Origin of the sequence: Pseudomonas sp. Q1, assembly GCF_009935975.1 — a bacterium.
Taxonomy (GTDB): domain Bacteria; phylum Pseudomonadota; class Gammaproteobacteria; order Pseudomonadales; family Pseudomonadaceae; genus Aquipseudomonas; species Aquipseudomonas palleroniana.
In genome coordinates, this window is the sequence record NZ_QODI01000004.1 from 288,358 (window position 1) to 342,236 (window position 53,879).

At 59.9% G+C, this 53,879-nt stretch carries 67 protein-coding genes (2 of these 67 only partly in view); 17 read left to right on the top strand and 50 right to left on the bottom strand.

Features of this window, described 5'->3' with window-relative positions; all coding sequences use genetic code 11:
- From DK870_RS08695 to nrdR, 10 genes are all read right to left on the bottom strand, one after another.
- On the bottom strand, positions 1 to 152 hold the 5' end (the start) of the coding sequence (locus tag DK870_RS08695) for an MFS transporter (protein WP_161548462.1). It extends 268 nt beyond the left edge of the window; only the first 152 of its 420 coding nucleotides appear in the window; the start codon lies at positions 150 to 152; the stop codon falls past the left edge of the window.
- Complete coding sequence (ribA, locus tag DK870_RS08700) at positions 149 to 766, bottom strand: GTP cyclohydrolase II (protein ID WP_060755251.1); 618 nt, start codon at positions 764 to 766, stop codon at positions 149 to 151. Before ribA ends, DK870_RS08695 begins: the two co-directional genes overlap by 4 nt.
- 130 nt (positions 767 to 896) lie before the next feature.
- Positions 897 to 1,622, bottom strand: a complete 726-nt coding sequence (locus DK870_RS08705) for an ABC transporter substrate-binding protein (RefSeq protein ID WP_161548463.1) — start codon at positions 1,620 to 1,622, stop codon at positions 897 to 899.
- 55 nt (positions 1,623 to 1,677) lie between these two features.
- Positions 1,678 to 2,643 carry a thiamine-phosphate kinase gene (gene thiL / locus DK870_RS08710; RefSeq protein ID WP_161548464.1) on the bottom strand — a complete coding sequence of 322 codons (966 nt, stop codon included), beginning with the start codon at positions 2,641 to 2,643 and terminating at the stop codon, positions 1,678 to 1,680.
- 18 nt (positions 2,644 to 2,661) lie between these two features.
- Positions 2,662 to 3,162, bottom strand: a complete 501-nt coding sequence (gene nusB, locus DK870_RS08715) for a transcription antitermination factor NusB (protein WP_060755254.1) — start codon at positions 3,160 to 3,162, stop codon at positions 2,662 to 2,664.
- Positions 3,159 to 3,635 (bottom strand): 6,7-dimethyl-8-ribityllumazine synthase, encoded by a 477-nt coding sequence (gene ribE, locus DK870_RS08720; protein WP_003194576.1) that lies wholly within the window; start codon positions 3,633 to 3,635, stop codon positions 3,159 to 3,161. Before ribE ends, nusB begins: the two co-directional genes overlap by 4 nt.
- A gap of 88 nt (positions 3,636 to 3,723) precedes the next feature.
- Positions 3,724 to 4,815 (bottom strand): bifunctional 3,4-dihydroxy-2-butanone-4-phosphate synthase/GTP cyclohydrolase II, encoded by a 1,092-nt coding sequence (gene ribBA / locus DK870_RS08725; RefSeq protein WP_060755255.1) that lies wholly within the window; start codon positions 4,813 to 4,815, stop codon positions 3,724 to 3,726.
- Positions 4,816 to 4,830: 15 nt separating this feature from the next.
- Positions 4,831 to 5,493, bottom strand: a complete 663-nt coding sequence (locus tag DK870_RS08730) for a riboflavin synthase (RefSeq protein WP_161548465.1) — start codon at positions 5,491 to 5,493, stop codon at positions 4,831 to 4,833.
- Between the two features lie 45 nt (positions 5,494 to 5,538).
- Entirely contained in the window at positions 5,539 to 6,678 is a 1,140-nt protein-coding gene (gene ribD, locus DK870_RS08735) for a bifunctional diaminohydroxyphosphoribosylaminopyrimidine deaminase/5-amino-6-(5-phosphoribosylamino)uracil reductase RibD (protein ID WP_161548466.1), read from the bottom strand.
- Entirely contained in the window at positions 6,675 to 7,139 is a 465-nt protein-coding gene (gene nrdR / locus DK870_RS08740; RefSeq protein ID WP_029299433.1) for a transcriptional regulator NrdR, read from the bottom strand. Before nrdR ends, ribD begins: the two co-directional genes overlap by 4 nt.
- Before the next feature lie 139 nt (positions 7,140 to 7,278).
- Here nrdR and DK870_RS08745 point away from each other — a divergent pair, with 139 nt between their 5' ends.
- The 3 genes from DK870_RS08745 to trxA are packed head-to-tail and all read left to right on the top strand — an operon-like array spanning position 7,279 to position 9,298.
- On the top strand, positions 7,279 to 7,734 hold the full coding sequence (locus DK870_RS08745) for a YbaY family lipoprotein (protein ID WP_060755258.1): 456 nt from the start codon (positions 7,279 to 7,281) through the stop codon (positions 7,732 to 7,734).
- Positions 7,731 to 8,393, top strand: coding sequence for a methyltransferase (locus DK870_RS08750; RefSeq protein WP_161548467.1), 663 nt, complete (start codon positions 7,731 to 7,733; stop codon positions 8,391 to 8,393). Before DK870_RS08745 ends, DK870_RS08750 begins: the two co-directional genes overlap by 4 nt.
- 32 nt (positions 8,394 to 8,425) lie before the next feature.
- A complete protein-coding gene (gene trxA / locus DK870_RS08755) occupies positions 8,426 to 9,298 on the top strand; it encodes a thioredoxin (RefSeq protein WP_060755262.1) in 873 nt (290 codons plus the stop codon).
- On the opposite strand, the gene DK870_RS08760 is transcribed toward trxA, so the two are convergent.
- Positions 9,295 to 9,636 carry a hypothetical protein gene (locus tag DK870_RS08760; RefSeq protein WP_161548468.1) on the bottom strand — a complete coding sequence of 114 codons (342 nt, stop codon included), beginning with the start codon at positions 9,634 to 9,636 and terminating at the stop codon, positions 9,295 to 9,297. The genes trxA and DK870_RS08760 overlap by 4 nt on opposite strands.
- A gap of 130 nt (positions 9,637 to 9,766) precedes the next feature.
- On the opposite strand from DK870_RS08760, the gene DK870_RS08765 reads away from it, so the two are divergent.
- From DK870_RS08765 to DK870_RS08785, 5 genes are all read left to right on the top strand, one after another.
- On the top strand, positions 9,767 to 10,372 hold the full coding sequence (locus DK870_RS08765) for a DUF2796 domain-containing protein (RefSeq protein WP_161548469.1): 606 nt from the start codon (positions 9,767 to 9,769) through the stop codon (positions 10,370 to 10,372).
- 4 nt (positions 10,373 to 10,376) lie between these two features.
- Entirely contained in the window at positions 10,377 to 11,087 is a 711-nt protein-coding gene (locus DK870_RS08770; RefSeq protein WP_060755265.1) for an ABC transporter ATP-binding protein, read from the top strand.
- 1 nt (position 11,088) lies between these two features.
- On the top strand, positions 11,089 to 12,354 hold the full coding sequence (locus DK870_RS08775) for an ABC transporter permease (RefSeq protein ID WP_060755266.1): 1,266 nt from the start codon (positions 11,089 to 11,091) through the stop codon (positions 12,352 to 12,354).
- Between the two features lie 11 nt (positions 12,355 to 12,365).
- Positions 12,366 to 12,887 carry a DUF3299 domain-containing protein gene (locus DK870_RS08780; protein WP_161548470.1) on the top strand — a complete coding sequence of 174 codons (522 nt, stop codon included), beginning with the start codon at positions 12,366 to 12,368 and terminating at the stop codon, positions 12,885 to 12,887.
- Between the two features lie 95 nt (positions 12,888 to 12,982).
- Complete coding sequence (locus tag DK870_RS08785) at positions 12,983 to 13,681, top strand: OmpW family protein (protein WP_060755268.1); 699 nt, start codon at positions 12,983 to 12,985, stop codon at positions 13,679 to 13,681.
- Positions 13,682 to 13,834: 153 nt separating this feature from the next.
- Here DK870_RS08785 and DK870_RS08790 read toward each other — a convergent pair whose 3' ends face one another.
- Positions 13,835 to 14,719, bottom strand: a complete 885-nt coding sequence (locus DK870_RS08790) for a sugar nucleotide-binding protein (RefSeq protein WP_090365586.1) — start codon at positions 14,717 to 14,719, stop codon at positions 13,835 to 13,837.
- Between the two features lie 142 nt (positions 14,720 to 14,861).
- Between DK870_RS08790 and DK870_RS08795 the strand changes: the two genes are divergently transcribed.
- The gene (locus DK870_RS08795) at positions 14,862 to 19,109 is read left to right on the top strand and encodes a DEAD/DEAH box helicase (RefSeq protein ID WP_161548471.1); all 4,248 of its coding nucleotides are present in this window, start codon (positions 14,862 to 14,864) and stop codon (positions 19,107 to 19,109) included.
- A gap of 64 nt (positions 19,110 to 19,173) precedes the next feature.
- On the opposite strand, the gene DK870_RS08800 is transcribed toward DK870_RS08795, so the two are convergent.
- The gene (locus tag DK870_RS08800; protein WP_161548472.1) at positions 19,174 to 21,288 is read right to left on the bottom strand and encodes a mechanosensitive ion channel family protein; all 2,115 of its coding nucleotides are present in this window, start codon (positions 21,286 to 21,288) and stop codon (positions 19,174 to 19,176) included.
- A 173-nt stretch (positions 21,289 to 21,461) separates the two neighbouring features.
- On the opposite strand from DK870_RS08800, the gene DK870_RS08805 reads away from it, so the two are divergent.
- The 5 genes from DK870_RS08805 (at position 21,462) to DK870_RS08825 (ending at position 26,717) form a co-directional block, all read left to right on the top strand.
- Complete coding sequence (locus tag DK870_RS08805; protein WP_090365582.1) at positions 21,462 to 22,664, top strand: MFS transporter; 1,203 nt, start codon at positions 21,462 to 21,464, stop codon at positions 22,662 to 22,664.
- 148 nt (positions 22,665 to 22,812) lie between these two features.
- Positions 22,813 to 23,739: a DUF72 domain-containing protein gene (locus DK870_RS08810; RefSeq protein ID WP_161548473.1), complete on the top strand. Its 927-nt coding sequence runs from the start codon at positions 22,813 to 22,815 to the stop codon at positions 23,737 to 23,739.
- A complete protein-coding gene (locus tag DK870_RS08815) occupies positions 23,736 to 24,512 on the top strand; it encodes an endonuclease/exonuclease/phosphatase family protein (RefSeq protein WP_060755274.1) in 777 nt (258 codons plus the stop codon). Before DK870_RS08810 ends, DK870_RS08815 begins: the two co-directional genes overlap by 4 nt.
- Positions 24,509 to 25,771 (top strand): cardiolipin synthase ClsB, encoded by a 1,263-nt coding sequence (clsB, locus tag DK870_RS08820; RefSeq protein ID WP_161548474.1) that lies wholly within the window; start codon positions 24,509 to 24,511, stop codon positions 25,769 to 25,771. The genes DK870_RS08815 and clsB overlap by 4 nt, the downstream gene beginning before the upstream one ends.
- On the top strand, positions 25,761 to 26,717 hold the full coding sequence (locus DK870_RS08825) for a lysylphosphatidylglycerol synthase domain-containing protein (protein ID WP_161548475.1): 957 nt from the start codon (positions 25,761 to 25,763) through the stop codon (positions 26,715 to 26,717). Before clsB ends, DK870_RS08825 begins: the two co-directional genes overlap by 11 nt.
- Before the next feature lie 5 nt (positions 26,718 to 26,722).
- Here the strand turns inward: DK870_RS08825 and DK870_RS08830 are convergent, their stop codons facing one another.
- Entirely contained in the window at positions 26,723 to 27,478 is a 756-nt protein-coding gene (locus DK870_RS08830; RefSeq protein WP_161548476.1) for a S9 family peptidase, read from the bottom strand.
- Positions 27,468 to 28,577 carry a DUF3182 family protein gene (locus DK870_RS08835; RefSeq protein WP_161548477.1) on the bottom strand — a complete coding sequence of 370 codons (1,110 nt, stop codon included), beginning with the start codon at positions 28,575 to 28,577 and terminating at the stop codon, positions 27,468 to 27,470. Before DK870_RS08835 ends, DK870_RS08830 begins: the two co-directional genes overlap by 11 nt.
- Before the next feature lie 207 nt (positions 28,578 to 28,784).
- Between DK870_RS08835 and DK870_RS08840 the strand changes: the two genes are divergently transcribed.
- Complete coding sequence (locus DK870_RS08840) at positions 28,785 to 29,348, top strand: cysteine hydrolase family protein (RefSeq protein WP_161548478.1); 564 nt, start codon at positions 28,785 to 28,787, stop codon at positions 29,346 to 29,348.
- A gap of 21 nt (positions 29,349 to 29,369) precedes the next feature.
- On the opposite strand, the gene tam is transcribed toward DK870_RS08840, so the two are convergent.
- Complete coding sequence (gene tam, locus DK870_RS08845) at positions 29,370 to 30,131, bottom strand: trans-aconitate 2-methyltransferase (protein ID WP_161548479.1); 762 nt, start codon at positions 30,129 to 30,131, stop codon at positions 29,370 to 29,372.
- Positions 30,132 to 30,232: 101 nt separating this feature from the next.
- On the opposite strand from tam, the gene DK870_RS08850 reads away from it, so the two are divergent.
- Entirely contained in the window at positions 30,233 to 31,141 is a 909-nt protein-coding gene (locus tag DK870_RS08850; RefSeq protein WP_174554018.1) for a LysR family transcriptional regulator, read from the top strand.
- A gap of 69 nt (positions 31,142 to 31,210) precedes the next feature.
- On the opposite strand, the gene DK870_RS08855 is transcribed toward DK870_RS08850, so the two are convergent.
- Positions 31,211 to 31,726, bottom strand: a complete 516-nt coding sequence (locus DK870_RS08855; protein ID WP_003232445.1) for a single-stranded DNA-binding protein — start codon at positions 31,724 to 31,726, stop codon at positions 31,211 to 31,213.
- 9 nt (positions 31,727 to 31,735) lie between these two features.
- On the bottom strand, positions 31,736 to 33,130 hold the full coding sequence (locus tag DK870_RS08860; protein ID WP_060755282.1) for an MFS transporter: 1,395 nt from the start codon (positions 33,128 to 33,130) through the stop codon (positions 31,736 to 31,738).
- A 178-nt stretch (positions 33,131 to 33,308) separates the two neighbouring features.
- On the opposite strand from DK870_RS08860, the gene uvrA reads away from it, so the two are divergent.
- Positions 33,309 to 36,143, top strand: coding sequence for an excinuclease ABC subunit UvrA (gene uvrA / locus DK870_RS08865; protein WP_161548480.1), 2,835 nt, complete (start codon positions 33,309 to 33,311; stop codon positions 36,141 to 36,143).
- A gap of 66 nt (positions 36,144 to 36,209) precedes the next feature.
- Here the strand turns inward: uvrA and bfr are convergent, their stop codons facing one another.
- The 32 genes from bfr to fusA form a co-directional block, all read right to left on the bottom strand.
- A complete protein-coding gene (bfr, locus tag DK870_RS08870) occupies positions 36,210 to 36,674 on the bottom strand; it encodes a bacterioferritin (protein WP_015886133.1) in 465 nt (154 codons plus the stop codon).
- Between the two features lie 155 nt (positions 36,675 to 36,829).
- Complete coding sequence (locus DK870_RS08875; protein WP_161548481.1) at positions 36,830 to 38,278, bottom strand: catalase; 1,449 nt, start codon at positions 38,276 to 38,278, stop codon at positions 36,830 to 36,832.
- Positions 38,279 to 38,513: 235 nt separating this feature from the next.
- Positions 38,514 to 38,900, bottom strand: coding sequence for a 50S ribosomal protein L17 (gene rplQ, locus DK870_RS08880; RefSeq protein WP_003176402.1), 387 nt, complete (start codon positions 38,898 to 38,900; stop codon positions 38,514 to 38,516).
- Between the two features lie 41 nt (positions 38,901 to 38,941).
- Complete coding sequence (rpoA, locus tag DK870_RS08885) at positions 38,942 to 39,943, bottom strand: DNA-directed RNA polymerase subunit alpha (RefSeq protein ID WP_003176403.1); 1,002 nt, start codon at positions 39,941 to 39,943, stop codon at positions 38,942 to 38,944.
- A 22-nt stretch (positions 39,944 to 39,965) separates the two neighbouring features.
- Positions 39,966 to 40,586 carry a 30S ribosomal protein S4 gene (rpsD, locus tag DK870_RS08890; RefSeq protein ID WP_003176404.1) on the bottom strand — a complete coding sequence of 207 codons (621 nt, stop codon included), beginning with the start codon at positions 40,584 to 40,586 and terminating at the stop codon, positions 39,966 to 39,968.
- Between the two features lie 18 nt (positions 40,587 to 40,604).
- Positions 40,605 to 40,994 carry a 30S ribosomal protein S11 gene (rpsK, locus tag DK870_RS08895; RefSeq protein ID WP_002555466.1) on the bottom strand — a complete coding sequence of 130 codons (390 nt, stop codon included), beginning with the start codon at positions 40,992 to 40,994 and terminating at the stop codon, positions 40,605 to 40,607.
- Positions 40,995 to 41,024: 30 nt separating this feature from the next.
- Positions 41,025 to 41,381, bottom strand: coding sequence for a 30S ribosomal protein S13 (gene rpsM, locus DK870_RS08900; protein WP_003194635.1), 357 nt, complete (start codon positions 41,379 to 41,381; stop codon positions 41,025 to 41,027).
- A gap of 129 nt (positions 41,382 to 41,510) precedes the next feature.
- Positions 41,511 to 41,627, bottom strand: coding sequence for a 50S ribosomal protein L36 (gene rpmJ, locus DK870_RS08905; protein ID WP_002555468.1), 117 nt, complete (start codon positions 41,625 to 41,627; stop codon positions 41,511 to 41,513).
- Between the two features lie 27 nt (positions 41,628 to 41,654).
- Positions 41,655 to 42,983, bottom strand: coding sequence for a preprotein translocase subunit SecY (secY, locus tag DK870_RS08910; RefSeq protein WP_016969470.1), 1,329 nt, complete (start codon positions 42,981 to 42,983; stop codon positions 41,655 to 41,657).
- Positions 42,984 to 43,421 carry a 50S ribosomal protein L15 gene (rplO, locus tag DK870_RS08915; RefSeq protein WP_060755285.1) on the bottom strand — a complete coding sequence of 146 codons (438 nt, stop codon included), beginning with the start codon at positions 43,419 to 43,421 and terminating at the stop codon, positions 42,984 to 42,986.
- A 3-nt stretch (positions 43,422 to 43,424) separates the two neighbouring features.
- Positions 43,425 to 43,601 carry a 50S ribosomal protein L30 gene (gene rpmD / locus DK870_RS08920; RefSeq protein WP_003176408.1) on the bottom strand — a complete coding sequence of 59 codons (177 nt, stop codon included), beginning with the start codon at positions 43,599 to 43,601 and terminating at the stop codon, positions 43,425 to 43,427.
- A gap of 2 nt (positions 43,602 to 43,603) precedes the next feature.
- Positions 43,604 to 44,104 (bottom strand): 30S ribosomal protein S5, encoded by a 501-nt coding sequence (gene rpsE / locus DK870_RS08925; RefSeq protein ID WP_003176409.1) that lies wholly within the window; start codon positions 44,102 to 44,104, stop codon positions 43,604 to 43,606.
- Between the two features lie 3 nt (positions 44,105 to 44,107).
- Positions 44,108 to 44,458, bottom strand: a complete 351-nt coding sequence (gene rplR, locus DK870_RS08930; protein WP_003186037.1) for a 50S ribosomal protein L18 — start codon at positions 44,456 to 44,458, stop codon at positions 44,108 to 44,110.
- Positions 44,459 to 44,468: 10 nt separating this feature from the next.
- Complete coding sequence (rplF, locus tag DK870_RS08935; RefSeq protein ID WP_003176412.1) at positions 44,469 to 45,002, bottom strand: 50S ribosomal protein L6; 534 nt, start codon at positions 45,000 to 45,002, stop codon at positions 44,469 to 44,471.
- Positions 45,003 to 45,014: 12 nt separating this feature from the next.
- Entirely contained in the window at positions 45,015 to 45,407 is a 393-nt protein-coding gene (rpsH, locus tag DK870_RS08940) for a 30S ribosomal protein S8 (protein ID WP_010206883.1), read from the bottom strand.
- Positions 45,408 to 45,615: 208 nt separating this feature from the next.
- On the bottom strand, positions 45,616 to 45,921 hold the full coding sequence (rpsN, locus tag DK870_RS08945) for a 30S ribosomal protein S14 (protein WP_003176414.1): 306 nt from the start codon (positions 45,919 to 45,921) through the stop codon (positions 45,616 to 45,618).
- A 13-nt stretch (positions 45,922 to 45,934) separates the two neighbouring features.
- A complete protein-coding gene (gene rplE, locus DK870_RS08950; RefSeq protein ID WP_003194642.1) occupies positions 45,935 to 46,474 on the bottom strand; it encodes a 50S ribosomal protein L5 in 540 nt (179 codons plus the stop codon).
- A 22-nt stretch (positions 46,475 to 46,496) separates the two neighbouring features.
- Positions 46,497 to 46,811, bottom strand: a complete 315-nt coding sequence (gene rplX, locus DK870_RS08955) for a 50S ribosomal protein L24 (RefSeq protein WP_007896770.1) — start codon at positions 46,809 to 46,811, stop codon at positions 46,497 to 46,499.
- Positions 46,812 to 46,822: 11 nt separating this feature from the next.
- A complete protein-coding gene (gene rplN / locus DK870_RS08960) occupies positions 46,823 to 47,191 on the bottom strand; it encodes a 50S ribosomal protein L14 (RefSeq protein ID WP_002555479.1) in 369 nt (122 codons plus the stop codon).
- A 23-nt stretch (positions 47,192 to 47,214) separates the two neighbouring features.
- A complete protein-coding gene (gene rpsQ, locus DK870_RS08965) occupies positions 47,215 to 47,481 on the bottom strand; it encodes a 30S ribosomal protein S17 (RefSeq protein ID WP_003176419.1) in 267 nt (88 codons plus the stop codon).
- Between the two features lie 2 nt (positions 47,482 to 47,483).
- Positions 47,484 to 47,675: a 50S ribosomal protein L29 gene (gene rpmC / locus DK870_RS08970; protein WP_002555481.1), complete on the bottom strand. Its 192-nt coding sequence runs from the start codon at positions 47,673 to 47,675 to the stop codon at positions 47,484 to 47,486.
- The gene (gene rplP, locus DK870_RS08975) at positions 47,675 to 48,088 is read right to left on the bottom strand and encodes a 50S ribosomal protein L16 (RefSeq protein ID WP_003176421.1); all 414 of its coding nucleotides are present in this window, start codon (positions 48,086 to 48,088) and stop codon (positions 47,675 to 47,677) included. The genes rpmC and rplP overlap by 1 nt, the downstream gene beginning before the upstream one ends.
- 12 nt (positions 48,089 to 48,100) lie before the next feature.
- A complete protein-coding gene (gene rpsC / locus DK870_RS08980) occupies positions 48,101 to 48,787 on the bottom strand; it encodes a 30S ribosomal protein S3 (RefSeq protein ID WP_003176422.1) in 687 nt (228 codons plus the stop codon).
- A 13-nt stretch (positions 48,788 to 48,800) separates the two neighbouring features.
- A complete protein-coding gene (rplV, locus tag DK870_RS08985) occupies positions 48,801 to 49,133 on the bottom strand; it encodes a 50S ribosomal protein L22 (protein ID WP_003103908.1) in 333 nt (110 codons plus the stop codon).
- Between the two features lie 11 nt (positions 49,134 to 49,144).
- On the bottom strand, positions 49,145 to 49,420 hold the full coding sequence (gene rpsS, locus DK870_RS08990) for a 30S ribosomal protein S19 (protein ID WP_002555486.1): 276 nt from the start codon (positions 49,418 to 49,420) through the stop codon (positions 49,145 to 49,147).
- A gap of 16 nt (positions 49,421 to 49,436) precedes the next feature.
- Positions 49,437 to 50,261: a 50S ribosomal protein L2 gene (rplB, locus tag DK870_RS08995; RefSeq protein ID WP_003186055.1), complete on the bottom strand. Its 825-nt coding sequence runs from the start codon at positions 50,259 to 50,261 to the stop codon at positions 49,437 to 49,439.
- A gap of 14 nt (positions 50,262 to 50,275) precedes the next feature.
- The gene (gene rplW, locus DK870_RS09000; protein ID WP_002555488.1) at positions 50,276 to 50,575 is read right to left on the bottom strand and encodes a 50S ribosomal protein L23; all 300 of its coding nucleotides are present in this window, start codon (positions 50,573 to 50,575) and stop codon (positions 50,276 to 50,278) included.
- Complete coding sequence (gene rplD / locus DK870_RS09005) at positions 50,572 to 51,174, bottom strand: 50S ribosomal protein L4 (RefSeq protein ID WP_003176424.1); 603 nt, start codon at positions 51,172 to 51,174, stop codon at positions 50,572 to 50,574. The genes rplW and rplD overlap by 4 nt, the downstream gene beginning before the upstream one ends.
- Before the next feature lie 12 nt (positions 51,175 to 51,186).
- Positions 51,187 to 51,822, bottom strand: a complete 636-nt coding sequence (gene rplC / locus DK870_RS09010; RefSeq protein WP_003194649.1) for a 50S ribosomal protein L3 — start codon at positions 51,820 to 51,822, stop codon at positions 51,187 to 51,189.
- An 81-nt stretch (positions 51,823 to 51,903) separates the two neighbouring features.
- Positions 51,904 to 52,215 (bottom strand): 30S ribosomal protein S10, encoded by a 312-nt coding sequence (gene rpsJ, locus DK870_RS09015; RefSeq protein ID WP_003186070.1) that lies wholly within the window; start codon positions 52,213 to 52,215, stop codon positions 51,904 to 51,906.
- 157 nt (positions 52,216 to 52,372) lie between these two features.
- Positions 52,373 to 53,566 carry an elongation factor Tu gene (tuf, locus tag DK870_RS09020; protein ID WP_060755286.1) on the bottom strand — a complete coding sequence of 398 codons (1,194 nt, stop codon included), beginning with the start codon at positions 53,564 to 53,566 and terminating at the stop codon, positions 52,373 to 52,375.
- Positions 53,567 to 53,596: 30 nt separating this feature from the next.
- Positions 53,597 to 53,879, bottom strand: partial view of an elongation factor G gene (gene fusA, locus DK870_RS09025; RefSeq protein ID WP_060755287.1) — the 3' end only. Its footprint extends 1,823 nt past the window's final position; only the last 283 of its 2,106 coding nucleotides appear in the window; its start codon lies off the right edge, out of view; its stop codon occupies positions 53,597 to 53,599.

The window sequence follows — 53,879 nt, forward strand, 5'->3', positions numbered from 1 at the left end:
ACGCCGGCGATAAAAAACGGCATGGCCAGCACCGACAGCATGGGTTCGGCCTGGCTGAACAGCAGGTTGATCACGAACAAGGACAGCAACGCCAGGGCCAGGTACTGCCACCAATTGAAGGACAGTCGCCGCTTTACCTGGCCACGGGTCACGCGCGGTCGACCTCGCCCTGATGTTCGTTGCCCATCATATGGTCGAGTTTGCTGGCCTTGGTCGCCAGGTAGAGCTTGTTGTGCGGGTTGTGCCCCGTGTGCAGCGGCACACGCTCGGCCACAGTGATGCCCATCTCGGTCAAGGCTTTGACCTTGCGCGGGTTGTTGGTCATCAGGCGCAGGGATTTCACGCCCAGATGCTCCAGCATCGGCAGGCAGATGGCGTAGTCACGCTGGTCGGCGGCAAAGCCCAGGCGCTCGTTGGCTTCCACCGTATCGGCGCCGCCGTCCTGCAATTCATAGGCGCGGATCTTGTTCATCAGGCCAATACCGCGGCCTTCCTGACGCAGGTACAACAACACGCCACGGCCTTCACGGGCGATGGCGCGCAAAGCGGCTTCCAATTGCGAACCGCAGTCACAACGCTGGCTGAACAGTGCGTCACCGGTCAGGCACTCAGAATGCACACGGCCCAGCACCGGCGCGCCGTCGGCGATGTCACCCAGGCTGAGCACAACGTGCTCGCGACCGGTGGCCTCTTCAAGGAAGCCGTTCATGGTGAACGTGGCAAAAGGGGTAGGCAGCTTGGAAGCGGCGACGAAAACGACGGGCACCGTGTGCTCCTGATTTCTAGATTTCACAGAGGCGGTCATTGTAACAGCAGGTTCCTACAGACGCTTAAGCTGAATTATCGCTGATAAAGATCAATCGGTTCGATTGGCCTTCGTCCTGGTTCTATGCAGGTCAGAACGGATAGGGCTGTTTCCAGCGCGCAAAAATCGGCTTCAGCTCACCACTTTTGACCAGGACAGCGATGCGCTGGTCATACACCGTCATCAGGGCACGCCCCCGCTCGTTATCGGCGAAGCCTACGTACACCGGCAGTTCGGCGATATGGGTGAGCTTGAATTGTGTGGGGTCGTCTGCCTGAGCCAGGATGTATTGGGCTTCGGGGAGCGCATCGATATAAAAGTCGGCACGGCCGTATTGCAGCATCGGCAGAATGCCGCTGCGCCGCTCAATCGGGTGGAAGCGCTTCACATTGGGCAGGTACGCCTCATATTTGTAGCCACGCACCCACGCCAGACGATAGTTGCCCAGCGTGGCGATACTCGGTATCGGCGCGGTGGCCAGCCCAAGGGCGTAGATGTGATCCGAGTCAAAGTGCCAGTGGGGGTACAGCACGCCATCGGCTTCGTTGCGGTACGACCCCACCCAGCCATCCACTTCGCCGCGCTGGGCCAGGCCGACCGAGCGGGTATAAGGCACGCTGCGGTGTTGCAAGGTGATGCCTGCCGGCTCGAAGATCTGACGTAACACCTCCCAGGCCAGCCCCGTGCCATCCGCGTTGGTGTAGTCGTTCCATTCCTCGCTGGCCAGCATGATCTTGCCTGGGGGCGACGCTTCATCCGCCGGCACCAGCGGGGCGACGGCACACAACGCAATCAGCAGCCAGTGACGCATAGGCATGGTGACGGTCTCCAACACAGTGTGGACCGTATAAAGGGTAGCGCAGCTCGCCGGTTCATGGCGTTTCGCAAAAATGCTGATAGCCCCGAACGGCCGGGGTGATGTCCTGCCCGTTTACATCGAGCAGCTTCACGCCCTGCCCGGCCTCGACCCGACCGATCACATGGATCGGCCAGCCGTCGGCCTGCAGCGGCGCCAACTGGGCCGGTGGCAAGGTAAATACCAGCACATAGTCGTCGCCGCCACTCAAAGCGGCCACACGCGCCTCGTCATCGCCGACAAACGCCAGCAAGGCCGTGGACAGTGGCAGCTTCTGACGTTCGACCAACAGGCCGACAGATGACGCCTTGGCAATATGCCCGCAATCGGCCAGCAGCCCGTCGGAGATATCCATCACAGACGTAGCCTTGCCCCGTAACGCCAGCCCCAAGGCCAGCTGCGGTTGCGGCGACCAGTAATGCGCCAGCAACGGATCGGCGATGGCCGCCTGTGCACTGCGTTGGCCCAGCACCAGCGGCAAGGCACCGGCAGCGTTGCCCAACTCACCGCCCACACACAGCAGGTCACCCGGCCGTGCCCCGCCGCGCGTCAACGCCTGCCCAGCCGGGACACGCCCCAATACCGTGAGGGTCAGGCTCAGCGGCCCACGGGTGGTGTCGCCACCCACCAGGCTCACACCGCAGCGTTGGGCCATGGCGTTCAAACCCTGGGCATAGCGTTGCAGCCAATCGGCATCGACCGTCGGCGTCGTCAGGGCAAGGGTAAACGCAAGAGGGTTGGCGCCCATGGCAGCCAGATCGCTCACCGCCACAGCCAACGAGCGCTGGCCGAGCAGGAACGGATCGCAAGGGTCGGCAAAATGCACCCCGGCCACCAACGTATCCGTGGAGATTGCCAACTGCTCCCCAGGCGGGAGCGCCAGCAAGGCGCAGTCGTCGCCGATCCCCAGGGCAATGCCTTCGCCGCCTTGCGCACAGGGCGCGGCGGCGAAGTAGTTGCGGATCAGCTCGAACTCACCCATCAGGGACTCAAGCGCAAATCAGCGCTTATGTTCCTTCACTTCGGCTTCACGCAGGCGCGGGGCCAGCTTGTCGAGCACGCCGTTGACGAACTTGTGGCCGTCGGTCGAACCGTAGACTTTCGCCAGCTCGATGCCTTCGTTGATCACCACGCGGTACGGTACGTCGACGCGATAGAGCAGTTCCCAGGCCGACAAGCGCATCACGCACAGTTCAACCGGGTCCAGCTCTTCGATGGTCAGGTCCAGGCACGGTGCCAGGGCCGCATCGATCTCGGTCAGGTGGGCATGCACACCGTGCAGGATGTCGTGGAAGTACGGCAGGTCGGCAAAGGTAAAATCGTTGTCGACGCGAAACTGCGCTTCGATTTCGTTCAACGAAGCACCCGCCAGGTGGCGCTGGTACAGCGCCTGGGTCGCCAGCTGACGAGCAGCACGACGCTTCTCGTTCTTCGATGGCTTGCCGGCGTCCGCTGGGCGTGGGTCGCGTGGGTTGAAACGATCGCTCTCGTCGGAAATCACTTGGCCTCCAACTGCGACAGCAGGCTGACCATTTCCAGGGCGGACAGGGCAGCTTCGGCGCCTTTGTTACCGGCCTTGGTGCCGGAGCGCTCGATGGCTTGCTCGATGGAGTCAACGGTCAGCACGCCGAAGGCAACCGGTACGCCGAATTCCATGGACACCTGGGCCAGGCCCTTGGTGCATTCGCCAGCCACGTATTCGAAATGCGGAGTACCGCCACGAATGACCGCGCCCAGGGCGATGATCGCCGCGTATTCGCCCTGCTGTGCGACTTTTTGCGCAACCAGCGGAATTTCGAAGGCGCCAGGGGCACGGATGAGGGTGATGTCGCTTTCGCTCACACCATGGCGAACCAGGGCGTCCACGGCACCGCTTACCAGGCTTTCAACCACGAAGCTGTTGAAGCGGCCAACCACCAGGGCATAGCGGCCTTTGGGGGCGATGAAGGTACCTTCGATGGTCTTCAGGGTCATTCGACAAATCTCTTAAAGAGCCGGGACGCGAAAAAGGCGCCCCTTAGTGATGATTTAACCGCGAACAAGGGGCAAAAATCGCCGGCCTTTATTCGGAGGGCACGTATTCTACAACTTCCAGGTCGAAACCGGATATCGCATTAAATTTCATCGGTGCACTCATCAGGCGCATTTTGCGCACACCGAGGTCACGCAGGATCTGCGAACCGGCACCGACGATGCTGTAGGTGGTCGGTTTTTTCACCGGCGCGTGGTCGGCGGTTTCGCGGATATGCGCCAGCAGCACATCGCCATCGAGCGGGTGACCGAGCAGCAGCACCACACCGCTGCCGGCCTCGGAAACCGCAGCCATGGCGGCCCGCAGGCTCCAGCGCCCAGGTTGCTTGACCATCAGCAGGTCACGCAGCGGGTCCATGTTGTGCACCCGCACCAGGGTCGGTTCTTCGGCGCAGATGTTGCCCAGGGTCAGGGCCATGTGCACGTCGCCTTCCACTGAATCACGGTAGGTCACCAAATTGAATTGGCCCAGTTCGCTGTCCAGAGGCTGCTCGGCAATCCGCTGAACGGTACGTTCGTGGATCATGCGGTAGTGAATCAGGTCGGCAATGGTGCCGATCTTGAGGTTGTGCTCAGCGGCAAAAGCTTCCAGCTCAGGACGACGGGCCATGGTGCCGTCGTCGTTCATCACCTCGCAGATCACCCCGCTCGGCTCAAAACCGGCCATGCGCGCCAGGTCGCAGGCCGCCTCGGTGTGGCCGGCACGTGCCAGGGTGCCGCCCGGCTGGGCCATCAACGGGAAAATGTGACCCGGGCTGACGATGTCTTCCGCCTTGGCGTCTTTGGCGGCGGCGGCTTGCACGGTGCGTGCGCGGTCAGCGGCAGAGATACCGGTGGTGACGCCGGTGGTCGCCTCAATGGAAACCGTGAACTTGGTGCCGAAACCCGAGCCGTTGCGCGGCGCCATCAACGGCAGCTTGAGCAACTCGCAGCGCTCGCGGCTCATGGGCATGCAGATCAGCCCGCGGGCGTGCTTGGCCATAAAGTTGATGTGCTCAGGCTGGCAGGCCTCGGCGGCCATGATGATGTCGCCTTCGTTTTCACGGTCTTCGTCATCCATCAGGATGACCATCTTGCCTTGGCGGATGTCTTCAACCAGTTCTTCGATGCTATTGAGCGCCACGCGGCACCCCCTTGGTCAGGATTTCAGGTAGCCGTTAGCGGCCAGAAAACTTTCAGTGATGTTCCCGGACGATGGCTCTGCGGCCTTTTCGCCCAGTAACAGGCGCTCCAGGTAACGGGCCAGCAAGTCCACTTCCAGGTTCACCCGGCGACCCGGCTGGTACGAGGCCATGATCGTTTCGCTGAGCGTGTGGGGAATGATGGTCAATTCAAACTCGGCGCCATTGACCGCGTTAACGGTCAGGCTGGTGCCATCGACGGTGATCGAGCCTTTGTGGGCGATGTACTTGGCCAGCTCTTTGGGAGCCCGGATGCGAAATTCCACGGCACGTGCGTTTTCGCTGCGCGCCACCACTTCGCCGACGCCGTCGACATGGCCGCTGACCAGGTGACCGCCCAGGCGGGTGGTGGGCGTCAGGGCTTTTTCCAGGTTGACCGGGCTGCCCGCCTTGAGGTCATTCATCGCCGTGCAGTCCAGGGTTTCCCGGCTGACGTCGGCGGCAAAGCCGTTGCCCGGCAATTCGATGACGGTCAGGCATACGCCGTTGACGGCGATGCTGTCGCCCAGCTTGACGTCGCCGAGGTCGAGCTTGCCGGTTTCAACCAGCAGGCGTACATCGCCGCCTTTTGGGGTCATGGCGCGGATGCTGCCGATGGATTCGATAATGCCGGTGAACATGGCCTTCTCCAGGAAAACAGGGCTGCGCCGGGCGCAGGCCGGAAATTATACGCTCGCTACTGGCAAAGGAATGGCAGTGACTCGCCAGTCGTCGCCCACAGCGCGCATTTCAGTGATCTTGAGTTGGGGGGCATCCGCCAGTTTCTCAAGCGGCCAGTCCAACAAAGGCCGGGCGGCGGAGCCAAGGAACTTGCCGGCGACGAAAATCACGTACTCGTCCACCAGCCCCTGCTGGGCGAAGGCGCCTGCCAGGCTCGGACCGGCCTCCACCAGCACCTCGTTGGCGCCACGCGCGGCCAGGGCAACCAGGGCCGAACGCAGGTCGACCTGGCCATCAACCCCCGGCACCACCAGGCATTCAGGGCCCCGCGGGAACTGATTCTCCGGAGTGACGCAGGTGATGACCAGGGCCGGGCCGGCCTTGAAGAACGGCGCGTTAAGCGGCACGCGCAGGCGGCCGTCGATCAGCACGCGCAAGGGCGGACGCGACATGGCCAAAGCGGTGGTCGCCTCATCCAGGCCCAGTTCGGCAGCACGCACGGTCAGGCGGGCGCCGTCGGCTAACACGGTGTCGGCGCCGGTCAGCACCACACTGGCTTCGGCACGCAGGCGTTGCACGGCGGCGCGGGCAGCCGGGCCGGTGATCCATTGGCTTTCGCCGCTGGCCATGGCGGTGCGGCCGTCCAGGCTCATTGCCAGCTTGACCCGCACAAACGGCAGGCCGTGCTCCATGCGTTTGAGGAAGCCCGGGTTCAGTGCACGCGCCTGTGCTTCCAGCACACCGCTCTGCACCTCGATACCGGCCTGAGCCAGGCGCTGCATGCCACGCCCGGCCACTTCCGGGTTCGGGTCCTGCATCCCGGCGACGACACGCGCCACACCGGCACTCACCAATGCATCCGCACACGGCGGGGTACGCCCATGATGGCTGCAGGGTTCGAGGGTCACGTACACCGTGGCGCCACGTGCCTTGTCGCCGGCGGCGCGCAGGGCGTTGGGCTCGGCGTGGGGTTCGCCGGTGCGCTCATGCCAGCCTTCGCCGACCACCTGCCCATCGCGCACGATCACGCAGCCTACACGCGGGTTGGGGTGAGTGGTGTACAGGCCCTTGCGCGCCAGTTCCAGGGCGCGGGCCATGTAATGAGCGTCGAGGACAGCCTGCTCGGCAGTGGAAGACGGGTTCATTCTTTGACCGGCTCACGGGCCAGGCGGTCGATCTCTTCGCGGAACTCATTGAGGTCCTGGAAGCGTCGATACACCGAGGCGAAACGGATATAGGCGACTTCGTCGAGCTTTTGCAGCTCGCCCATCACCAGTTCTCCAACCACCAGGCTCTTGACCTCGCGCTCGCCGGTGGCGCGCAGCTTGTGCTTGATGTGCACCAGCGCCGCCTCCAGCCGCTCGACACTCACCGGGCGTTTTTCCAGGGCACGCTGCATACCGGCGCGCAGTTTGTCTTCGTCGAAAGGCTGGCGACTGCCGTCGGACTTGATCAGACGCGGCAATACCAGTTCGGCGGTTTCGAAGGTGGTGAAACGTTCACCGCAGGCCAGGCATTCGCGCCGGCGACGCACTTGATCGCCCTCGGCGACCAGACGCGAATCAATGACCTTGGTGTCGTTGGCACCGCAGAAGGGACAGTGCATGGTGGCAGGCAACAAAAAAAGGGAGGGCCATGGTAGCGCATCCCCGTGGCAAGACAAGCCATAGCCTTTACGGTATATAGGCGGGCTATTATGTTTCTTGATTTTCAAACCACGGATTTTGTCACTTCTGGAGCCGTACATGCAGTTACGACCACTGGTTTTACTCGGCCTGTTCAGTTTTCTGGTCGCCTGCAGCAGCGAAGCCCCCAAGCCGACCGCGCCTCAACCGACACCAGCCCAAGAGAAAAAAGTCCCGGGTATTGAAGACCTTGGCCCCTTGCCGGCGTATCAGCGGGAAATCAGCGGCATCCTCAACGGCGTGCCGGCCAATGCCGAAGTCGAACTGGCGCTGCTGGTGATCGATGAGCGTAACCGCCCGCAACAATTGCTCGCCAGCAGCGTGTTGTCCGCCAACGGCAAGCCCCTGGCCTTCCGCCTGCGCTTCAACCCCGAGGCGTTCCCGGCCGGTGCGCGGGTTGAATTACGCGGCCGCGCCAGCCAGTCCGGCCAGTTGATCCTGCACCTGCCCGCCGTGCGTATCACCCAGGCGATCACCCAGACCACCGGTCCCTTGCAACTCGTCAAGGCACCATGACGCCACCGCTGCCTCTGCAGCGCGCCCTCAGCGAGCTGATCGGCGACGCCCAACTGGTGCCCTGCCCGCTGCCGGGCACCGAGTTGTCATTGTGGCTGCTGGATGCGGACAACATGGACCGCGAATTCAGCCAGGAAGAAACCCGGCGTATCCTGCATGAGCCGCCCTACTGGAGTTTCTGCTGGGCCAGCGGCCTGGCGCTGGCGCGATACCTGGCGGCCAACCCCGAGTGGGTTGCCGACAAACGCGTACTGGACTTCGGCGCCGGCTCCGGCGTGGCCGGGATTGCCGCCGTCAAGGCGGGCGCACGCGAAGTGGTGGCCTGTGACCTTGACCCACTGGCGCTGGCCGCCTGCCGGGCCAATGCCGAACTCAACGGTGTGAAGCTGGGTTATTCGGCAGACTTCTTCGCCGAAGCCGACCGCTTCGACCTGATCCTGGTGGCCGACGTGCTCTACGACCGGGCCAACCTGCCGCTGCTGGATCAATTCCTCACCCGTGGCCGCGAAGCGCTGGTGGCCGACTCGCGGGTCAGGGACTTCCAGCACCCGGATTACCGGCGGTTGCAGATCCTTGAGGCACTGACACTGCCCGACCTGGCCGAGCCTTGGGAGTTTCGCAAGGTGAGCCTGTACCATTCGCGGCGCCAGCCCTTATAGTTGCGCCATTCCCGCTTTATTCGAGACGCCCCATGAGTGAGCCCACGCCGTACATCTTCGATGCCACCACTGCCACCTTTGATCAGGCAGTCATCGAAAACTCGTTCCACAAGCCTGTGTTGGTGGATTTCTGGGCCGAGTGGTGTGCCCCGTGCAAGGCGTTGATGCCGCTGTTGGCGCAGATTGCCGAGAGTTATCAGGGCGAGTTGCTGTTGGCCAAGGTCGACTGCGAGGCAGAGCAGGATATCGTTGCGCGTTTTGGCATTCGCAGCCTGCCGACGGTGGTGTTGTTCAAGGATGGCCAGCCGGTGGACGGGTTTGCCGGAGCGCAGCCGGAGTCGGCGGTGCGGGCGATGCTGGAGCCACATGTGCAGATGCCGCCACCGGCTGCGGCCGATCCGCTGGAACAGGCTCAGGCGCTGTTTGCCGAAGGGCGTATCAGCGAGGCCGAAGCGGTGCTGGTCGCACTGCTGGGCGAGGACAACACCCACGCCGCCGCGCTGATCCTGTACGCACGCTGCCTGGCCGAACGCGGTGAATTGGGCGAAGCCCAGGCGGTGCTGGATGCCGTGAAAAGCGACGATCACAAAGCCGCACTCGCCGGGGCGAAGGCACAGATCACCTTCCTGCGCCAGGCGGCCGACCTGCCGGACGCCGCCGACCTGAAAAGCCGCCTGGCGCAAAACCCGCAGGACGATGAAGCCGCCTATCAGTTGGCGATTCAACAACTGGCACGCCAGCAGTACGACGCGGCGCTGGAAGGCTTGCTGAAACTGTTTATCCGTAATCGCAGCTACAGCGAAGGCTTGCCGCACAAAACCCTGCTACAGGTGTTCGAATTGCTCGGCAACGACCACCCATTGGTCACGGCATACCGCCGCAAGTTGTTCGCCGCGCTGTATTAAGCGTCGACCCAACGGTACAGCGGCGTGTCCCCGCCGCTAGCGACTTTGACATTGGCACTGTGTCGCAAGCGCACCAACAGGCGCTTGCCGGACGCGGCATCGCCGGCCAGCCCTTCCAGTTGATCGAGCAATTCCAACCCGCTGAGTTGCCCGGCCTGGCGCAACAGGTCCTGGGCCTTCTGCCATAAATCATCGGTCTGCTTGACTGGCGCAGCAGTCGGCGCGAGGGGCGCCGGGGCGGCCTGCAACTGCGCGCCCAGCCGGGCCCAGTCGCCGTCGTCCAGCTCCAGGGTCAAATCTACCGGCAGATCGCCAACGGTTCCACGAATTCGCAACATCGTCCTTCCTCCTGCATTTTTCTGACAGGCATGCTCCCACGCGGCTTGCGCAACGCCAAGCGGGCGGTCAAACTCTGCACACATTGTTATAAGATCACATAACAAAACTTTCATGTTCTGGAGCCTTCTCATGCGCCGTCTGCTGCTCGCTTTGCCGTTTGCCCTGCTGCCATTGGCTGTCGCCCACGCTCATGATGAACACGAACACGAACATGGCAGCCTCGGCGCCCATGAGCACGGGGTCGGCCGCCTTAACGCCGTGCTCGACGGCCAGGCGCTGGAGGTGGAGTTCGACAGCCCGGCCATGAACCTCGTGGGTTTCGAACACCAGGCCAGCACCGCCGCCGACAAGGCCAAGGTCGCCGCCGCACGCAAACAGCTGGAAAACCCGTTGGCGCTGTTCAACCTGCCCAAGGCCGCCGGCTGCGTGATCAGCACCCAGGAACTCAACAGCCCGCTGTTCGGCGACAAGCCGGAAGCCGAGCATGACGACGACGATGACGACCATGCCACCGACGGCAAAGGCGCCGCCGCCCACGAGCATCATCACGATCACAGCGAGATCCACGCCCACTATCAATTCACCTGCGCCACGCCGACGGCATTGAGCAACCTTGACCTGACGCAAGTGTTCAAGACCTTCCCCGCGACCCAGAAAATCCAGGTACAACTGATCGGTCCGAGCGGCCAGCAAGGTGTTGAAGCGACGGCCGCCGCAGCCACCCTGAAGTTCTGAACACATGACCCAAGCATTGATCGAACTGTCTGACCTGGGCTTCAATTGGCCGGGTCACCCCCAGTTGCTGGACATTCCCGCGTTCCGCCTGGAAGCGGGTGAAACCCTGTTTCTCAAAGGCCCGAGCGGCAGCGGCAAAACCACCCTGCTCGGGTTGCTGGGCGGCGTGCAGAAACCCAGCCGCGGCAGCATCCGCCTGCTCGGCCAGGAACTCACCGAACTGTCGGCGGGTGCCCGCGACCGTTTCCGCGTCGACCACACCGGCTATATCTTCCAGCAGTTCAACCTGCTGCCGTTTCTGTCGGTACGCGAGAACGTCGAGCTGCCCTGCCACTTCTCCAGGCTGCGCGCGCAACGGGCGGTTCAGCGTCACGGCAGTGTCGATCAGGCGGCTGCCACCTTGCTCGCGCATCTGGGGCTCAACGCTCCAGACCTGCTGGAGCGCCGCGCCGACTCGCTGTCCATCGGCCAGCAGCAACGGGTGGCCGCTGCCCGTGCGCTGATCGGCCAGCCGGAACTGGTGATCGCCGACGAGCCCACCTCGGCCCTGGACCATGACGCCCGCGAAGCGTTCATCCAGTTGCTGTTCGCCGAATGCCGCGAAGCGGGCGCCAGCCTGTTGTTTGTCAGCCATGACCAGAGCCTGGCACCGCTGTTCGACCGCAACCTGTCGCTGGCCGAACTCAATCGCGCCGCCACGCCCGCAGAGGTTTGAGATGTATCTGTTCCGTCTAGCCATGGCCAGCCTGGCTAACCGCCGCTTTACCGCGATCCTCACCGCCTTCGCCATCGCGCTTTCAGTGTGCTTGTTGCTCGCCGTGGAGCGGGTACGCACCGAAGCGCGCAACAGCTTCGCGAGCACCATCAGCGGCACCGACTTGATCGTCGGCGCCCGCTCAGGCTCGGTCAACTTGTTGCTGTATTCGGTGTTCCGCATCGGCAACGCGACCAACAACATCCGCTGGGACAGCTACGAGCACTTCGCCGCCAGCCCGCAAGTGAAGTGGGCGATCCCGATTTCCCTCGGTGACTCCCATCGCGGTTACCGCGTGATGGGCACCAACCAGTCCTATTTCGAGCATTACCAGTACGGCCGCAAACAGAACCTCGAACTGGCCAGCGGCCGCGCTTTCGCCACCGATCCGTTCGAAGTGGTACTGGGCGCCGAAGTGGCCGACGCGCTGCATTACAAACTCGGTGACAAGCTGGTACTGGCCCACGGCGTGGCGGTCGTCAGCCTGGTGAAACACGATGACAAGCCGTTCACCGTGGTCGGCATTCTCAAGCGCACCGGCACTCCGGTAGACCGCACGCTGCACATCAGCCTCGGCGGCATGGAAGCGATCCATATCGACTGGCACAACGGCGTACCGGCCCAGGGCAAGGGCCGCATCAGTGCCGATCAGGCGCGCAATATGGACCTCACCCCACAAGCCATCACGGCGTTCATGCTCGGGCTGAACAACAAGATTTCCACCTTCGCCCTGCAACGGGAAATCAACGATTTCCGTGGCGAGCCCATGCTGGCGATCTTGCCGGGCGTGGCCTTGCAAGAGCTGTGGAGCATGATGGGCACCGCCGAAAAGGCGCTGTTCGTGATCTCGTTGTTTGTGGTGCTGACCGGTTTGATCGGCATGCTCACGGCGATCCTCACCAGCCTCAACGAACGTCGCCGCGAAATGGCGATATTGCGTTCGGTGGGCGCGCGGCCTTGGCATATCGCCACGCTGCTGATCTTTGAAGCCTTCGCCCTGGCATTGTCCGGCGTGGTGGCGGGCGTGGGCTTGTTGTACCTGTGCATTGCCGCATCGCGTGGGTACTTGCAGGCCAACTACGGGCTGGACTTGCCGATGTCGTGGCCGAGCGAATATGAATGGACACTGCTCGCCGGTATCCTGTGCGCAGCGTTGTTGATGGGCAGCGTGCCCGCGTGGCGCGCCTATCGGCAATCCCTGGCCGATGGCCTGTCGATCCGTTTATGAGGAAGGCTTCGATGCGTCGTGCCCTGTTTGCGCTGTTGCTGCTGGTGAGCGTGCCCGCCTGGTCCGCCGACCAGCCCAAGGACCTGTCCTGGCAGGAGATGATCCCGCCGGATGCGCCACCGGAAATCCCCAACATGAAACCGTTGCACGACCTGTCGAACATGGCCGATGCCTTGTCGGTCGAGGCGGCGCCCGCGGCCAAGCAGGAACTGCCCAACGCGCCAGTGGTGCAAAGCCTGGACGGCCAGCATATCCGTTTGCCGGGTTATATCGTGCCGCTGGAAGTCAGCGAAGAAGGCCGCACCACCGAGTTTCTGCTGGTGCCGTATTTCGGCGCGTGCATTCACGTACCGCCGCCGCCGTCGAACCAGATCGTGCATGTGAAAAGCGAAGTCGGCGTGAAGCTCGATGAGCTCTACCAACCGTATTGGATCGAGGGTTCAATGCAGGTCAAACCCTCCACCAGCGAGTTGGCGGATGCCGGTTACCAAATGGATGCCGAGAAGATTTACGTCTACGAACTGCCGGACTAGCGCTGATTGCCCATTCATTGAGCTGAGTCAAAAGATCGAACGGAACGATCTTTACCATTGGACGTACAACTTTTAAACGTCCTTTTGGAGCTCCCATGAACAAGTCCCTGCTCGGCGCGTCCCTCTTCGCGCTCGCCCTCGCCGCCCCTGCCGTCCACGCTCACGAAGCGGGCGACATTCTGGTTCGCGCCGGTGCTATCACCGTGAACCCGAAGGCTGACAGCGGCCACGTGAAAGTTGACCAGGGCCCATTGGCGGGCACCAACCTGGGCGGCAAGGCGACCATGAGCAGCGACACCCAGCTGGGCTTGAACTTCGCCTACATGTTGACCAACCACGTCGGTATCGAACTGCTGGCCGCCACTCCGTTCGAGCATGACGTGAAGATCAAGAACACCGCCCTGGGCGCCGCCAACGGCAAGCTCGGCACCTTGAAACACCTGCCGCCGACCCTCAGCGTCGTGTACTACCCGCTGGACAGCAAGTCGGCGTTTCAACCCTACGTGGGCGCTGGTATCAACTACACCTGGATCTACGACGAACACGTCGGCAGCCGTGCACAGCAAGCCGGTTTCAGCAACTTCAAGGCCGAGAATTCCTGGGGCTGGGCCGCGCAGATCGGCGCCGACTACATGATCAACGACAAGTGGATGATCAACGCCCAGGCGCGCTACATCGACATCAGCACCAAGGCGACCGTGGACAACAACGCGCTGGGCCAAGGCACTCGCGCCAAGGTAAATGTCGACGTGGACCCGATGGTCTACATGGTGGGTATCGGCTACAAGTTCTAAGCAACACCGTATCACCCTGTGGGAGGGGATTGTGGGAGGGGGCTTGCTCCCGATCGCGGTGCATCAGTCAAATGTATATTGGCTGACGCACTGCAATCGGGGGCAAGCCCCCTCCCACATTTGGAGCTTTCCCACATGGGGTTTTGTGGTGGGTCAGGTGTGGCGGTAATAGCGGTCCAGCAATGCCGGCAGCCCCGCCCGCCACGCCCGTGGCTTGATGCCGAAGGTGTGCAGGATTTTCTTGCAGGCCAGCACCGCATGTTGCGGTTCATCGCTCGCATCCGGCCGTGCCGCGTGGGCCTGGGCGGTGGGTGATTCGATGGCCAGCGCGTGATAATTGCGCGCTTCGGTGAGGATCGCCTGGCCCAGGGCCAACGGCGTGGTCGCCTCTTGGCCGGCGTAGTGATAGGTGCCCCACAGCGGTGCCGCGCAATCGAGTTGCTTGAGCACTGAAATGATCACCCGCGCAGCGTCATCCACCGGCGTCGGGTTGCCGCGACGGTCGTCCGCCATCAACAACTCATCGGTTTTTTCGGCACGGGCCAGGAAGCGCCCCAGGGTGCCCTCCACACTGTCATCCAGCAGCCAGCCAAAACGCAGCAACACATGCTGCGGGCAGGTCGCGCGCACGCTCTGCTCAATACGCCATAACGCCTGGCCGCGAAGGCCCAAAGGCACCGGCTCGTCTTTTTCGCTGTAGGCGGTGGCGCGGGAACCGTCGAACACGCGGTAGCTGGACGGTTGCAGCAAGGTGATGCCGTGGTGCTGGCACAGTTCAGCCAGGCGTTCGATGGCGAACTCCTGGGCGGCCAGACGGCTTTCGCTGACGGCCTCGGCCTGGAACCAGTCGAAATAGTAGGCGAGGTTGATCAACGCATCGGGACGGGTGTCGTCGAGCAGTTGGGTGAGGCTCGCGGCATCCCAGCCATCTTGGGGCGGTTTGGGTGCGAGGAAACCGATGTCTTCCTCTGCACCGAGGCGAATCAGCGCCTGCCCGAGGGCATTCCCGCCGCCCAGTAACATAAGGCGCATTCGCATAGATTGAGCAGGCCCGGTCTGTGTGGAACGAAGGTTTTTGGATATTTGTAAGAATCGTTGCATTTTGCGGGTTTATCGCGCAACCGTCACGGATAAAAGTGTGGGGTTGCAACTTGTCGGGGCCGGCGCCATAACTGAGCGCATGAACCTTCCTGAATCCACGGACACGGCCCTGGACGGCTTCCACCCCGCCGTCAGCGCCTGGTTCCGCAGTACCTTCCCCTCGGTGACCGGTGCACAGGCCCAGGCCTGGCCGCTGATCCGCCAGCGCCGCTCGACCCTGATCGCCGCGCCCACCGGCTCCGGCAAGACGCTGACCGCCTTCCTGGCGGTACTCGATGACCTCGTCCATCAGGGCCTGGCCCATGGCGGGCAACTGCCGGATGAAACGCTGGTGGTGTATGTGTCGCCGCTCAAGGCGCTGTCCAACGACATCCAGATCAACCTGCAAAACCCCTTGGCGGGCATCACCGCACAGTTACAGCGCCAGGGCCTGCCGCCATTGGTGATCCGCACCGCCGTGCGCACCGGCGACACCCCGCAGAAAGACCGCGCCCTGATGCGCAAGCGCCCACCGCATATCCTGGTGACCACTCCAGAATCGCTGTATGTGCTGCTGGGCTCGGACTCCGGCCGGCAGATGCTGGGCAGCACCCGCACGGTGATCGTCGATGAGATACACGCCATTGCCGCCAGCAAGCGCGGCAGTCACCTGGCGTTAAGCCTGGAGCGCCTGCAAGGGCTGTGCACCGAACCGCTGACGCGGATCGGCCTGTCGGCCACGCAAAAACCTATCGAGGCGGTCTCGCGCTTTCTGGTGGGCACGGGCCGCGCGTGCGCCATCGTCGATATCGGTCATGCACGGGCTCGCGACCTGGATATCGAAGTGCCGCCAGTGCCGCTTTCGGCGGTGATGGCCAACGATGTGTGGGAATTGGTCTACGACCGCCTCGCCACACTGGCCCGCGAACACCGCACCACCCTGATATTCGTCAATACCCGGCGCCTGGCCGAACGCCTGGCGCGGCATTTGAGCGAGCGCCTGGGCAAGGCTGCCGTGGCCGCGCACCATGGCAGCCTGGCCAAGGAGCTGCGCCTGGACGCCGAGCAGCGGCTCAAGGCCGGCGAGTTGCAAGTACTGATTGCCACGGCGTCGCTGGAACTGGGCATTGATATCGGCGACGTGGACCTGGTGTGCCAGATCGGCTCACCCGGTTCGATCAACGGCTTTCTGCAACGGGTTGGCCGTTCCGGGCATCAGGTCGGCGGCACGCCCAAGGGCCGTCTGTTTGCCACTACCCGCGATGACTTGATCGAATGCGCCGCCCTGCTCGACTGCGTCAGGCGGGGCGAGCTGGATACGCTGCAGATCCCCGTGGCGCCGCTGGACGTACTGGCCCAGCAGATCATCGCCGAAGTCAGCGCCCAGGAATGGCCGGAACAGGCGCTGCTCGAGCTGGTTCGGCGTGCCTCACCCTACGCCGCGCTGGATGAGCGCCATTATCAGGCGCTGCTGCATATGCTCAGCGACGGCTATAACGGGCGCCAAGGCATCCGCAGCGCCTACCTGCACCGCGACGCGGTTACCCATACCCTGCGCGGCCGCCGGGGCGCCCGGCTGACGGCCGTCACCAGCGGCGGCACCATCCCCGATAACGCCGACTACAGCGTGCTGCTCGAACCCCAGGGCTTGAATATCGGCAGCGTCAATGAGGACTTCGCGGTGGAAAGCATCGCCGGGGATATCTTTCAGCTCGGCAATACGTCCTACCGAATTGTGCGCGTGGACGCCGGCAAGGTGCGCGTCGAGGATGCCCACGGCCAGCCACCGACCATTCCTTTCTGGCTCGGCGAAGCGCCTGGGCGCAGCAACGAGCTGTCGGCAGCGGTGGCGCGCTTGCAGGGGCAACTGGACGCCCTGCTCGGCGCCAGCCCGGGCGACTTGCAACCCGCGCTGGGCTGGCTCACCGACACCCTCGGCCTGAACCGCGCCAGCGCCGAGCAGATTCTCGATTACCTGGCCCGCGCGCGCCTGGCCCTGAGCGCCTTGCCGTCCCAGGACACGTTGATCATGGAGCGCTTTTTCGACGAGTCCGGCGGCACTCAACTGATCATCCACACACCGTTCGGCAGCCGCCTCAACCGCGCCTGGGGCCTGGCCCTGCGCAAGCGGTTTTGTCGCACGTTCAATTTCGAGTTGCAGGCCGCCGCCAGTGAAAATGCCATCGTGCTGTCGCTGTCCACCAGCCACAGTTTTGCGCTGGATGAGGTGTGGCGGTATCTCAACAGCCACAGCGCCGAGCACATCCTGATCCAGGCCGTGCTGGATGCGCCGTTGTTCGGCGTGCGCTGGCGCTGGAACGCCGGCGTGGCCCTGGCGTTGCCGAGGTTTACCGGTGGGCGCAAGGTGGCGCCGCAGATCCAGCGCATGAAAAGCGAAGACCTGATCGCCAGCGTGTTCCCCGACCAGATCGCCTGCCTGGAAAACCTGGCCGGGGAGCGCGAAGTCCCCGACCACCCGCTGGTCGAGCAAACCCTCGACGACTGTCTGCACGAAGCCATGGACAGCGATGCCTGGCTGGCCCTGCTGCGACGCATGGAGCGCGGCGAGGTGCGCCTGATCAGCCGCGACCTGCCGGCGCCCTCGCCTATGGCCGCCGAAATCCTCAGCGCCCGCCCCTACACCTTTCTCGACGACGCCCCGCTGGAAGAACGCCGCACCCAGGCCGTGCTCAACCGGCGCTGGAGCGACCCGCAGAGCACCGACGACCTCGGTGCGCTGGACGCCGACGCTATCGCCGGCGTGCGTGAAGAAGCCTGGCCGGCGCCCAACGGCCCGGACGAAATGCATGAGGCGTTGATGAGCCTGGCGTGTATCGCCGCCCGTGAAGTCACGCCGCAATGGGCCGCGTGGCTGCAGGCCTTGGCCCAGGCTGGGCGCGCCTATCCGTTGCCCAACGGCCTGTGGGTGGCCGTGGAACGCTTGAGTTGCTTGCAGGCGATCTATCCCGGCAACTGGCCGCTGCTGCCGGGCTTCGATGAACCCTGGAGCTATGATGAAGCGGTGGTAGAAGTGCTGCGCGCACGCCTGGGCGGGTTCGGCCCATTGAGCCTGAGCGAAATCGCCACGCCCCTGGAACTGCCGGTGAGCGATGTCACCCAGGCACTGGCGCGTCTGGAGCAGGAAGGCTATGTGCTGCGCGGTCGCTTCAGCCCCGGCGCCAACGCGGAACAATGGTGCGAACGGCATTTGCTCGCGCGCATTCATCGCTACACGGTCAAGCGCCTGCGCCGCGAAATCGAACCGGTGGCGTTGCAGGACTTCATGCGTTTTCTGTTTGATTGGCAGCACCTGTCCACCGCTACACGCGGCCAGGGCAGCGCCATGTTGGCGCAAGTCATGGCCCAGTTCGAAGGCTATGCCGCAGCCGCATCCGCCTGGGACACCGACTTGCTCAGTGCGCGACTCAAGGACTACACCTGCACCTGGCTCGATGAGCTGTGCCGCAGCGGCAAGCTGGTGTGGATGCGTTTGAGTAACAAGGCCAGCGCCAGCGCATTGCGCAGTACCCCGGTCGTGCTGTTGCCACGCAGCCAGGCGCCATTGTGGAGTGGGCTGACCGAACTGACCGACAGCGCGACGTTGTCGCCCAAGGCGCAGAAAGTCCACCAAGCCCTGCGTGAACAGGGCGCGCTGTTTTTTGATGAACTGGTGCATGAAGCTCACCTGCTGCGCAGTGAACTGGAAACCGCATTGCAGGAACTGGTGGGTGCCGGGTTGGTGAATGCCGACAGCTTTGCCGGGCTGCGTGCGCTGACCACACCCGCCAGCAAACGCCAGGCGCGCAGCAGCCGGCGTGGGCGTGGCGCCTTTGTCGGTGGGATGGACGATGCCGGCCGTTGGGCCTTGGTGCGCCGTTCAACCAGCGCCGCCGGCGCGCATTCGGCCGAAACGCTGGAGCATGTGGCGATGACGCTGCTGCGCCGTTATGGCGTGGTGTTCTGGCGTTTGCTGGAGCGCGAGGCGGAGTGGCTGCCGAGCTGGCGGGAGTTGCTGCGCACCTTTCACCGGCTGGAGGCGCGTGGGGAAATCCGTGGTGGACGCTTTGTCAGTGGGTTGGCGGGGGAACAGTTTGCGTTGCCGGAGGCGATCCCGTTACTGCGCGAAGTACGCCGCAGGCCACACGACGGCAGCCTGGTTGCCGTGTGTGGCGCGGACCCGTTGAACCTGGTCGGTACCCTGTTGCCGGGGAGCAAGGTGCCGGCACTATGCGGGAACCGGATTGTGTACCGCGACGGGTTGCCCGCAGCGGTGCTGGTGAGCGGCAAGCAGCAACTGCTGGTGGAGACGGATCAGCAGGCGGTGCAGGAGAAGTTGATCAGGCATTGAAATGGGGGGCCTCATCGGGAGCAAGCCCCCTCCCACAAGGGGGATGCCGTAAAAAACGACCCGGTCATTGAGGGCGCGGTTGTTCGGTCAGCCCCCCTGACGCCGGTACCTCTTCATCCGGCTCATCCACCTGGGCGTTGCGCTTGGGCAACAGAACCTGCTGTGGATAAGTTTGCGCGAAGTGCACCTGCGCACAGTTATCCACAAGCTTTTTCAGGCGCTGGTTGAACGCACGGCTGACGGCATATTGGCCACCCGACACCGTGCGGAACTGCGCGGTGAGCACCACGCCGTTGAGGTCCATCTTGTCGACGCCGAAGACCTCCAGCGGCCCTTGCAGGTTGTACTTGAGGAATACGTCATCACGGATCGACTGCCCGGCCTCGCGGATCAGCTCCACGGCTTTATCCACGTCGGTGTCGTAGGTGAACTGCACCGAGAAGAACGCATAGGCAAATTGCCGCGACTGGTTGGTGACCGCCTTGATCTGCCCGAACGGCACCGAGTGCACAAAGCCTTTGCCGTCGCGCAGGCGCAGGGTACGAATGGTCAGCCCCTCGACCGTACCGGCGTGGCCGGAGTCCAGCACCACCCAATCGCCAATCGACAGGGTGTCTTCGATGATGATGAACAGGCCGGTGATCACGTCCTGCACCAATTGTTGGGAGCCAAAACCGATGGCCAGGCCGACCACACCGGCACCCGCCAACAGCGGCGCGACGTTGATCCCCAGATTGGCCATGGTGGTGATTGCGCAGATCACCACCAGGATGATTTTCACCGCATTGCGCAGCAGCGGCAGGATGGTTTTGCCCCGCGTGCTCGGCTGGCGACCGGAGCGCTTGTTCACCGGTGGCTTCAACGCTTCCTGGATCGCCGTGTCGAGGACCACCCAGAACAGCCAGGTCACCAGCAGGATCAGACCGATACTGCTCAAGGAGTCACTGATCGCCCGGCCGACCGAGTTGCGCTGGGCAAATTCAAACAACGACACGCCCCAGATACGCCCGAGAATTTCGATAAACGCGATGGCCATGACAATGCGCAGGATCGCGTGCAACAGGCTGAGGAAGCGCTCCTTGTAGGCGCTGCTGCGCTGGATCGCCACTTGGCTGCGAGACTTGAACAGGTGTTGCAGCACCGTACTGAGGAACACCGTGCCAATCAGCAAGATCGTGGTGAACAAGGCGCAACGCAGGGCCTTCTGACTATCGTCGCCGGCGCCGATCAGGTTGATCGCCGAGACCAGCACCATCAACAGGATCGGCCAGTACCACAAGCCGGAAAACACCCGCAGCGATTGTTGCAGCGCCGGGTGTTTCAGGCGTTGGGCCAATGGCCGATTGCGAATCAAATGGGCCACGGGTCGCCGTAGGCGTATCACCAGTACGCCAAAGATCACCGTGGCAAACAGCCCCGTGAACACCGCAATGCTACTGGTGATATTGCCGCCCAGTTGCCGGGCGATCTGCGGGCTGGTCAAGGCATCGCTGAGCGCGGCCAGAAAGCCGATCAGGAACAATGGCCTGGGCGAGTAACCGCGAATAATCCGCACGGCCGCACGCTTATGCCCGACGTTGAACATGACGATGACGCACAACAACATCGAGGTGGAAAAAATGCCGCTGCTGGTGGCATAGGCGAAACACAGCGCCAGCGCACGCCCCACGGACGAGGGTAGAAAGTGGCTGACGTAAAGCGTCAGTGGCAGGCACACCAGTGCCGGCAGGGTGTAGGGCAGCACGTAACCCAGCAGCGCTTGCAGGCGCCCACGCCGCTCAATGAAGCGCCGGCGACTCAAGCGCCGTACGATCAAACGTCCCAGCAGCATCAACAGCGCAAAGGCGCCGCCCCATACCCCGGACAGCAGCAGGAAATCCCCGGCCACGCTCCACGGCGAGCGCTGGGCGGTCTGGTCGACCAGGCGCCCGACCTCATCCGCCGCACGGTCGGCGCGAAGGCGCCAGGCGTCGATGAGGTTTTGATTGAGGTCGAGTTTGTCTTGCACGTCGTCGATGCTCGAGCTGATGGCGCCGAGCAAGCCACCTTCCACCAACAGTTCCGGCTTGGCCGGTTCGGCAGGCGCCGCCGGAGCCGGCGCAGTCGTGGCAGCTTGCAGCACGCCGTTGCCAAACAACAGCAGCGCACCGAGCAGTAATGCGGTCTTGAGAGTGGGCAAAACAGCGGCTCCTTCAGCAGGGTCTGTAAGGAACTGACGGGTTTGCGCCCTGATCGTTCCCCTCGCCTTACTTTTGCGCACGAGGCAAATATCAAATGCCAATCCTTGGCTTTTTCCGCACAAGCCAAACCCAGACACTGCGCTCCTGAATCAAACCCACCGGAGTTGCAGCCATGCCCATTGCCTTGCTCGCGCTGACCCTCAGCGCTTTCGCCATCGGGACGACCGAGTTCGTCATCGTTGGCCTGTTACCCACCATCGGCACCGACCTGGGTGTCGACCTGCCGTCCGCCGGCCTGCTGGTCAGCCTCTACGCCCTGGGCGTCGCCATCGGCGCGCCGGTGCTCACCGCCCTCACCGGCAAAGTGCCGCGCAAATTGCTGCTGCTGTCGTTGATGGTGCTGTTCACCCTCGGCAACCTGCTGGCCTGGCAGGCACCGAGTTATGAGTCCCTGGTGCTGGCGCGGATCGTCACCGGCCTGGCCCATGGCGTGTTTTTCTCGATCGGCTCGACCATCGCCACCAGCCTTGTGCCCAAGGAAAAAGCCGCCAGCGCAATCGCCATCATGTTTACCGGCTTGACCGTCGCCCTGGTCACCGGCGTACCGCTGGGCACCTTCATCGGCCAGCATTTCGGCTGGCGTGAAACCTTCCTGGCCGTCTCGGCCCTGGGCGTCATCGCGTTTATCGGCAGCCTGATCTATGTGCCGAAAAACATCAGCCACAGCAAACCCGCATCACTGCTGCAACAACTGCAAGTGCTCCAGCAACCGCGCCTGCTGCTGGTATATGCCATGACCGCCATCGGTTACGGCGGCTCGTTTATCGCGTTCACCTTCCTGGCGCCGATCCTTCAGGATATCTCGGGCTTCAGCGCCAGCACGGTGAGCCTGGTGCTGCTGGTGTACGGCGTTTCGGTGGCCGCCGGGAATATCTGGGGCGGCAAGCTTGCCGATAAACGCGGCCCCATCAGTGCATTGAAAATCATCTTCGCCCTGCTCGCGGCGGTGTTGTTCATGCTGACGTTCACCGCAGCGAGCCCGTGGCTGGCCCTGGCCACCGTACTGGTGTGGGGCGCGGTCGCCTTCGGTAACGTGCCGGGCCTGCAGGTGTATGTGGTGCGCCAGGCTGAGCATCACACCCCGCAAGCGGTGGATGTGGCATCGGGGCTGAATATCGCCGCGTTTAACCTGGGTATCGCCGGTGGCGCCTGGGGCGGCGGTTTGATCGTGGCGCATATGGGGCTGATCCACACGGCCTGGATCGGTGGCCTGGTGGTGCTGGTGGCATTGGCGCTGACGGCATGGAGTGGCCGGCTGGACCGGTTGGGGCCGGTGTATGCCGAGTCGTCGAACCCTGTCGTCGCCGGGCACTGAAGCCGTCGCAGCGCAAACGCCAGGGGGGAGCGGGCTTGCTCGCTCCCTCCTGGGTATGTGCCGTCTGTAGGAACGGGGAAACTTTCCGCCGAGTCTCTCAGTCATCCCTGAACAGCGGTCAACCGACCCATCATTCACGGGAGCAACCATGGCGGCGATACACATCGGCATTTCCGGCTGGCGCTACAAGCCCTGGCGCGGGGATTTCTACCCCGAGGGGCTGACCCAGAAACGTGAGTTGCAGTTTGCATCACGCGCCGTCAACAGCATCGAAATCAACGGCTCGTTCTACGCGCTGCAAACTCCCAAGCGCTACGCCGAGTGGTATGCGCAGACGCCTGACGACTTCCAGTTCAGCGTCAAGGCGCCGCGCTATATCACGCATATCCTGCGCCTGCGCGAGGTACACAAGGCGATGGCCAATTTCTTCGCCTCAGGTGTACTGGAGCTGAAAGAAAAGCTTGGGCCGATCCTCTGGCAGTTCCCGCCCAGCTTCCAGTTCGACCCGCCACTGTTCGAAGCCTTCCTGGCCGAATTACCCACCGATACCCAACAAGCCGCCGCCCTCGCCCGCCAGCATGAGCCGCGCCTGAATGGCAAGGCGAGCATGCAACCCCATGGCAAGCGAGCGTTGCGCCACGCCGTGGAGATTCGCCATAAAAGCTTTGCGGTACCGGAATTCGTGCAGATGCTGGCAACACACGGCGTAGCGCTGGTGGTCGCAGACACCGCCGGCAAGTGGCCCTATCTCGAAGACGTCACCGCCAATTTCCTTTACCTGCGCTTGCACGGCGACAAAAAGCTGTACGCCAGCGGCTACAGCGACGAAGCCCTCAAGCGTTGGGGCGATCGCATCGAGTGCTGGGCGCAGGGCAAGCAACCGGCGGATGCGCATCTGGTCGCCCCGCAACGCAAGCCCCGCGCCCTCAAACAGCGCGAGGTCTTCTGCTTTTTCGACAATGACATCAAGGTGCGCGCGCCCTTTGATGCACGCCAATTGCTGCAGCGTTTCGGGCTGGACAAACACTTGGTGACAACGCCCGGCACATTGCCGGAGCCGGGGGTGTTGCCATGACCCAAGTGGAGCTGGTCCCTACCCCACCCACCACGGCCATCACGCATTTCACGGTGCTGACGGTGAATATCCACAAGGGCTTCACCGCGCTGAATCGACGCTTCATCCTGCCCGAGTTGCGTGAAGCGGTGCGCAGCGTCGGCGCCGATATGGTGTTCCTGCAGGAAATCCACGGCACGCACGAACGCCACCCCCAGCGCTACAGCGACTGGCCGAATATGCCGCAGTACGAGTTCCTCGCCGACAGCATCTGGCCGCAGTTCGCTTACGGGCGCAATGCGGTCTACCCCCATGGCGATCACGGCAACGCGCTGTTGTCGAAATTCCAGATCGTGCGCTACGACAACCTCGATATCTCGCAAAGCGGGCATGAAAACCGCGGCCTGCTGCATTGCGTACTGCGCTTGCCGGGCACCGGGCAGGAAGTGCACGCGATCTGCATTCATTTAGGTTTGCGTGAGGTGCATCGCCAGCAGCAATTGCGCTTGCTGGAGCAGCGCATCAGCGAGATTCCCGCCACGGCGCCGCTGGTGGTGGCCGGCGATTTCAACGACTGGCGCCAGAAGGCCGACCTGAGCCAGAGCGGCCTTCAGGAAGTCTTCGTGCAAGCCCTAGGAAAGCCGGCGCGCACATTTCCTGCACGCCTGCCTTTGCTGCCATTGGACCGAATTTACGTGCGCAATTTGAAGGTGCATAACCCCCGGGTACTGACGACACGGCCGTGGTCTCACCTCTCGGACCATGTGCCGCTGTCGGTGGAGATCGAACTATGAACGTTGCCGTTGAGCATATCTCCACTGACCAGCCGCCAGACGAAGCCAAGGCCCGCGACCTGGATTACGGCTGGCAGAGCGGTAACCAGGTCGAGTTGCTGGAGAACGGCGAGGCGTACTTTCCACGGGTCTTCGATGCCTTGCGTAACGCCCGACGGGAGATCCTGCTGGAGACCTTCATCCTCTTCGAAGACAAGGTCGGCCATGAGCTCAAGGCCGTGCTGATCGAGGCCGCGAACCGTGGAGTGAAGGTAGTGGCGAGCCTGGATGGATTTGGTTGCGGCGAGCTGAGCCCGGCGTTCCTGGGGGAACTGGCCGAGGCCGGAGTGGTGGTGCAGATGTTCGACCCGGCGGCCAAGACGCTGGGCATTCGCACCAATTGGTTTCGTCGCCTGCACCGCAAGATTGTGGTGGTGGATGCCGAAGTCGGGTTCATCGGCGGCATCAATTTCTCTGCCGATCACTTGGGTGATTATGGCCCCGAGGCCAAGCAGGATTATGCGCTGCGCATTATCGGGCCGGCGGTGGCGGACCTGCATCATTTCGCGCTTGCGCAAAGTGGCCGCCAGGTACGCACGCGCCGCGGCTGGCGGCGGCGCCAGCAGAGGCCGTCGCTGTGGCACACCGAAAACGGCGATGGCCAGGTGCGCCTGATTTACCGCGATAACGTGCAGCACCGCGATGACATCGAAGAAGCCTACATCCACGCCTTGAGCCAGGCACAACAGCGCGTGGTGATCGCCAACGCCTACTTTTTCCCCGGCTATCGCCTGTTGCGCGAAATCCGCAATGCCGCGCGCCGGGGCGTGCACGTGCAACTGATCATGCAGGGCCAGCCTGACGTGCTGTTGGCCAAACTGGCGGCGCGCACGCTCTATGGTTATCTGCTCAAGGACGGCGTGGTGATTCACGAGTACTGCGAGCGCCCGCTGCACGGCAAGGTGGCGCTGGTGGATGACGATTGGAGCACCGTGGGTTCAAGCAATCTGGACCCGTTGAGCCTGGCGTTGAACCTGGAAGCCAATGTGCTGATCCGCGATCGTGCATTCAATCAGCATCTGTATGAGCGCCTGGAAAACCTGGCCAACAACCATTGCCGCACCCTGCCGGAAAACCGCAAGCAGCGCCTGTGGCTCTGGCGTTTGACCGTCGGGTTCCTGGTCTTTCATGTGATGCGGCATTTCCCGGCGCTGGCAGGCCGGTTGCCGAAACACAAGCCTCGACTCGAACCTTTTGAGGTCCAGCACCATGACATCTGATGCCCAAGGTTCGCGGTTCAAGCGCTGGAAAAAACCGCTGACCATCGCCTTCTTCCTGTTGCTGATCGTGCTGTTCACCCTGCTCGCACGGCGTATCGATTGGAGCGAAGTGATCCAGACCCTGGGCGACTTCAAGGTGCGCACACTGGTGATCGCCAGCGCGCTGACGCTTTGCAGTTTTTTGGTGTACGCCAGCTTCGACCTGATCGGCCGCACCTATATTCGCCAGCCCCTGGTGTGGAAGCAGATTTTGCCGGTGGGCATCATCAGCTACGCGTTCAACCTCAACCTGAGTGCCTGGGTTGGCGGTATCGCCATGCGTTACCGGCTGTATTCGCGGCTGGGGGTCAGCACCGCCAATATCGCCAAGATCCTCGGCCTCAGTCTGGCGACCAACTGGTTCGGCTACATGGCGATAGCCGGGGTGATTTTCAGCAGCGGGCTGGTCAGCATGCCGCCCGGCTGGAAAGTCAGCAGCAGCGCGTTGCAGGGCATCGGCGCTGTGTTGGTACTGGTCAGCCTCGGTTATCTGCTGGCCTGCCAGTATTCGAAAAAGCGCGCCTGGACGATTCGCGGCATGGAAATCAACCTGCCGTCCCTGCGCATGGCGTGCTTGCAGTTGATGTTGGGGGCGCTGAACTGGTCGCTGATGGCTGCGGTGATCTTCACCCTGCTACCGGCCAAACTGGACTACCCACTGGTGCTGGGCGTGCTGCTGATCAGCGCAATTGCCGGGGTGCTCACCCATATACCGGCCGGGCTTGGCGTACTGGAAGCGGTGTTCATTGCGCTGATGCAGCATGAAGCGTCGCGGGGCAGCTTGCTGGCGGGGTTGATCGCCTATCGGGCCATCTATTTTATTGTGCCGCTGTTGATCGCGCTGATGATGTACCTCGGCGTGGAAGCCAAGGCCAAGGCGCTCAGGGTCAAGAAGACACCTGCATGAACGCTCTACCGGGACTGGATGATACTCAACCGTTCGCCCACCACCATCTCGGTGACCCAATCCACCAGGATTGAGGTGTAGGCCTGCTGGGACACCGGATCGCTGAGGGAATGGTCGGCCCCATCGATGATGCGATGCGTCAGGGAATGCGTGTGCCGGCACGCCGCGCGGTAGCTCATGATCGTCGCGTGGGGCACATGGTCATCGGTTTCCGATTCGACAATCAGTACATCCCCGGTAAACACGGAACACGCGTGCAAGGCGCGATTGGTCTCGGCGTGAACCAGCGTACTGCGGTAATCCATCAGGTCGGCCTTATCCAGATCGCGTTTGGGCTTGAGCCATTCCTGGTCGCGGTACAGCGCAGGCACGCGCAGCGCCAGCCAGCGCACGGGGCGCAACGAGGTGAGTATCGCCGCGAGGTAGCCGCCGTAGCTGGTGCCCACCACGGCCACGGCCGAGGTGTCGATTGCCGGGTGCGCCAGTAACCGATCGTAGGCCGCCAGCAGGTCGCGCAGATTGTCCTCACGGGTCACTCGCGCCAATGGAATGCCACTACCGGCGTGGCCGCGCAGGTCGAAGGTCAGGCACACACATCCCAGGCCGGCAATGCCTTTGGCGCGTTCAAGGTCGCGCTCCTGGCTACCGCCCCAGCCGTGCACAAACAATACCCCGGGTACTTTGGACTTGGGGCTCAGGAACGTAGCGCTCATCTGTTCGTCGTCAATATCGATCGCAATGCTTTCGCTTCTAGCCGTCATAAGTCTTAACCGTCACGTACTTGAGAAGAAATTCGCTGTTTTGCGCCGGGCCGCGATACACCTCGATGGCGTCGGCGGGCAGCAGTTGGTCCTCGTAGGTTTCCACTGAGGACACACGGATCGCACGCAGGCCGGGATCGTTGATAAACGTTTGCAGGGCGGCGACTTCCGCACTGCTGGCCCCGCCCATGCGCCAGGATTGTTCAAGCACGCCACTGCGACGCTGGCCGTCGTTGTCCAGGCCCTGGGCGATGTCGTAGTTGCGCCGTGAAGCATAAAAACCGGGGTACGCTTCATCGGCCGCCGTGTCGAAAACCCTGGCTTGTATGATGGCTCCGCGCACGTCATCGGACAGTTCGAGCTGCAATAGGTCGTCGTAGCCTCCCGGTACCACCAGCAGGTTGGAGCCGCCGTAGACGTCTTCGCCCTGCCCGTCTGTGGTCAGGTATTGCTCGCCGCAGTAGCTCAACACGTGACCGGCGATAAAACTCTGCCCCACGCTGTGGGTGACCACATCGTGCAGGTCCTGCTCCAGCACCATGCCTTCACTGAAACGTTGCGCGGCGTCGGGCCGTGCCAGCACCGCGTCAAGTTCATCCACGCTGTGGATAACTTCCTGGCCACGCCCCGCGCAGGCATGCACGGGTTTCATGCGAATGGGCCCGCTGTAGAGCAGACGAGTGGCCGCAGGTCGTGCGTCTTCCTGGGCAAAAACGCTCAAGCCGTCCAATACGACGGTTCGCACACGCTCGCAGAACAGCGTTGACCAACCTTCGGGGGTCTTGGCTTGCGGGCTGAGCACACCATGACTGATGGCTTTGGTGCAGATGAAATCGTGATCGACGTAGCCGCCCCACAGGTCTTCCGGGCCATGGGCATTGAGTGCGCGTGCCTGGGCCTGGCCCACCAGGGTTTGTGTGGGTAAAAGGTACAAGGCTCGTCCGGCATGCAACTCGCGGTCGTAGCTGCCACCGAATCTGAGCCCCAGAATCTGCGCCAGCCAGCGTGCCAGGGCACGGTTGGTTTCCACCTCGTGCAACGGCGCGCCCTCGCGTGTGGAGTGAGCGACTACCAGCCTCTTGCGTTGAATCGGGGTCATGCGTCCCCCTTGGCCATCCCGCCATGTATGTGGGGATAAGGTTGCAGGGATCACGCCAAGGCGCGCTGAAAAAGGACGTTTGTGAAATCAAGCAGTTGCAAAGAAAGCGATGGCAGTTAGCCTGTTTTATTCTGCACGACGCCGCTTTAAGGTGGTGGCGTTCTGCACGATTCTGCGCAGCCCATCATCCATCGCGAGGCAACACACATGGTCAAGCAAGCACTCATCCTGATCGATATCCAGAATGACTATTTCCCCCAGGGTAAGTGGCCGCTTGACGGCGTGGAGACTGCGGCGGACAAGGCCGCACAGGTACTGCAGGCGTTTCGCCAGAAAGGCGATGCGGTGATCCATGTGCGTCATGAGTTCACCTCCGACGACGCTCCGTTCTTCACGCCGGGCTCCGAGGGTGCCCACCTGCACAGCAAAGTGCTGAATGAGGGCAACGAGCCGGTGGTACTCAAACACTTTGTGAACGCCTTTCGCCAGACTGACCTGCGCACCCTGCTGGAACAGCGCAGCATCACCGAACTGGTGGTGGTCGGCAGCATGAGCCATATGTGCATCGACGGCGTGGCACGGGCTGCCGCAGACCTGGGGTACAAGGTCACGGTGATTCATGATGCCTGTGCGACACGGGACCTGGAGTTCAACGGCCAGCTGATTCCAGCGGCGCAGGTGCATGGGGCCTACATGGCGTCGCTGGCATTTGGTTATGCCGCCGTGATGTCGGCGGATGAGTACCTGGAGGCGCAAGCGGCGGCGGTGTGACCACCACTTGGCGTGGTTGCGTCAGCGGGTTGCGATAATGAACAGGCGCGGAAACGGCAGCAGCACGGTGCCATCGCCCAGGGCTGGGTAAGCCTGGGTAATCCGCGCCGTGTATTGCTGGAGGAAGTCAGCCCTTTCATCCTCGCTCAAAGGCGCGAGGAACGGCCTGAGGGCAGAGCCCTTGAACCACTCCACCACCGCGGCATGATCCGCCAATGGGTGCTGGTAGGTGGTGCGCCATACATCCACGGTGCTGCAATGTTTGCTCAGCAGTTCGTAGTAGTAGCTCGCGGTGTGGCGTTCATTGTGTTTGACCGCGCCGATCTTGGCGGACCACGGGCCAGCGGCCGCCACTTCGCGGGCAAGCCGGTGGGCGGGTTCATCGAGGTTGTCCGGTGTCTGCACCGCCAGCGTGCCACCGGGCGTCAGTTGCCGAACCAGATGCGGGTAAAGCGTGGCGTGGTCGGGCAGCCATTGCAGGGACGCGTTAGCCAAAATCACATCGAAGGTTTGCGCAGGTTTCCAATCACCGATATCCGCCCGTTCGAAGTTCAGCGCGGGCAGCCGTTGACGGGCGTCCGCCAGCATGTCATCGGAGTTGTCCATACCGGTAATGCGAGCCTGCGGGTAGCGCTCGGCCAATACTTCAGTGGAGTTGCCAGGGCCACAACCCAGGTCGACGGCATTGCGCACTTGGGTATTGGGAATAGCCGCGACGAGATCGCGCACCGGACGTGTGCGCTGTTGTTCGAACATAGTGTATTGCTTGGCTGACCAGGTCATCGCGGCTTTCCTTCTTTTTGAGGTTGGCCACAGCCTAAATCTTGTGAGCCATGAGAACAAATGCCAGGATTGAAGCCCTCCCATACCTGGAAAGTATCCCAATGTTGGAACTGCGCCAGCTCAAAGCCTTCGTCGCTATCGCTGAAGAAGGCTATATCACCCGCGCCGCCGAACGCCTGGGCATGCAACAGCCACCCTTGACGCGGATGCTGCAAAGCCTTGAAGCCCAGCTGGGGGTGAGCTTGATGGAGCGCTTGCCGCGTGGCGTGCGCCCCACCACTGCCGGCCTGGCCTTGTTGGATGAGGCGCGGGAAATACTGGCTCAGGCAGAGGGGCTGGCCGACGTCGTGCGCCGTGCCGCGCGAGGTGAACGTGGCCGCCTGGCGATCGGATTTACCAGTTCGGCCGCCCTGCACCCGTTTGTACCCAGTGTATTGCGGCTGTTTCGCGAAACCTTTGTCGGCGTCTCGGTGGTGCTGGAGGAAGCGGGCACCGGCGAACTACTGGATGCGTTGGTGCACGAGAAACTCGACGCGGCGTTTATCCGCTCGCCGCTCAGCGGGACGCAGTCGCTGCAGGACGAGCCGATTCTGGTAGAGCCTATGCTGCTGGCGCTGCCGACGGACCACCCCTTGGCAATCGATCCAGCCTCGCCCCTGCCGTTGGCGGCATTGGCGACCGAGTCCTTCGTGCTGTATCGCCGTCGCGTGGGGTTGGGGTTGTATGACGCGATCCTGGTGGCCTGCCGTGAAGCGGGGTTCAGCCCGCAGGTGGTCCAGGAAGCACCGCGCATGACCGCGACCTTGAGCCTGGTGGCGGCGGGACTCGGAGTGTCGATTGTACCGGCGTCGATGCAGCGACTGCGGGGCGACGGCATCGTCTATCGGGAGTTGACGGAGTGCCAGAGCCTGGTGGCGCCGTTGCACTTGGCAACGCGGATCGGTGACGGTTCGGCGGTCTTGCGCCGGTTCAAGGAGATGGTGGTGACAGCGGCGTCGACGGAGGCGTGATCAGCGGCAATAAAAAACCCCCGGGGGGTTTAGCCATCGGGGGTTTTGTGTGCTTGGGGTCTTCAGACCTTAGAACGGGATATCGTCATCAAAGCTGTCGAAATCCGGAGCCGGCTGCGGTGCGGCCTGTTGTGGCGCCGGGCGCGACTCACGCTGTGGCTGCTGGCTTGGCTGCGGACGCGACTGCTGTGGGCGCGGCGCCGAGTTGGACATGCCGCCTTGGCCCTGTTGGTCGCCCTGTGGACGGCCGCCCAGCAGTTGCATGGTGCCTTGCATGTCGACCACGATTTCGGTGGTGTAACGCTTGATGCCGTCTTTTTCCCACTCGCGGGTTTGCAGTTTGCCTTCGATGTAAACCTGCGAACCTTTGCGCAGGTACTCACCGGCGATCTCTGCCACCTTGCCGAACATCGACACACGGTGCCATTCGGTTTTCTCGACCTTCTGGCCGGTCTGCTTGTCGGTCCACTGTTCGCTGGTCGCCAGACTCAGGTTGGTCACGGCATTACCGTTAGGCAAGTAGCGAACTTCGGGATCCTGGCCGCATGTACCGACCAATATGACTTTGTTAACCCCACGGGCCATAACGTTCTCCTAGGCTGGGCGCGCTGTCGGCACTGGGTTGACCAGTTGCTCGAGCGTCGCGCGATCCAATAATTCGGTGTCCAATTTGATGTAGATGGCGGCTTCTTCAGCAACAACCACGGCATCGGTAACCCCGGTGACGGCCTTGAGGCGCTCAACCAGACCGGCTTCGCGGATCGCTTCTGGCGATAACGGCAAACGCAGGCTCGTCACATAGGGAGGTTCGCGCATGGTAACAGCAAAGGCCAGCCAGAGGGCAGCCAGACCTGCGCATCCCAGGAACACAACCGACAAACCGCCATGCTGGAACATCCAGCCACCCATGATGCCGCCCAGCGCAGAACCAAGGAACTGGCTGGTGGAATACACCCCCATCGCCGTGCCCTTGCCGCCGGCCGGTGAAACTTTACTGATCAGCGAAGGCAACGAGGCTTCCAGCAGGTTGAACGCGGTGAAGAACACCACCGTGCCGATCACCAGCGCCCGCAGGCTGTCGCCGAACTCCCAGAAGAATAGCTCAGTGAGCATCAGGGTCGTGACGGCGCCGAGTAAAACTCGTTTCATTTTGCGTTTCTTCTCGCCGTAGATGATGAACGGGATCATGGCGAAGAACGAAATCAACAGCGCGGTGAGGTAGACCCACCAGTGCTGCTCCTTGGGCAGGCCGGCTTTTTCGACCAGGGCCAGGGGCAGCGCGACGAAGCTGCACATCAGCATGGCGTGTAATACGAAGATACCTAAATCGAGGCGCAGCAGGTCCGGATGCTTGAGTGTCGGCAACAGCGCCTTGCGTGCGACACCCGATTCACGGTGCTGCAACGTGCCGGTGGACCGCGGCACCATGAACGCCACGATCACGATCCCGAACAACGCCATGCCGCCGGTGGCGAGGAACAACCCGTGCAGGCCGAACGCGCGGGTCAGCAGCGGGCCGACCACCATGGCCACCGCAAACGACAGGCCGATGGTCATGCCGATCATGGCCATGGCCTTGGTGCGATGTTGTTCGCGGGTCAGGTCCGAGAGCAAGGCCATGACGGCAGCGGAAATGGCTCCGGCGCCTTGCAGGATGCGTCCGGCGATCACGCCCCAGATGGAATCGGACTGGGCCGCGAGCACACTGCCGAGGGCGAATACGATCAGCCCGAGGTAGATCACCGGGCGGCGGCCAATGCGGTCGGAAATGATCCCGAATGGAATCTGGAAAATCGCCTGGGTCAAGCCATAGGCGCCAATTGCCAGGCCGATCAAGGCCGGGGTCGCTCCTGCGAGATCCATTCCATAGGTCGCCAGCACCGGCAACACCATAAACATGCCAAGCATACGGAAGGCGAACACTAGGGCCAGACCGCTTGCCGCTCGGGTCTCGCCGCTACTCATGCGTTCGCTGTGGGGATCGTGCATGGAAAAACCTCGTGTGAACCGGCGGCGATTCTACCAGTCCCATCGATTGAGAGGGTATATGCGGCGCTTTGCCGCGCAGCTTTCATGTAAGGCTGCACCCGGCACTTTGACAGTGTATATTCATCCAGTCTTTAGCCGTATACTCCTGCATAATTTACGCCCGCCGTGCGAGGCCATCTTGGACAAGATCCTGATTCGTGGGGCTAGAACCCACAACCTGAAGAACATCGACCTGACCCTGCCGCGGGACAAACTGATCGTCATCACCGGCTTGTCCGGGTCCGGCAAATCGTCCCTGGCGTTCGACACGCTGTATGCCGAAGGCCAGCGGCGTTATGTGGAATCGCTTTCGGCGTATGCCCGGCAGTTCCTGTCCATGATGGAAAAACCCGACGTCGACACCATTGAAGGCCTGTCGCCGGCGATTTCCATCGAGCAGAAGTCGACGTCCCACAACCCGCGCTCCACCGTGGGCACCATCACCGAAATCTACGACTACCTGCGCTTGCTTTACGCACGGGTGGGCATCCCGCGTTGCCCGGACCACGATATTCCCCTGGAAGCCCAGACCGTCAGCCAGATGGTCGACCTGGTATTGGCCCAGCCGGAAGGCGCAAAGCTGATGCTGCTGGCGCCGGTGATTCGTGAGCGCAAGGGTGAACACCTTTCCGTATTCGAGGAACTGCGTGCCCAGGGTTTCGTGCGTGCGCGCATCAACGGCAAGCTTTATGAACTGGACGAAGCGCCGAAGCTCGACAAGCAGAAGAAGCACTCCATTGATGTAGTGGTCGACCGCTTCAAGGTGCGCGCGGACCTGCAGCAGCGCCTGGCGGAATCATTCGAAACGGCATTGAAGCTGGCGGATGGCATTGCCCTGGTGGCGCCGATGGACGACGAGCCGGGCGAGGAGATCATCTTTTCTGCGCGCTTCGCCTGCCCGATCTGTGGCCATGCCATCAGCGAACTGGAACCCAAGCTGTTCTCCTTCAACAACCCCGCTGGCGCCTGCCCGACCTGTGATGGCCTGGGGGTGAAGCAATTCTTCGATATCAAGCGCCTGGTCAACGGCGAACTGACCTTGGCGGAAGGGGCGATACGCGGCTGGGACAGGCGTAACGTCTATTACTTCCAGATGCTGGGGTCGCTGGCGTCGCATTATAAATTCAGCCTGGAAGTGCCGTTCAACCAGCTATCGGCGGAGCAGCAGAAAGTCATCCTCCATGGCAGCGGCTCACAGAACGTCGACTTCAAATACCTGAATGACCGCGGCGATATCGTCAAACGCTCTCACCCGTTCGAAGGCATCGTGCCGAACCTGGAGCGTCGTTATCGCGAGACCGAGTCGGCCAGCGTGCGCGAAGAACTGGCGAAATTCCTCAGCACTCAACCCTGCCCGGATTGCCGGGGTACTCGCCTGCGTCGTGAGGCGCGGCATGTGTGGGTCGGTGAGAAGACCTTGCCGGCGGTGACCAGCCTGCCGATCGGTGACGCCTGTGAGTACTTTGGTGTGCTTAAGCTGACGGGGCGTCGTGGGGAAATTGCCGACAAGATCCTCAAGGAAATTCGCGAACGCTTGCAGTTCCTGGTCAACGTTGGCCTGGACTACCTCTCGCTGGACCGTAGTGCCGATACCTTGTCTGGCGGTGAAGCCCAGCGGATTCGCCTGGCCAGCCAGATTGGTGCCGGCCTGGTGGGCGTGCTGTACATCCTTGATGAACCGTCGATCGGCTTGCACCAGCGCGACAACGATCGCTTGCTGGGCACGCTGAAACACCTGCGGGATATCGGCAACACGGTGATTGTGGTCGAGCACGATGAAGATGCAATCCGCCTGGCGGACTACGTCGTCGACATTGGCCCGGGCGCAGGTGTGCACGGTGGGCATATTGTCGCCGAGGGTACGCCTGCCGAAGTCATGGACCACCCGGACTCGTTGACCGGCAAGTACCTGTCCGGCCGCGTGAAGATCGAAGTCCCGGCCAAGCGCACATCGCGCAACAAGAAGCTGGCGCTGCACCTCAAAGGCGCACGGGGTAATAACCTGCGCAACGTCGACTTGGAGATTCCGCTGGGCCTGCTGACCTGCGTGACTGGTGTTTCCGGCTCGGGTAAATCGACCCTGATCAACAATACGCTGTTCCCCTTGAGTGCCACCGCCCTGAACGGCGCGACCACCCTGGAAGCGGCCGCGCACGACAGCATCAAGGGCCTTGAGCACCTGGACAAGGTGGTCGATATCGACCAAAGCCCGATTGGCCGCACGCCGCGCTCCAACCCGGCGACCTACACCGGGTTGTTCACGCCCATTCGCGAGCTGTTTGCGGGCGTCCCGGAATCCCGCTCGCGCGGCTACGGGCCTGGCCGGTTCTCGTTCAACGTCAAGGGCGGGCGCTGTGAAGCGTGCCAGGGCGATGGGTTGATCAAGGTCGAAATGCACTTCCTGCCAGACATCTACGTGCCGTGCGACGTGTGCAAGAGCAAGCGCTATAACCGCGAAACCCTGGAGATCAAGTACAAGGGCAAGAGCATTCATGAAACCCTGGAGATGACGATCGAGGAGGCGCGGGAGTTCTTTGACGCGGTTCCGGCATTGGCGCGCAAGCTTCAGACGCTGATGGATGTGGGCCTGTCGTACATCAAGCTGGGGCAATCGGCGACTACCTTGTCCGGCGGTGAAGCGCAGCGGGTGAAGTTGTCTCGCGAGCTGTCCAAGCGCGATACGGGCAAAACCCTGTATATCCTCGATGAGCCGACCACGGGTCTGCACTTCGCGGATATCCAACAACTGCTCGATGTGTTGCACCGTCTACGCGACCACGGCAATACCGTTGTGGTAATCGAACACAACCTCGACGTGATCAAGACAGCCGACTGGCTGGTAGACCTGGGGCCGGAAGGCGGCTCCAAGGGTGGCCAGATCATTGCTGTGGGCACACCGGAGCAGGTTTCCGAAATGCCGCAGTCACATACGGGCTACTACTTGAAGCCGTTGTTGGCGCGCGACAAGGCCTGATTTATCGGCACCATGAAAAAGCCCCTGCCACGGCAACGTGACAGGGGCTTTTTCATGGCCGGTGAATCAGAACTGCGATTGCAGGTAATTCTCCAGGCCTACCAACTTGATCAGGCCCAACTGCTTTTCCAGCCAGTAGGTGTGATCTTCTTCGGTGTCATTCAACTGCACCCGCAGGATCTCGCGGGTGACATAGTCGTTGTGCTGCTCACAGAGCTCGATGCCCTTGCATAGCGCAGCACGTACCTTGTATTCGAGACGAAGGTCGGCGGCGAGCATATCCGGCACCGTGGTACCCACATCCAGATCGTCGGGACGCATGCGCGGCGTGCCTTCGAGCATCAGGATACGGCGCATCAGTGCGTCGGCGTGCTGTGCCTCTTCTTCCATTTCGTGGTTGATACGCTCATAGAGCTCGGTAAAGCCCCAGTCTTCGTACATGCGCGAATGGATGAAATATTGGTCACGAGCTGCCAGTTCGCCCGTCAGCAACGTGTTGAGGTAATCGATTACGTCGGGGTGACCTTGCATCGCCCTACATCTCCCTGCTTGAAAGTTTGTAGTTTGAACCATGATGACTCGAAGGTCACGGGACTAACGGCAGAAAAGTGAAGATATTCCGAGAAAAGTAGCTGAAATAACGCAAAAACCGCCCAAATGAGGGCGGTTCTGCTTATCGTTTAGAGTCAGTTAAGCGATACACCCAGTGCCTTTGCGATTGCTTCTCCATAAGCAGGATCTGCCTTGTAGAAGTGCTGCAGTTGACGCTGGACCACATCGCTGGAAACGCCACCCATCGCACCGGCGATATTGTTGGTGAGCAATGCTTTCTGCTCATCGTTCATCAGGCGGAACAGCGCACCGGCGTGGCTGTAGTAATCCGTGTCTTCACGGTGATCGTAACGGTCAGCCGCACCACTCAATGCCAAAGCCGGCTCCGCGTACTGAGGGGCTTGTTTCGGCGCATCGGCGTAGCTGTTTGGCTCGTAGTTGGGCGTTGCGCCGCCGTTGCTGCCAAAAGCCATTGAGCCATCGCGCTGGTAGCTATTAACCGGGCTGCGTGGAGCATTCACCGGCAATTGCTGGTGGTTGGTTCCAACGCGGTAGCGGTGGGCATCAGCGTAGGCAAACACGCGACCTTGCAGCATACGGTCTGGCGACAAACCAACGCCTGGCACCATATTGCTTGGGCCGAATGCGGCTTGTTCCACTTCAGCGAAGTAGTTTTGCGGGTTGCGATTCAGTTCCAGTTCGCCGACTTCAATCAGCGGGAATTCCTTCTGCGACCAGGTTTTAGTCACATCGAACGGGTTCTCGTAGTGAGCGTTTGCCTGGGCCTCGGTCATGATCTGGATGCAGACACGCCATTTTGGGAAGTCTCCACGCTCGATCGCACCGAACAGATCACGCTGGGCGTAATCAGGGTCGGTACCTGCCAGGCGAGCAGCCTCTGCCGGCGCCAGGTTCTTGATGCCCTGCCGGGTCTTGTAATGCCATTTGACCCAGTGACGTTCGCCCTTGGCATTGATCAGACTGTAGGTGTGGCTACCAAAACCGTGCATGTGACGGTAGCCGTCAGGAATACCACGATCCGAAAACAGGATGGTGACCTGGTGCAGCGCCTCAGGAGAGTGCGACCAGAAGTCCCACATCATTTGCGCGCTTTTCAAGTTGCTTTGCGGCAAACGCTTTTGGGTGTGGATGAAGTCCGGGAACTTCAGCGGGTCACGGATGAAGAACACCGGAGTGTTGTTACCCACAATGTCCCAGTTGCCTTCTTCGGTGTAGAATTTCAGGGCGAAGCCCCGTGGATCGCGCTCGGTATCAGCCGAACCACGCTCACCCCCTACGGTGGAAAACCGCAAGAAGGTGGGGGTCTGCTTGCCCACGGACTCGAACAGTTTGGCACTGGTGTATTGGGTGATGTCTTTGGTAACGGTGAAGGTGCCATAAGCGCCCGAGCCCTTGGCATGCACACGACGCTCAGGAATGTTTTCGCGGTTGAAGTGAGCGAGCTTCTCGATCAGATGAAAATCATCAAGCAGCAACGGGCCACGCGGGCCTGCGGAACGGGAATTCTGGTTATTCGCGACGGGGGCGCCGCTGGCGGTAGTAAGGATTTTGTTCTGGCTCATATTCAATTTCCTCAGGTCGGACTTGGAACTGCTGGCTAATCGGCTTGGAGGAAGTATTGACCATCAATATGACGTCTACAAATTCATTAAATCGTAAGCATCAATAGAAAATTACTAACAACCCCCCCAGCCCTATAGTGCCAAGAGCCACCTGTGGAAACTTGTATCCAACGCGCTTTTTACACGCACAAAAAAACCGGGCACTAGGCCCGGTTTTTTATTACAGCTTGTCGTCTTACTCGGCGCTTACAGCTTCGCCAGCAGTAGCACGATCAACCAACTCGACGTACGCCATAGGCGCGTTGTCGCCAGCGCGGAAACCGCACTTGAGGATGCGCAGGTAGCCACCCTCACGGGTAGCGTAACGCTTGCCCAGGTCGTTGAAGAGCTTACCAACGATAGCTTTCGAACGAGTACGGTCGAAAGCCAGACGGCGGTTAGCCAGGCTGTCTGTCTTGGCCAAAGTGATCAGCGGCTCAGCAACGCGACGCAGTTCTTTAGCTTTCGGCAGTGTAGTTTTGATCAGCTCGTGCTCGAACAGCGACACCGCCATGTTTTGGAACATGGCCTTGCGGTGCGAGCTGGTACGGCTCAGGTGACGACCACTTTTACGATGACGCATGGTTCATTCCTTACCAAACTCACGTTCGGTGATTACGACGATCAGGCAGTCGCCTTGTCGTCCTTCTTAAGACTTGCAGGCGGCCAGTTGTCGAGGCGCATGCCGAGGGACAGACCGCGGGAGGCCAGAACGTCCTTGATTTCAGTCAAGGATTTCTTGCCCAGGTTCGGAGTCTTCAACAGTTCTACTTCGGTACGCTGAATCAGGTCGCCGATGTAGTAAATGTTTTCCGCCTTAAGGCAGTTAGCCGAACGTACAGTCAGTTCCAGATCGTCAACCGGGCGAAGCAGGATCGGATCGATCTCGTCTTCCTGCTCGATTACCACTGGTTCGCTGTCACCTTTGAGGTCGACGAACGCAGCCAACTGCTGTTGCAGAATGGTTGCAGCGCGGCGGATAGCCTCTTCCGGGTCCAGAGTACCGTTGGTTTCCAGATCAATAACCAGCTTGTCCAGGTTGGTACGCTGTTCGACACGGGCGTTTTCCACCACGTATGCGATACGGCGAACCGGGCTGAACGAAGAGTCAAGCTGCAAGCGACCAATGCTGCGGCTTTCATCTTCATCGCTCTGACGCGAGTCGGCCGGTTCATAACCACGACCACGAGCTACGGTGAGCTTCATGTTCAGGGCGCCGTTAGACGCCAGGTTAGCGATTACGTGATCGGGGTTAACGATCTCGACATCATGATCCAGCTGAATATCGGCAGCGGTAACCACCCCCGAACCCTTCTTCGACAAGGTCAGCGTAACTTCGTCACGGCCGTGCAGCTTGATAGCCAGACCTTTAAGGTTCAACAGGATTTCAATTACGTCTTCCTGTACACCTTCGATGGCGCTGTACTCGTGGAGCACACCGTCAATCTCGGCCTCGACTACTGCACAGCCGGGCATTGAGGACAACAGGATGCGGCGCAGCGCGTTGCCCAGGGTGTGGCCAAAACCACGCTCGAGAGGCTCGAGAGTGATCTTGGCGCGGGTTGGACTGACAACCTGCACATCAATGTGGCGGGGTGTCAGGAACTCATTTACCGAAATCTGCATGGATGCACCTATTTTCTAGCCCTTACTTGGAGTAGAGCTCGACAATCAGGCTTTCGTTGATGTCGGCGGACAGATCACTGCGAGCAGGAACGTTCTTGAAAACGCCCGACTTCTTCTCAGTGTCTACTTCTACCCATTCTACGCGGCCACGTTGGGCACACAGATCGAGAGCTTGGACAATGCGAAGCTGGTTTTTTGCTTTCTCGCGAACTGCGACCACGTCACCAGCACGAACCTGGTAGGACGGAACGTTTACGGTCTGACCGTTAACGCTGATCGACTTGTGCGATACCAGCTGACGGGATTCGGCACGAGTCGAACCAAAGCCCATACGGTATACAACGTTGTCCAGACGGCATTCGAGCAGTTGCAGCAGGTTTTCACCGGTTGCACCTTTCTTGCCAGCAGCTTCTTTGTAGTAGCCGCTGAACTGACGCTCGAGAACGCCGTAGATACGACGGACCTTCTGCTTTTCACGCAGTTGGGTGCCGTAGTCGGACTGGCGACCGCGGCGTTGGCCGTGGATACCAGGTGCTGCTTCAATGTTGCACTTCGATTCGATCGCGCGCACGCCGCTCTTCAGGAAGAGATCGGTGCCCTCGCGACGAGCGAGTTTGCATTTTGGACCAATGTAACGAGCCATTCTTTACAATCTCCTGGATTACACGCGGCGCTTCTTCGGCGGACGGCACCCGTTGTGCGGGATTGGCGTCACGTCGGTGATGCTGGCGATCTTATAGCCACAGCCGTTCAAAGCACGGACAGCGGACTCACGACCTGGACCTGGACCCTTGACGTTAACGTCGAGGTTTTTCAGGCCATATTCCAGCGCAGCTTGACCAGCACGTTCAGCAGCTACTTGAGCAGCGAACGGAGTGGACTTGCGGGAACCGCGGAAACCCGAACCACCAGAGGTAGCCCAAGAAAGCGCATTACCTTGACGGTCGGTGATGGTCACGATGGTGTTGTTAAAAGAAGCATGGATGTGGGCGATGCCATCAACCACTGTCTTTTTAACTTTTTTACGAGGACGAGCAGCAGGTTTTGCCATGATAATTTTCCTGTCGATTCGCTGGGGCGATTACTTGCGGATCGGCTTACGCGGACCTTTACGGGTACGCGCGTTAGTCTTGGTACGCTGACCGCGTACTGGAAGACCACGACGATGACGCAGACCGCGATAGCAACCGAGGTCCATCAAACGCTTGATTTTCATGTTGATTTCGCGACGCAGGTCACCTTCAGTGGTGAACTTCGCCACTTCGCCACGCAGCTGTTCAATCTGCTCGTCGCTCAGATCCTTGATCTTAGCGGCTGGGTTTACCCCAGCAACTGCGCAAATCTTCTGCGCAGTAGTGCGACCAACACCATAGATGTAGGTCAGCGAGATAACAGTGTGCTTGTTATCTGGAATGTTAACGCCTGCAATACGGGCCATTCAGTGGGACTCCAATTGACAGCTACCTACGCCCCGGAAGCCAAGAAATAGGGCGCGAGATAATATCGCTGTAATAACAAATAATCAACCCGGCAGCGCACTAGCTGCCGGGCTTCAAGCGGATCACACTCAGCCTTGGCGCTGTTTGTGACGCGGTTCCGCGCTGCAAATTACTCGAACAACACCTTCGCGGCGAATAATCTTGCAGTTACGGCACAGCTTTTTCACCGATGCACGAACTTTCATCACCAACTCCTCGAACCTTATGGGTACTCAGCGCAACATGCCGCTGCCGTAACCCTTCAGGTTGGCTTTCTTCATCAGGGATTCGTACTGGTGCGAAACGAGGTGCGATTGTACTTGGGACATGAAGTCCATCACAACCACGACCACGATCAGCAACGAGGTCCCGCCAAGGTAGAACGGAACGTTTGCTGCGACCACAAGGAACTGGGGCAACAGGCACACGGCCGTCATATATAGAGCACCGAACAGGGTCAAACGAGTCAGAACGCCATCAATGTAGCGTGCCGACTGCTCACCTGGACGGATGCCCGGAATAAAGGCACCGGACTTCTTCAGGTTTTCCGCTACGTCTTTCGGATTGAACATCAACGCCGTATAGAAGAAGCAGAAGAAAATAATCCCTGCACTAAACAGCAGAATATTCAACGGCTGACCAGGAGCGATCGACTGAGAAAGGTCCTGCAGCCAGCCCATATTTTCAGACTGACCAAACCAGGTACCCAACGAAGCCGGAAACAGCAAAATGCTGCTCGCGAAAATTGCCGGGATAACACCGGCCATATTCACTTTCAGCGGCAAGTGGCTGGTCTGCGCAGCAAAAACCTTACGGCCCTGCTGACGCTTGGCGTAGTGAACAGCGATACGACGCTGGCCACGCTCAATGAACACCACAAAACCGATAATCGCTACTGCCAGCAAACCGATGGCAACCAAGGCGAAGATATTGATATCACCCTGACGCGCAGACTCGAAAGACTGCCCAATTGCCCTCGGAAGACCGGCGACGATACCTGCGAAAATCAACATCGAGATACCGTTACCAACACCACGCTCAGTAATCTGCTCACCCAGCCACATCATGAACATCGCACCAGCCACAAAAGTGGATACCGCGACGAAATAGAAGCCAAAGTCACCAGTGAACGCAACGCCCTGCCCTGCCAGGCCAACGGACATGCCGATAGCTTGAACCAGGGCAAGGACGACAGTGCCGTAGCGGGTGTACTGGCTAATCTTGCGACGGCCAGCTTCACCTTCCTTCTTCAACTGCTCCAGCTGCGGGCTGACGGCGGTCATCAGTTGCATGATGATCGATGCCGAAATGTACGGCATGATCCCCAATGCAAAGATGCTCATCCGTTCCAGCGCGCCGCCGGAAAACATGTTGAACAAGCTAAGAATGGTCCCCTCATTCTGTCGAAACAGGTCTGCGAGTCGGTCCGGGTTGATACCTGGAACCGGGATGTGTGCGCCTATTCGGTAGACGATAATCGCCAGGAACAGAAAACGCAGACGTGCCCAAAGTTCAGACATACCGCCTTTGCCGAGCGCAGAGAGAGCACCTTGCTTAGCCATTTATTCCTCGAACTTGCCGCCAGCTGCTTCGATAGCCGAACGCGCACCTTTGGTGGCGCCGATTCCCTTGCCGATAGTGACAGCGCGAGCCACTTCACCGGACAGCATGATTTTCACACGCTGTACGTTGACGTTGATCACGTTGGCATCTTTCAGGGTCTGCAGAGTAACGATGTCGCCGTCCACTTTAGCCAGCTCGGACAGACGCACTTCTGCGCGGTCCATGGCTTTCAGGGATACGAAACCGAACTTAGGCAGGCGACGATGCAGCGGCTGTTGACCGCCTTCAAAGCCTGGAGCAATGGTGCCACCGGAACGGGAGGTCTGACCTTTGTGACCACGGCCACCAGTCTTACCCAAACCGCTACCGATACCACGGCCCGGACGATGCTTTTCGCGACGGGAACCCGGCGCTGGACTCAGATCATTGAGTTTCATCGATTAACCCTCTACACGCAGCATGTAGTAAGCCTTGTTGATCATCCCGCGATTCTCGGGAGTATCCTGGACTTCTACAGTGTGACCGATGCGACGCAGACCCAAACCTTTAACGCACAGTTTGTGGTTAGGGATGCGGCCGGTCATGCTTTTGATCAGCGTTACTTTAACGGTAGCCATGATCAGAAGATCTCCTTGACAGTCAGGCCACGCTTGGCAGCGATGGACTCAGGAGATTGCATAGCTTTCAAACCCTTGAAAGTGGCGTGAACCACGTTTACTGGGTTAGTCGAGCCATAGCACTTGGCCAGAACGTTCTGAACGCCAGCAACTTCGAGGACAGCACGCATAGCGCCGCCAGCGATGATACCGGTACCTTCAGAAGCAGGCTGCATGTACACCTTCGAAGCGCCATGGGCGGACTTCATTGCGTACTGCAGAGTGGTGCCGTTCAGATCAACTTGGATCATGTTGCGACGAGCAGCTTCCATTGCCTTCTGGATCGCAGCAGGCACTTCACGCGACTTGCCACGGCCGAAGCCAACACGCCCTTTACCATCACCTACCACGGTCAACGCGGTGAAAGTGAAGATACGGCCGCCTTTAACGGTTTTGGCTACGCGGTTAACTTGAACCAGCTTCTCAATGTAGCCTTCGTCGCGCTTTTGGTCGTTATTTGACATAACTTAGAACTCCAGCCCAGCTTCACGAGCAGCATCAGCCAGCGCTTTAACGCGGCCGTGGTACTTGAAGCCAGAGCGGTCGAAAGCCACTTGCGAGACGCCAGCGGCCTTAGCACGCGTAGCGACCAGCTGGCCAACCTTTGTGGCCGCGTCGATGTTGCCGGTGGCACCATCACGCAGTTCTTTATCCAAAGTCGAGGCGCTTGCCAGGACTTTGTTGCCGTCGGCCGAGATGACCTGGGCGTAGATGTGCTGCGACGAGCGGAACACGCAGAGACGCACGACTTCGAGTTCGTGCATTTTCAGGCGTGCTTTGCGAGCGCGACGCAGTCGAGTAACTTTTTTGTCGGTCATTTGCTATGCCCTACTTCTTCTTGGCTTCTTTACGACGGACGACTTCGTCCGCGTAGCGCACACCTTTGCCTTTGTACGGCTCTGGTGGACGGAAGTCGCGGATCTCAGCGGCCACTTGACCTACCAGCTGCTTATCGATGCCCTTGATCAGGATATCGGTCTGGCTAGGGGTCTCAGCGGTGATGCCTTCCGGCAGTTCGTAATCCACTGGGTGCGAGAAGCCAAGGGCCAGGTTCAAAACCGTGCCTTTTGCTTGCGCTTTGTAACCAACACCGACCAGCTGGAGCTTACGCTCGAAGCCTTGGCTTACGCCTTGGACCATGTTGTTTACCAACGCACGCGTGGTACCGGCCATTGCGCGAGTTTGTTGATCGCCATTGCGAGCGGCAAAACGCAGCTCACCGGCTTCTTCAACGATCTCAACGGACGAATGGATGTTCAGTTCAAGAGTACCCTTGGCACCCTTCACCGAAAGCTGTTGGCCTGCGAATTTGACTTCGACACCGGCTGGCAGCTTAACGGGGTTCTTAGCGACGCGAGACATGCTTATCCCCCCTTAGAACACAGTGCAAAGAACTTCGCCGCCGACACCGGCAGCGCGCGCAGCACGATCAGTCATCACACCTTTGTTGGTGGAGACGATAGACACGCCCAGACCGCCACGAACTTTCGGCAGATCTTCAGCGGACTTGTACTGACGCAGGCCTGGACGGCTAACGCGCTTCACTTCCTCGATGACCGAACGGCCTTCGAAGTACTTCAGCTCGATGGACAGCAGTGCTTTTACATCGCTGCTGATCTGATAACCCGCAATGTAGCCTTCGTCTTTCAGGACTTTGGCAACAGCTACCTTCAACTTGGAAGATGGCATGCTTACGACGGACTTTTCAGCCATCTGGGCATTACGGATACGAGTTAGCATGTCCGCTAACGGGTCCTGCATACTCATGGGCTAGACGCTCCTAATACAAAAAAATTAGCCTTGCGGCTACATATGTCGCCGAGAATCTCCGGGCATAGAAAACACGGGCTCAGGCGAGCCGGGTATTCTAGACACACTCCGGAAATGAAACAAGCCCCAAAAGGGGCTTGTTCCAGATTCAAGGTCACCGGTGGTCGTTATCTTGCGACGCCAACCACCTGGACTTTGAAAGTACTTACCAGCTGGCTTTAACCAGACCTGGTACGTCACCACGCATTGCCGCTTCACGCAGTTTGTTACGGCCGAGGCCGAACTTGCGGTAAACGCCGTGTGGACGACCGGTCAGGCGGCAGCGGTTACGCATGCGCGAAGCGCTTGCGTCACGTGGCTGCTTCTGCAGGGCAACTGTAGCTTCCCAACGCGCTTCTGGACTTGCGTTCAGATCAACGATGATTGCTTTCAGTGCTGCACGCTTCTTGGCGTACTTGGCAACCGTGAGCTGACGCTTCAGCTCGCGGTTTTTCATGCTCATCTTGGCCATGGTCCTACTCCAATCAGTTGCGGAACGGGAATTTGAAAGCACGCAGCAGGGCGCGACCTTCATCATCGTTCTTGGCAGTGGTGGTCAGGGTGATGTCCAGACCGCGGAGAGCATCGATCTTGTCGTAGTCGATTTCCGGGAAGATGATCTGCTCTTTCACGCCCATGCTGTAGTTACCACGACCATCGAAGGACTTGGCATTCAGGCCGCGGAAGTCGCGAACCCGAGGCAGGGAGATCGACAGCAGACGATCCAGGAATTCGTACATACGCTCACGGCGCAGAGTTACCTTGACGCCGATCGGCCAACCTTCACGGACTTTAAAGCCAGCGATGGATTTCCGAGCGTAGGTCACAACGACTTTTTGGCCGGTGATCTTTTCCAGGTCAGCAACAGCGTGCTCGATGACTTTTTTGTCGCCGATCGCTTCGCCCAGACCCATGTTCAGGGTGATTTTGGTAACGCGCGGAACTTCCATCACGTTCCCAAGCTTAAGTTCTTCCTTAAGCTTAGGGGCGATTTCCTTCCGGTAAATCTCTTGTAGTCGTGCCATGGTCTTATCTACCTAGCAGTGTTCAAGCATCAACCGCTTTTTGGGTCGACTTGAAGACACGAATTTTCTTACCGTCTTCTACTTTGAAACCAACGCGATCAGCCTTGTTGGTTTCGCCGTTGAAGATGGCGACGTTAGAAGCGTGCAGTGGCGCTTCTTTCTCGACGATACCGCCCTGTACGCCCGACATCGGGTTAGGCTTGGTATGACGCTTGACCAGGTTCAGACCACCAACGACCAGACGGTCGTCCGCGAGAACCTTCAGCACCTTACCGCGCTTACCTTTGTCTTTGCCGGCGATCACGATGATCTCGTCGTCACGACGAATCTTTTGCATGTCGGATCTCCTTACAGCACTTCTGGGGCGAGCGAGACGATCTTCATGAACTTCTCAGTACGAAGTTCACGGGTCACTGGCCCAAAGATACGGGTGCCGATCGGCTCTTGCTTGTTGTTCAGAAGAACAGCAGCGTTGCCATCAAAGCGGATAATGGAGCCATCTGCACGGCGTACGCCGTGACGAGTGCGGACTACAACAGCAGTCATCACTTGGCCTTTTTTTACCTTACCGCGAGGAATTGCTTCCTTCACGGTAACTTTGATGATGTCACCGATACCAGCGTAACGACGATGGGAGCCACCCAGCACCTTGATGCACATAACGCGGCGAGCGCCGCTGTTATCGGCCACATCGAGCATGGATTGAGTCTGAATCATATAATTTCTCCGACCCCTAGTCCTTAGACTTCCACAGCGCGTTCGAGAACATCAACCAGCGCCCAAGACTTGGTCTTGGCCAGCGGACGAGTTTCACGAATAGTGACTTTGTCGCCGATGTGGCACTGATTGGTTTCGTCGTGCGCGTGCAGCTTAGTCGAACGCTTAACATATTTACCGTAGATCGGGTGCTTAACGCGACGCTCGATCAGAACGGTGATGGTTTTGTCCATCTTGTCGCTGACAACACGGCCAGTCAGCGTACGGACAGTCTTTTCGGCTTCAGCCATGATCACTTACCTGCCTGCTGGTTGAGCACAGTCTTCACGCGAGCGATGTCACGCTTAACTTGCGAGAGCAGATGAGACTGCCCCAACTGGCCAGTTGCTTTCTGCATACGCAGATTGAACTGGTCGCGCAGCAGGCCGAGCAGTTGCTCGTTCAGCTGCTGTGCGGATTTTTCACGAAGTTCATTCGCTTTCATCACATCACCGTCCGTTTAACAAAGGAGGTGGCGAGCGGCAGCTTTGCAGCAGCCAGGGCGAAAGCCTCACGCGCCAGCTCTTCAGAAACACCCTCGATTTCATACAGGACTTTGCCTGGTTGAATCTGGGCAACCCAGTATTCCACGTTACCCTTACCTTTACCCATCCGAACCTCGAGAGGTTTTTTGGAAATCGGCTTGTCCGGGAATACACGGATCCAGATCTTGCCACCACGTTTTACGTGACGGGTCAGAGCACGACGCGCTGACTCGATCTGACGAGCGGTGAGACGACCACGAGCTACAGACTTCAGCGCGAACTCGCCGAAGCTGACTTTGCTACCGCGCTGAGCCAGACCACGGTTGTGGCCTGTCATCTGCTTGCGGAACTTCGTACGCTTAGGTTGCAACATTTGGCGTACCCCTTACTTAGCAGCTTTTTTACGAGGCGCTGGTGCTTGTGGTTTCAGTTCTTCTTGGCGACCACCAATTACTTCGCCTTTGAAGATCCAAACCTTTACACCGATCACACCGTAAGTGGTGTGAGCTTCGTAGTTGGCATAGTCGATGTCGGCACGCAGGGTGTGCAGTGGCACACGACCTTCGCGATACCATTCAGTACGTGCGATTTCAGCACCGCCGAGACGACCGCTCACTTGGATTTTGATGCCTTTGGCACCAATGCGCATTGCGTTCTGTACGGCACGCTTCATAGCGCGACGGAACATTACGCGACGCTCCAGCTGCTGAGCTACGCTCTGCGCAACCAGCATACCGTCGAGCTCCGGCTTGCGGATCTCTTCGATATTGATGTGCACAGGCACACCCATTTGCTTGGTCAGGTCCTGACGCAGTTTCTCAACATCTTCACCTTTCTTCCCGATAACGATACCTGGACGAGCGGTGTGGATGGTGATACGTGCAGTTTGGGCCGGACGATGGATATCGATACGGCTTACGGACGCGCTTTTTAGTTTGTCTTGGAGATACTCACGCACCTTCAGATCAGCGAACAAGTAGTCCGCATAAGTCCGACCGTCTGCGTACCAGACGGAGGTGTGCTCCTTGACGATTCCCAGGCGAATGCCAATGGGATGTACTTTCTGACCCATCTCTTCGACTCCGTTACTTGTCAGCAACCTTGACAGTGATATGGCAAGACCGCTTGACGATGCGATCAGCACGGCCTTTGGCACGTGGCATGATGCGCTTCAGCGAACGCCCTTCGTTAACGAAAACGGTGCTGACTTTCAGGTCATCAACGTCTGCGCCTTCGTTATGCTCGGCGTTGGCTACGGCCGACTCCAGCACTTTCTTCATGATCTCGGCGGCTTTCTTACTGCTGAAAGCCAACAGGTTGAGCGCTTCGCCCACCTTCTTCCCGCGGATCTGGTCGGCGACCAAGCGGGCTTTCTGGGCGGAGATTCGAGCGCCCGACAACTTAGCGGCTACTTCCATTTCCTAACCCCTTAACGCTTGGCTTTCTTGTCTGCCACGTGCCCACGATAAGTGCGGGTACCGGCGAACTCGCCCAGTTTGTGGCCGACCATGTCTTCGTTAACGAGAACTGGGACGTGTTGACGACCGTTGTGTACTGCGATGGTCAGACCGACCATTTGTGGCAGGATCATCGAACGACGCGACCAGGTCTTAACTGGTTTGCGATCGTTCTTTTCCGCCGCCACTTCGATCTTCTTCAGTAGGTGAAGATCAATAAAAGGACCTTTTTTCAGAGAACGTGGCACTGTCGTATCCCTCTATTTACTTGCGACGACGGACGATCATTTTGTCGGTACGCTTATTACCACGAGTCTTCGCGCCCTTAGTCGGGAAGCCCCATGGCGATACCGGATGACGACCACCAGAGGTACGACCTTCACCACCACCGTGTGGGTGGTCAACCGGGTTCATGGCAACACCACGAACGGTTGGGCGAACGCCACGCCAGCGTTTGGCACCAGCTTTACCCAACGAACGCAGGCTGTGCTCGGAGTTCGAGACTTCGCCCAGGGTCGCACGGCATTCAGCCAGCACTTTACGCATCTCACCAGAACGCAGACGCAGGGTCACGTAGACACCTTCACGAGCGATCAGCTGAGCCGAAGCACCAGCGGAACGAGCGATTTGCGCGCCTTTACCTGGCTTCAATTCGATGCCGTGTACGGTGCTACCAACTGGAATGTTGCGCAGTTGCAGAGCGTTGCCCGGCTTGATCGGTGCCAGAGCACCTGCGATCAGCTGGTCGCCAGCGCTCACGCCTTTAGGGGCGATGATGTAGCGACGCTCGCCATCTGCGTACAGCAGCAGAGCGATGTGAGCAGTACGGTTTGGATCGTATTCGATACGCTCGACAGTGGCAGCGATGCCATCTTTGTCGTTGCGACGGAAGTCGACCAGACGATAATGCTGCTTATGGCCACCACCGATGTGACGAGTGGTAATACGACCATTGTTGTTACGACCACCAGACTTCGATTTCTTCTCGAGCAGCGGTGCGTGAGGAGCGCCTTTATGCAGCTCCTGGTTGACCACCTTGACCACAAAACGGCGGCCAGGGGAAGTCGGTTTGCATTTAACGATTGCCATGATGCACCCCTTCCTTACTCAGCACTGCTGCTGAAATCGAGATCTTGGCCTGGCTGAAGGGAGATAACTGCCTTCTTCCAGTCATTACGCTTGCCCAGACCGCGAGCAGTGCGCTTGCTCTTACCCAGAACGTTCAGGGTAGTAACACGCTCTACTTTCACGCTGAACAGGCTTTCGACGGCCTTCTTGATTTCCAGCTTGGTTGCGTCAGTTGCAACCTTGAAAACGAACTGGCCTTTCTTGTCAGCCAGAACCGTAGCCTTTTCGGAAACGTGCGGGCCAAGCAGAACTTTAAATACGCGTTCCTGGTTCATCCCAGCAGCTCCTCGAATTTCTTCACGGCCGACACGGTGATCAACACCTTGTCGTATGCGATCAGACTAACTGGATCGGAACCTTGCACGTCACGTACATCAACGTGTGGCAGGTTACGAGCAGCCAGGTACAGGTTCTGATCAACAGCTTCCGACACGATCAAAACGTCGGTCAGGCTCATGTTGTTCAGTTTGCCCAGCAGATCTTTGGTTTTCGGGCTTTCAACAGCGAAGTCCTGAACCACGACCAGACGGTCAGTACGCACGAGTTCAGCAAGGATGGAGCGCAGAGCTGCGCGGTACATCTTCTTGTTGAGCTTCTGCGAGTGATCCTGCGGACGAGCTGCGAAAGTGGTACCGCCGCCACGCCAGATTGGGCTACGGATAGTACCAGCACGAGCACGGCCAGTACCTTTCTGACGCCAAGGGCGCTTACCGCCACCACGAACGTCGGAACGGGTCTTTTGCTGCTTGCTACCTTGACGGCCGCCGGCCATGTAGGCCACGACTGCTTGGTGAACCAGCGTCTCGTTGAATTCGCCGCCAAATGTCAGTTCGGAAACTTCGATCGCTTGAGCGTCATTTACATTTAATTGCATGTCAGCTTCCCCTTAACCGCGAGCCTTGGCCGCTGGACGTACAACCAGGTTGCCGCCAGTAGCGCCAGGAACAGCACCCTTGACCAACAACAGATTGCGTTCAGCGTCGACGCGCACTACTTCGAGGGACTGCACGGTCACGCGCTCAGCGCCCATATGACCGGACATTTTCTTGCCCTTGAATACACGACCAGGAGTCTGGCACTGGCCAATAGAGCCCGGGACGCGGTGGGAAACGGAGTTACCGTGAGTGTTGTCTTGGCCACGGAAATTCCAACGCTTGATCGTACCCTGGAAGCCTTTACCCTTGGACTGACCGGTTACATCAACCAGTTGACCAGCGGCGAAGATTTCAGCGTTGATCAGATCGCCAGCCTGGTAGTCGCCGTCTTCGAGACGGAACTCCATGACAGTACGACCAGCTGCAACGTTTGCTTTAGCGAAGTGACCTGCTTGAGCAGCAGTCACGCGCGAAGCACGACGCTCGCCGACAGTGACTTGCACTGCACGATAGCCATCGGTTTCTTCAGTTTTGAACTGGGTGACGCGATTCGGCTCGATCTCAATGACCGTGACCGGAATGGAGACACCTTCTTCGGTGAAAATACGGGTCATACCGCATTTACGACCGACTACACCAATAGTCATGTTGTAAACCTCATGAGTGTACGGGGCTTTCACCCGCTATGGCCGCCCATTTCAGAGCGTTACACGACTAAGACCCAAGTCTTAGCCGAGGCTGATCTGTACTTCCACACCGGCCGCCAGATCGAGCTTCATAAGTGCATCAACGGTTTTATCCGTTGGCTGGACGATGTCCAGTACGCGCTTATGAGTACGGATCTCGTACTGGTCACGCGCGTCTTTGTTGACGTGCGGGGAGACCAGAACGGTGAACCGCTCTTTACGGGTAGGCAGTGGAATTGGACCACGCACTTGAGCACCAGTACGTTTCGCGGTTTCCACGATTTCCTGGGTGGATTGGTCGATCAGGCGATGGTCAAAAGCCTTCAACCTGATACGGATTTGCTGATTTTGCATTGGATTTCAGACTCCGGCTGCTATTCCCACCGGGCGCAATGCACCCGTTAAAAGGAGGCGCAATTCTATAGACGCCCCAGATAGGTGTCAACCCAATAAAAAAGCCCCCGCTGAGCGGGGGCTTTTCAAAGCATCGAAGCCATCTCAGGAGAGATGCTTACTCGATGATTTTAGCTACAACACCAGCACCAACGGTACGGCCGCCTTCACGAATAGCGAAGCGCAGACCGTCTTCCATTGCGATGGTCTTGATCAGGGTAACTTCCATTTGGATGTTATCGCCTGGCATTACCATTTCAACGCCTTCTGGCAGCTGGCAGTTACCAGTCACGTCAGTAGTACGGAAGTAGAACTGTGGACGGTAGCCTTTGAAGAACGGAGTGTGACGACCGCCTTCTTCCTTGCTCAGAACGTAAACTTCTGCGGTGAACTTGGTGTGCGGCTTAACCGAACCTGGCTTAACCAGAACCTGACCACGCTCAACGTCGTCACGCTTGGTGCCACGCAGCAGAACGCCGCAGTTCTCGCCAGCACGACCTTCGTCGAGCAGTTTGCGGAACATCTCAACACCGGTGCAGGTGGTGGTGGTGGTGTCACGCAGACCAACGATTTCCAGCGGATCTTGAACGCGAACGATACCGCGCTCGATACGACCAGTCACAACAGTACCGCGACCAGAGATCGAGAACACGTCTTCGATTGGCATCAGGAACGGCTTGTCGGTCAGACGAACTGGCTCTGGGATGTAGCTGTCCAGAGTTTCTACCAGCTTCTTAACAGCGGTAGTACCCATTTCGTTGTCGTCTTTGCCTTCCAGAGCCATACGAGCAGAACCGATGATGATCGGAGTGTCGTCGCCTGGGAAGTCGTAAGTGCTCAGCAGATCGCGCACTTCCATCTCAACCAGTTCCAGCAGCTCAGCGTCGTCTACCAGGTCAGCCTTGTTCAGGAAAACCACGATGTACGGAACGCCTACCTGACGGGACAGCAGGATGTGCTCACGGGTCTGTGGCATCGGACCATCAGCGGCCGAGCAAACCAGGATCGCGCCGTCCATCTGGGCAGCACCGGTGATCATGTTCTTCACATAGTCAGCGTGACCTGGGCAGTCAACGTGAGCGTAGTGACGGATCAGCGAGTTGTATTCAACGTGCGCGGTGTTGATGGTGATACCACGAGCTTTTTCTTCTGGTGCGCTGTCGATCTTGTCGAATTCAACTACGGCCGAACCGAAAACTTCGGAGCAGACGCGAGTCAGAGCAGCGGTCAGAGTGGTTTTACCGTGGTCAACGTGGCCGATGGTGCCAACGTTTACGTGCGGTAGGGAACGATCAAATTTTTCTTTAGCCACGACAATTAACTCCTTGCCTAAAGGACTGAATCAGCCTTGTTTTTTGGATACAGTTTCAGCGATGTGCGCCGGAGCTGTGTTGTATTTTTTGAATTCCATAGAGTAGCTTGCGCGACCCTGGGACATGGAGCGAACGTCGGTCGCATAACCGAACATCTCACCCAACGGAACCTCGGCGCGAATCACTTTGCCGGAAACCGTGTCTTCCATACCCAAGATCATGCCGCGACGACGGTTAAGGTCGCCCATGACATCACCCATATAGTCTTCAGGTGTAACAACTTCTACCGCCATGATTGGCTCAAGCAACTCA

Bases quoted from the DNA above. Each gene is read 5' to 3' on its own strand.
- DK870_RS08705 (WP_161548463.1), bottom strand. From the start codon at position 1,622: ATGCCTATGCGTCACTGGCTGCTGATTGCGTTGTGTGCCGTCGCCCCG.
- thiL (WP_161548464.1), bottom strand. From the start codon at position 2,643: ATGGGTGAGTTCGAGCTGATCCGCAACTACTTCGCCGCCGCGCCCTGT.
- ribE (WP_003194576.1), bottom strand. From the start codon at position 3,635: ATGACCCTGAAGACCATCGAAGGTACCTTCATCGCCCCCAAAGGCCGC.
- DK870_RS08730 (WP_161548465.1), bottom strand. From the start codon at position 5,493: ATGTTCACCGGCATTATCGAATCCATCGGCAGCATCCGCGCCATGACC.
- ribD (WP_161548466.1), bottom strand. From the start codon at position 6,678: ATGAACCCGTCTTCCACTGCCGAGCAGGCTGTCCTCGACGCTCATTAC.
- nrdR (WP_029299433.1), bottom strand. From the start codon at position 7,139: ATGCACTGTCCCTTCTGCGGTGCCAACGACACCAAGGTCATTGATTCG.
- DK870_RS08745 (WP_060755258.1), top strand. From the start codon at position 7,279: ATGCAGTTACGACCACTGGTTTTACTCGGCCTGTTCAGTTTTCTGGTC.
- DK870_RS08750 (WP_161548467.1), top strand. From the start codon at position 7,731: ATGACGCCACCGCTGCCTCTGCAGCGCGCCCTCAGCGAGCTGATCGGC.
- trxA (WP_060755262.1), top strand. From the start codon at position 8,426: ATGAGTGAGCCCACGCCGTACATCTTCGATGCCACCACTGCCACCTTT.
- DK870_RS08760 (WP_161548468.1), bottom strand. From the start codon at position 9,636: ATGTTGCGAATTCGTGGAACCGTTGGCGATCTGCCGGTAGATTTGACC.
- DK870_RS08765 (WP_161548469.1), top strand. From the start codon at position 9,767: ATGCGCCGTCTGCTGCTCGCTTTGCCGTTTGCCCTGCTGCCATTGGCT.
- DK870_RS08770 (WP_060755265.1), top strand. From the start codon at position 10,377: ATGACCCAAGCATTGATCGAACTGTCTGACCTGGGCTTCAATTGGCCG.
- DK870_RS08775 (WP_060755266.1), top strand. From the start codon at position 11,089: ATGTATCTGTTCCGTCTAGCCATGGCCAGCCTGGCTAACCGCCGCTTT.
- DK870_RS08780 (WP_161548470.1), top strand. From the start codon at position 12,366: ATGCGTCGTGCCCTGTTTGCGCTGTTGCTGCTGGTGAGCGTGCCCGCC.
- DK870_RS08785 (WP_060755268.1), top strand. From the start codon at position 12,983: ATGAACAAGTCCCTGCTCGGCGCGTCCCTCTTCGCGCTCGCCCTCGCC.
- DK870_RS08790 (WP_090365586.1), bottom strand. From the start codon at position 14,719: ATGCGAATGCGCCTTATGTTACTGGGCGGCGGGAATGCCCTCGGGCAG.
- DK870_RS08795 (WP_161548471.1), top strand. From the start codon at position 14,862: ATGAACCTTCCTGAATCCACGGACACGGCCCTGGACGGCTTCCACCCC.
- DK870_RS08805 (WP_090365582.1), top strand. From the start codon at position 21,462: ATGCCCATTGCCTTGCTCGCGCTGACCCTCAGCGCTTTCGCCATCGGG.
- DK870_RS08810 (WP_161548473.1), top strand. From the start codon at position 22,813: ATGGCGGCGATACACATCGGCATTTCCGGCTGGCGCTACAAGCCCTGG.
- DK870_RS08815 (WP_060755274.1), top strand. From the start codon at position 23,736: ATGACCCAAGTGGAGCTGGTCCCTACCCCACCCACCACGGCCATCACG.
- clsB (WP_161548474.1), top strand. From the start codon at position 24,509: ATGAACGTTGCCGTTGAGCATATCTCCACTGACCAGCCGCCAGACGAA.
- DK870_RS08825 (WP_161548475.1), top strand. From the start codon at position 25,761: ATGACATCTGATGCCCAAGGTTCGCGGTTCAAGCGCTGGAAAAAACCG.
- DK870_RS08830 (WP_161548476.1), bottom strand. From the start codon at position 27,478: ATGACGGCTAGAAGCGAAAGCATTGCGATCGATATTGACGACGAACAG.
- DK870_RS08835 (WP_161548477.1), bottom strand. From the start codon at position 28,577: ATGACCCCGATTCAACGCAAGAGGCTGGTAGTCGCTCACTCCACACGC.
- DK870_RS08840 (WP_161548478.1), top strand. From the start codon at position 28,785: ATGGTCAAGCAAGCACTCATCCTGATCGATATCCAGAATGACTATTTC.
- tam (WP_161548479.1), bottom strand. From the start codon at position 30,131: ATGACCTGGTCAGCCAAGCAATACACTATGTTCGAACAACAGCGCACA.
- DK870_RS08850 (WP_174554018.1), top strand. From the start codon at position 30,233: ATGTTGGAACTGCGCCAGCTCAAAGCCTTCGTCGCTATCGCTGAAGAA.
- DK870_RS08855 (WP_003232445.1), bottom strand. From the start codon at position 31,726: ATGGCCCGTGGGGTTAACAAAGTCATATTGGTCGGTACATGCGGCCAG.
- DK870_RS08860 (WP_060755282.1), bottom strand. From the start codon at position 33,130: ATGCACGATCCCCACAGCGAACGCATGAGTAGCGGCGAGACCCGAGCG.
- bfr (WP_015886133.1), bottom strand. From the start codon at position 36,674: ATGCAAGGTCACCCCGACGTAATCGATTACCTCAACACGTTGCTGACG.
- DK870_RS08875 (WP_161548481.1), bottom strand. From the start codon at position 38,278: ATGAGCCAGAACAAAATCCTTACTACCGCCAGCGGCGCCCCCGTCGCG.
- rplQ (WP_003176402.1), bottom strand. From the start codon at position 38,900: ATGCGTCATCGTAAAAGTGGTCGTCACCTGAGCCGTACCAGCTCGCAC.
- rpoA (WP_003176403.1), bottom strand. From the start codon at position 39,943: ATGCAGATTTCGGTAAATGAGTTCCTGACACCCCGCCACATTGATGTG.
- rpsD (WP_003176404.1), bottom strand. From the start codon at position 40,586: ATGGCTCGTTACATTGGTCCAAAATGCAAACTCGCTCGTCGCGAGGGC.
- rpsK (WP_002555466.1), bottom strand. From the start codon at position 40,994: ATGGCAAAACCTGCTGCTCGTCCTCGTAAAAAAGTTAAAAAGACAGTG.
- rpsM (WP_003194635.1), bottom strand. From the start codon at position 41,381: ATGGCCCGTATTGCAGGCGTTAACATTCCAGATAACAAGCACACTGTT.
- rpmJ (WP_002555468.1), bottom strand. From the start codon at position 41,627: ATGAAAGTTCGTGCATCGGTGAAAAAGCTGTGCCGTAACTGCAAGATT.
- secY (WP_016969470.1), bottom strand. From the start codon at position 42,983: ATGGCTAAGCAAGGTGCTCTCTCTGCGCTCGGCAAAGGCGGTATGTCT.
- rplO (WP_060755285.1), bottom strand. From the start codon at position 43,421: ATGAAACTCAATGATCTGAGTCCAGCGCCGGGTTCCCGTCGCGAAAAG.
- rpmD (WP_003176408.1), bottom strand. From the start codon at position 43,601: ATGGCTACCGTTAAAGTAACGCTGATCAAAAGCATGACCGGCCGCATC.
- rpsE (WP_003176409.1), bottom strand. From the start codon at position 44,104: ATGTCAAATAACGACCAAAAGCGCGACGAAGGCTACATTGAGAAGCTG.
- rplR (WP_003186037.1), bottom strand. From the start codon at position 44,458: ATGACCGACAAAAAAGTTACTCGACTGCGTCGCGCTCGCAAAGCACGC.
- rplF (WP_003176412.1), bottom strand. From the start codon at position 45,002: ATGTCTCGCGTCGCTAAGAACCCCGTTAAGCTGCCAGCCGGTGTCGAA.
- rpsH (WP_010206883.1), bottom strand. From the start codon at position 45,407: ATGAGTATGCAGGACCCGTTAGCGGACATGCTAACTCGTATCCGTAAT.
- rpsN (WP_003176414.1), bottom strand. From the start codon at position 45,921: ATGGCCAAGATGAGCATGAAAAACCGCGAGCTGAAGCGTCAGCTCACG.
- rplE (WP_003194642.1), bottom strand. From the start codon at position 46,474: ATGGCACGACTACAAGAGATTTACCGGAAGGAAATCGCCCCTAAGCTT.
- rplX (WP_007896770.1), bottom strand. From the start codon at position 46,811: ATGCAAAAGATTCGTCGTGACGACGAGATCATCGTGATCGCCGGCAAA.
- rplN (WP_002555479.1), bottom strand. From the start codon at position 47,191: ATGATTCAGACTCAATCCATGCTCGATGTGGCCGATAACAGCGGCGCT.
- rpsQ (WP_003176419.1), bottom strand. From the start codon at position 47,481: ATGGCTGAAGCCGAAAAGACTGTCCGTACGCTGACTGGCCGTGTTGTC.
- rpmC (WP_002555481.1), bottom strand. From the start codon at position 47,675: ATGAAAGCGAATGAACTTCGTGAAAAATCCGCACAGCAGCTGAACGAG.
- rplP (WP_003176421.1), bottom strand. From the start codon at position 48,088: ATGTTGCAACCTAAGCGTACGAAGTTCCGCAAGCAGATGACAGGCCAC.
- rpsC (WP_003176422.1), bottom strand. From the start codon at position 48,787: ATGGGTCAGAAAGTACATCCCATTGGCATTCGCCTGGGAATCGTCAAG.
- rplV (WP_003103908.1), bottom strand. From the start codon at position 49,133: ATGGAAGTAGCCGCTAAGTTGTCGGGCGCTCGAATCTCCGCCCAGAAA.
- rplB (WP_003186055.1), bottom strand. From the start codon at position 50,261: ATGGCAATCGTTAAATGCAAACCGACTTCCCCTGGCCGCCGTTTTGTG.
- rplW (WP_002555488.1), bottom strand. From the start codon at position 50,575: ATGAACCAGGAACGCGTATTTAAAGTTCTGCTTGGCCCGCACGTTTCC.
- rplD (WP_003176424.1), bottom strand. From the start codon at position 51,174: ATGCAATTAAATGTAAATGACGCTCAAGCGATCGAAGTTTCCGAACTG.
- rplC (WP_003194649.1), bottom strand. From the start codon at position 51,822: ATGACTATTGGTGTAGTCGGTCGTAAATGCGGTATGACCCGTATTTTC.
- rpsJ (WP_003186070.1), bottom strand. From the start codon at position 52,215: ATGCAAAATCAGCAAATCCGTATCAGGTTGAAGGCTTTTGACCATCGC.